Source organism: Paenibacillus nuruki, assembly GCF_001721045.1.
In the GTDB taxonomy this organism is placed as follows: domain Bacteria; phylum Bacillota; class Bacilli; order Paenibacillales; family Paenibacillaceae; genus Saccharibacillus; species Saccharibacillus nuruki.
On record NZ_MDER01000042.1, the window covers coordinates 1 to 49278 of the forward strand.

At 39.7% G+C, this 49278-nt stretch carries 27 protein-coding genes and 1 pseudogene; 16 read left to right on the plus strand and 12 right to left on the minus strand.

Annotated features, from left to right (window positions below):
• A pseudogene (locus PTI45_RS24150) lies at positions 1-629 on the plus strand (hypothetical protein); the annotation flags it as partial.
• Positions 630-735: 106 nt separating this feature from the next.
• On the opposite strand, the gene PTI45_RS12030 reads toward PTI45_RS24150, so the two are convergent.
• The 5 genes from PTI45_RS12030 to PTI45_RS12050 form a co-directional block, all read right to left on the minus strand.
• Positions 736-2553: an ABC transporter ATP-binding protein gene (locus PTI45_RS12030; protein WP_069327834.1), complete on the minus strand. Its 1818-nt coding sequence runs from the start codon at positions 2551-2553 to the stop codon at positions 736-738.
• Positions 2550-4289, minus strand: coding sequence for an ABC transporter ATP-binding protein (locus PTI45_RS12035; protein WP_069327835.1), 1740 nt, complete (start codon positions 4287-4289; stop codon positions 2550-2552). The genes PTI45_RS12030 and PTI45_RS12035 overlap by 4 nt, the downstream gene beginning before the upstream one ends.
• A gap of 69 nt (positions 4290-4358) precedes the next feature.
• Complete coding sequence (locus tag PTI45_RS12040) at positions 4359-5477, minus strand: GNAT family N-acetyltransferase (RefSeq protein WP_069327836.1); 1119 nt, start codon at positions 5475-5477, stop codon at positions 4359-4361.
• A gap of 194 nt (positions 5478-5671) precedes the next feature.
• Positions 5672-7771, minus strand: coding sequence for an assimilatory nitrate reductase catalytic subunit NasC (gene nasC / locus PTI45_RS12045; protein ID WP_083243498.1), 2100 nt, complete (start codon positions 7769-7771; stop codon positions 5672-5674).
• A complete protein-coding gene (locus PTI45_RS12050; protein ID WP_069327838.1) occupies positions 7731-9950 on the minus strand; it encodes an FAD-dependent oxidoreductase in 2220 nt (739 codons plus the stop codon). Before PTI45_RS12050 ends, nasC begins: the two co-directional genes overlap by 41 nt.
• Positions 9951-10387: 437 nt before the next feature.
• Between PTI45_RS12050 and PTI45_RS12055 the strand changes: the two genes are divergently transcribed.
• From PTI45_RS12055 to PTI45_RS12120, 14 genes are all read left to right on the plus strand, one after another.
• Positions 10388-11608: a nitrate/nitrite transporter gene (locus PTI45_RS12055; protein ID WP_069327860.1), complete on the plus strand. Its 1221-nt coding sequence runs from the start codon at positions 10388-10390 to the stop codon at positions 11606-11608.
• A 366-nt stretch (positions 11609-11974) separates the two neighbouring features.
• Positions 11975-13207, plus strand: coding sequence for an aminopeptidase (locus PTI45_RS12060; RefSeq protein WP_069327839.1), 1233 nt, complete (start codon positions 11975-11977; stop codon positions 13205-13207).
• 196 nt (positions 13208-13403) lie between these two features.
• Positions 13404-14486, plus strand: coding sequence for a response regulator (locus PTI45_RS12065; protein ID WP_069327840.1), 1083 nt, complete (start codon positions 13404-13406; stop codon positions 14484-14486).
• Between the two features lie 2 nt (positions 14487-14488).
• A complete protein-coding gene (locus PTI45_RS12070) occupies positions 14489-16357 on the plus strand; it encodes a cache domain-containing sensor histidine kinase (RefSeq protein WP_069327841.1) in 1869 nt (622 codons plus the stop codon).
• Between the two features lie 213 nt (positions 16358-16570).
• Positions 16571-18085 carry an ABC transporter substrate-binding protein gene (locus PTI45_RS12075; RefSeq protein WP_069327842.1) on the plus strand — a complete coding sequence of 505 codons (1515 nt, stop codon included), beginning with the start codon at positions 16571-16573 and terminating at the stop codon, positions 18083-18085.
• Between the two features lie 715 nt (positions 18086-18800).
• A complete protein-coding gene (locus PTI45_RS12080) occupies positions 18801-21101 on the plus strand; it encodes a glycoside hydrolase family 3 N-terminal domain-containing protein (RefSeq protein WP_069327843.1) in 2301 nt (766 codons plus the stop codon).
• 73 nt (positions 21102-21174) lie between these two features.
• Positions 21175-24696, plus strand: a complete 3522-nt coding sequence (locus PTI45_RS12085) for an alpha-mannosidase (protein ID WP_069327844.1) — start codon at positions 21175-21177, stop codon at positions 24694-24696.
• Positions 24690-26021 carry a glycoside hydrolase family 125 protein gene (locus PTI45_RS12090; RefSeq protein WP_069327845.1) on the plus strand — a complete coding sequence of 444 codons (1332 nt, stop codon included), beginning with the start codon at positions 24690-24692 and terminating at the stop codon, positions 26019-26021. Before PTI45_RS12085 ends, PTI45_RS12090 begins: the two co-directional genes overlap by 7 nt.
• 414 nt (positions 26022-26435) lie before the next feature.
• A complete protein-coding gene (locus PTI45_RS12095; RefSeq protein WP_069327846.1) occupies positions 26436-29561 on the plus strand; it encodes a type 1 glutamine amidotransferase family protein in 3126 nt (1041 codons plus the stop codon).
• 162 nt (positions 29562-29723) lie between these two features.
• Positions 29724-30656 (plus strand): alpha/beta hydrolase, encoded by a 933-nt coding sequence (locus PTI45_RS12100; RefSeq protein ID WP_069327847.1) that lies wholly within the window; start codon positions 29724-29726, stop codon positions 30654-30656.
• Positions 30657-30978: 322 nt separating this feature from the next.
• Positions 30979-31887 carry an ABC transporter permease gene (locus PTI45_RS12105; RefSeq protein ID WP_069327848.1) on the plus strand — a complete coding sequence of 303 codons (909 nt, stop codon included), beginning with the start codon at positions 30979-30981 and terminating at the stop codon, positions 31885-31887.
• A 16-nt stretch (positions 31888-31903) separates the two neighbouring features.
• Complete coding sequence (locus tag PTI45_RS12110) at positions 31904-32809, plus strand: carbohydrate ABC transporter permease (protein WP_069327849.1); 906 nt, start codon at positions 31904-31906, stop codon at positions 32807-32809.
• 21 nt (positions 32810-32830) lie between these two features.
• Complete coding sequence (locus PTI45_RS12115; protein WP_069327850.1) at positions 32831-34405, plus strand: ABC transporter substrate-binding protein; 1575 nt, start codon at positions 32831-32833, stop codon at positions 34403-34405.
• Between the two features lie 153 nt (positions 34406-34558).
• Positions 34559-34948 carry a DivIVA domain-containing protein gene (locus tag PTI45_RS12120; RefSeq protein ID WP_069327851.1) on the plus strand — a complete coding sequence of 130 codons (390 nt, stop codon included), beginning with the start codon at positions 34559-34561 and terminating at the stop codon, positions 34946-34948.
• A 112-nt stretch (positions 34949-35060) separates the two neighbouring features.
• On the opposite strand, the gene PTI45_RS12125 is transcribed toward PTI45_RS12120, so the two are convergent.
• The 3 genes from PTI45_RS12125 to PTI45_RS12135 form a co-directional block, all read right to left on the minus strand.
• Positions 35061-35948, minus strand: coding sequence for a TetR/AcrR family transcriptional regulator (locus tag PTI45_RS12125; protein ID WP_069327852.1), 888 nt, complete (start codon positions 35946-35948; stop codon positions 35061-35063).
• A gap of 112 nt (positions 35949-36060) precedes the next feature.
• Positions 36061-39186 (minus strand): efflux RND transporter permease subunit, encoded by a 3126-nt coding sequence (locus PTI45_RS12130; RefSeq protein ID WP_069327853.1) that lies wholly within the window; start codon positions 39184-39186, stop codon positions 36061-36063.
• Entirely contained in the window at positions 39183-40661 is a 1479-nt protein-coding gene (locus tag PTI45_RS12135) for an efflux RND transporter periplasmic adaptor subunit (protein WP_069327854.1), read from the minus strand. The genes PTI45_RS12130 and PTI45_RS12135 overlap by 4 nt, the downstream gene beginning before the upstream one ends.
• Before the next feature lie 732 nt (positions 40662-41393).
• Here PTI45_RS12135 and PTI45_RS12140 point away from each other — a divergent pair.
• Complete coding sequence (locus PTI45_RS12140; protein WP_069327855.1) at positions 41394-42995, plus strand: TolC family protein; 1602 nt, start codon at positions 41394-41396, stop codon at positions 42993-42995.
• Positions 42996-43097: 102 nt separating this feature from the next.
• On the opposite strand, the gene PTI45_RS12145 is transcribed toward PTI45_RS12140, so the two are convergent.
• The 4 genes from PTI45_RS12145 to alsS all read right to left on the minus strand — a co-directional run bounded on the left by PTI45_RS12145 (position 43098) and on the right by alsS (position 48529).
• Complete coding sequence (locus PTI45_RS12145; protein ID WP_069327856.1) at positions 43098-44354, minus strand: MFS transporter; 1257 nt, start codon at positions 44352-44354, stop codon at positions 43098-43100.
• Between the two features lie 356 nt (positions 44355-44710).
• The gene (locus tag PTI45_RS12150) at positions 44711-45673 is read right to left on the minus strand and encodes a S8 family peptidase (protein WP_069327857.1); all 963 of its coding nucleotides are present in this window, start codon (positions 45671-45673) and stop codon (positions 44711-44713) included.
• Positions 45674-46015: 342 nt separating this feature from the next.
• Complete coding sequence (budA, locus tag PTI45_RS12155; RefSeq protein ID WP_069327858.1) at positions 46016-46732, minus strand: acetolactate decarboxylase; 717 nt, start codon at positions 46730-46732, stop codon at positions 46016-46018.
• 78 nt (positions 46733-46810) lie between these two features.
• Complete coding sequence (gene alsS, locus PTI45_RS12160; protein WP_083243501.1) at positions 46811-48529, minus strand: acetolactate synthase AlsS; 1719 nt, start codon at positions 48527-48529, stop codon at positions 46811-46813.
• Between the last annotated feature and the right edge of the window lie 749 nt (positions 48530-49278).

The window sequence follows — 49278 nt, forward strand, 5'->3', positions numbered from 1 at the left end:
CACCAACGCCGGTAGTAACAACACCAACACCAGAGCCAGTAGCAACAACGCCGACACCAGCACCAGTGCAGACGACAACACCGACGCCAGAGCCGGTAGCAACAACGCCGACACCAGCACAGACGACAACACCGACGCCAGAGCCAGTAGCAACAACGCCGACACCAGTACCAGTGCAGACTACACCAACGCCGACGCCGGTAGTAACAACACCGACACCGGAGCCAGTGGCAACAACGCCGACACCAGTACCAGTACAGACTACACCAACGCCGACGCCAGTAGTAACAACACCGACAACGGAGCCAGTACAGACAACTGCACCAACAACCAATACAATCAGTACACCAGTGAGTACAACAACGAATACGACAACCAATAATACAACAACAAGTTCAACATCTGTTAATATTCCAATCACTGTACCTAATGTGATTACAGTCGATACATCTATTCCTTTAGTATCTGCACCGACAACATCAACAACAGCACCGTTGATATCGGTAACCAGTCCATTGTTAACGCCAAAACCATCGACTACTGTTGTCCCGACAACAACATCGACTAGCACAACAACGGCTCCTACAACAAGTACACCTACTAAGAATCTACTTGGACTTTTGAAATAATGGGTAGTCTATGATAGAACAACGTAAAATCCCTTTGGTGCATACGGGATCAGGTCAAGACAGACCTTAATCTTGTAGGAGTATGCAGCAAAGGGATTTATTTGTTTTAAGCTTGAATGACTTGCTGATTCGATTGTCTAGCATGAAGATATAATTTGGCATATGTTCCATGCTGAGCGACTAACTGAGCATGAGTTCCTTGCTCAATAATTTCGCCGTGTTCCATGACCAGAATACGATCGGCATGCATAATCGTAGATAGACGGTGAGCAATTACAATCGTTGTGCGTCCATGAGATACAGTATCTAGCGCTTGTTGAACCAGTTGTTCAGTATGTGAATCTAGATTGGCTGTTGCTTCATCTAGAATCAATACTTTCGGACGGAACACTACGATACGGGCAAATGAAATCAATTGACGCTCACCTGCGGATAATCCACTTCCACGCTCGGATAGACGGGTATCATATTTTAGCGGTAATCGTGTAATCATTTCATGCGCACCTACAAATTTACAAGCTTCAATAACTTGTTCATCACTAATCTGTGGTTGGAACATTCGTACATTATCTATAATCGAACCGGAAAATAAAAACGGTTCTTGTTGAATTAATCCGACTATTCGGTGTAGTGTTTCTTGTGGCATATGTCGTAGATCAATATCATCAATCGTTACAGAGCCTTTATTCACATCGTAGAAACGGTTGAGTAGAGCAATCAATGTACTTTTACCAGCACCTGTTGTCCCAACAACCCCGATCATTTCGCCTGCTTGAATATGCAGATCTAGATGAGGAATCACCGTCTGATCTTGATCATATCCGAATGAAATATGATTGAAATCCACCTTGCCTTTGACTTTGTTTAGATCGACCGTCACTGCTTGTTCAGGTGCAGGATCTTGAATCTGTGGTTGAAGCTTGAGAATGCGCCAGATCCGATCCATTGAGACAGTGGTCGATTGAAATGTATTCCATTGCATCGTAATCTGATTAATCGGTTGAAAAAACTGGCGAATATAACTGATAAAAGCGTATAAAACCCCGACTTCGATCTGCTTATTAAATACAGCCATACCTCCAAGCCAGACCATTAATACGAGTGCAATATTGCCCAAAATATCAAAGGTACGGTTAAAAAATACATTGGATTTTAATTGTTCCACATTAGCTTGCCAGTAATCAGCATTGTATTCATTAAATCGTTTTTTCTGTTCTTTTTCTTGATGGAAAATCTGGATTAAGCCCATGCCCGATAAGTTTTCTGCTGTAAATCCGACTAACTTGGATAAGCGACTACGTGTATATTGATACACCTGTCGTAATTTGCCCCGGAACAAAATCGCTAGTGTGGCAATCACAGGTAACGTAATCATCGAATACCATGCAAGTGTTGTATCCAGACGGAACATAAAGTAAATAATAAACACAAGCATCATACCATCACGAATCAGACTTAATAGTACTTGCGTGAAAAATTGGCTGATCGTCTCAGTATCACTCGATACATTGGTCACCAAGCCACCACTACTAGAGCGATCAAAGAAGCTCATCGGTAATTTGGTAATATGAGCGAATAGATCATTACGAATACTAGCCACAATATGTTGTCCTACATATTGCAACAGATTACTTTGTACATAAGAAAAGATAAAACTAACGACTGCGAGTCCAAGATAAACAGCCGCCATCCCTGTTAAAAAAGGCAAACCATTTTGTCCGGCAGCAATATGATCATCGATCACAATTTTGACCAGATACGGTTGTAACAGATCAGCCGCAATCGCCAGCATCGTGGCAAAGAAGATACCGACAAATGTCCAACGATGTGGACGAGCATACGCTAAAATGGCACGCAGTGCTTCATATCGGATCGGAGCGCTGGTGGATGTACTGGCTTTGGTCGTAGAAGATGTCTGGCTCATGCGCGCAACCCTTCTTCCTGTAATTGATACAAGGATGAATAGATGCCTTGTTGTTGCAACAATTGTTGATGGGTTCCTTGTTGTACAATCGTACCTTCGTCAAGCACGATAATCAGATCAGCATGTTTAACAGCACTGATTCGATGCGAAATAATCAAGTTCGTATATTGATCTCGTTCACGAATTAAGTTGTTCAATATTCCTGTTTCGGTTACAGCATCAACAGCACTCATACTATCATCCAGAATTAGAATCGGCCCTTTTTTGACCAATCCACGAGCAAGACTGGTACGTTGACGTTGCCCACCGGATAAAGTGATACCACGCTCACCTAATTTGGTATCGAACCCTTCTGGAAAATTAGAGATTGGCTCATAGATCATCGCTTGTCGTGCATGATCTTCTACTTTTTCAAGCGGTGTATTCCGATCACTGAACGCAATATTATCTCGAATCGTCGTGCTGAATAAAAATCCATCTTGAGGTACATAAGCGATGCGAGAACGTAGACTTTGCAGTGAAATTTGCCGAATATCAGTGCCACCTAACCAGACCGTATTTTCAGGTGGATCGTAAAGGCGCAATAATAGCTTCACCAGTGTGCTTTTACCAGAACCTGTTTTGCCGACAATGCCTACTGTTTGTCCAGCTTCGATATGCAGGTTAATATCCGATAGGGCATAACGTTCACTGCCCGGATAAGCAAATGATAAATGTTCGATTTTGAGATCAGGGGTAGAAGCGAGCGGTTGCGCATCAGGATGATCTTCGATATCAGGCTTTTCGGCAAGTAAACGATTTACTCGATCCAAAGAAGCGCCTGAACGTTGCATCATATTGATCACGTTACCAATTTGTTGTAAAGGACCTGACATAATGCGTAAATACAAAGTCAAAGCAATAAAGTTACCAATCGTAATCGTACCTTGAATCGTTAGATAACCTCCATATAGTAACGAAATGACTAACGACAATGCACCTAGAAAAGGGACAGCCGCTTGAAATAGAGATGACATTCGTACCAGATGCAACTGATTATCACGAATATGATTGACTGTTGTACCAAATCGCTGACGTGCCGTAGGTTCAATAGCAAAAGTCTTCGTCACTCGAATCCCGCTTAACTGTTCTTCTGCCGATTCTGTCATGACAGCTAACGATTCCTGTACATTTTGCGAGCGTTTGCGAATGCGTGGGCCAAAGTAAATCACTAGAAAAGGAATCCCCACCATCGGAACCACACTCACCAGAATAAGATACAGTGGAATATGACTAAGTAACATCATCACAATACATGATAAAAATAGAAAAATAGCATTGGTGGTCATGGTCACACCATTCGAAATCGATTCACGTACTGAGTTCACATCATTGGTCATCGAGCTTAATAATTTACCTGTACCTTGTTTGGAAAAGTAATATTCACTTAGTGTAGAGAACTTGCTAAAAAGACTTTGACGCATTTCAAATTCGAATTTGCGTCCTAAGCGCATGACTGTGAATTGTCCAGCACCGAAAAAAAGATTATACATAATCCCAATTCCAGCTAATATCAGACTGTATTCAATAATCATTTGATACTGTATTCCACCATTCAGCAGAGCATCTGTAAATTGCCCCAGTACACGGGGAATTGCAGCTTGCCCGATATTAGACAGAATGATCAGACTGACAGCGAGTAGATAATATCGCCAATGCTTTTGGACATAATCAGTTAGAATACTCCGATCTTTCATATTTATATGTTCCTTCTTTCTTAAGCGGTATATCTTTTTACAACCCTTGAACTCTAATTGTTAAACAGTTCAGATAAAATATAATCCATATAGATAAGGTAAAGGGACAGTAGGGAAAGCCACATTCATCTTATGGGTAAGTGTAGCATCAGGATCAAAAAGCAGATCATACCATTCTTGCGCACTATTGAAAGGGTAAGAAGCAGATGGTGTATGTAGTGCATAACCATTGTCTAATTGAACTTTGATATCATGAGCATTCAAAAAGTCGTGCACACCCGTCTGTTCTAAAAGAAGATCATGATCTAATACCAGCAAGGTACCGCCATTTTTCTCAATACTTACAGGAATATTTGCTTTAAGAAATAGATCGATTAATGATTTGTCTTGCCACGGAATACGAACGGTAAGAGAAGAGAGCTGATAATGAGTGATCGCGTCTGCAAATAATGGATAGACCACTTCAGGATCACCACCATATTCAATCACACTACCGATTCGGGATGTTGCAGTATCTTCTTCATGTGGAATAGACAAAATCACAAAACCAGCGACCTGATGATCAGCCGTCTCTGCGACTCGAATATGTTGTTGCTGTTTGTTAATATTAGCCATCGGGTGAGCAGCAATAAACTGCTGTAAATCGCCAAGCCCCCAACGAATATGAGCATATTGTGCTTGAATATGATGAGCAACAGCAAAAATATCCTGTGGTAAAAGATCACGATAACTTAAATGCAAACTAGCATCTGGTAATGTGCTAAAGGAAGCTGTAGATAATTCAAATACACTGATTTGTCCAAAGGGTACGCTTCCTACACGTGTATATAATGAGCGATCTCCTGATATAAATAACACTGAAGCTCCAGCTGAACGTGCATGTTGTCTACACAACTCTAATAGCTGTCCAGCTAATCCTTGCCCGCGATAATCAGGATGAGTGCAGACTGCCCCGATCGAATAGGCGGATACTGTATATGTACCGGATTGAATCTGTACCGGAACCATTCCCATAAAAGAAACCAATACACCTTCCGGTGTAAATGCACCATAAGAGTGACTTATACCTGTCTGAAAAAGAGCAGGGAAAGAGGACTCCATATATCGGTCTCCATCTGCGCAAAATACATCTTCTGCTAACAAAGCGGCTTGCTTCAGTTCATGTGTAAGAACACGTCTAATTTGCATATATTGCCCTCCTCGTGAGAATAATAGAGAAAAAAGTAAGCCGAATAAATGAAAGAATAAGTCGTTTACAGATAGTTCTAGCATACATTAGTTATAGAGCAAATACGATGGTTCACAAGGGGCAATATATTGTAGAAATACAAAAATCTCCAAACCTGAATATATCAGATTTAGAGATCATGATCGTCTGTATATTATAGATAACGTAATGAAGCCGGGCGAATACATACAGCAGATACTTTAAAGCCTGGCATTTTACAATAAGCATCCAGTGTAGGATCAGTAGCTTGATTTACATTTTGGGCACCACCCCAATGCATCGGGACGAATAATGTATCTTCACGAATATGATTTTTGATCCGGCAACGAATAGTAAATGAACCCCGAACCGAAGAGACTTCAACCCAATCGTTATCTTTAATATGATATCGCTTAGCAGTCTGAGAATGAATCTCCATAAAATTCTCTGGTTCGCGCGCTGTTAATGTAGCACTGCGTCGGGTCTGTACCCCTGTTAAATAATGCGCAAGCACACGTCCATTAGTCATCAGCAGAGGATAATCTGAAGAAATCGTATCTTTGGTTGCTACATTAGCAATCGATGTAAATACAGCACGACCATCTGCATGAGCAAACGAATCTGCAAACATCGTAGGTACACCTGAATGATCTAGCGAAGGACAAGGCCAGTATATTCCTTCTTCTCTACGTAGACGATCATAAGTAATACCGTAATAATCAGCAAGACCGCCACGACTGGCTAACCGTAATTCATTAAAGACATCTTCCGCCTGTGCAAAATCAAAACCTGTATGCTGACCAAGTACTCGGGCTAACTCACATAGGATCTGCCAGTCATGTTTACTTTCATATGGAATAGGGCGGGCTGCTTCTCGTAACAGTACCCGACCTTCTAAATTGGTTAATGTACCTGTATTTTCTAAATAGGCAGTAACAGGCAACACGATATCTGCTAATTGCGCAGTCTCTGATAGAAATAAGTCAGCTACAATCAACAAGTCTAACTTTTCTAATCCAGCACGTACCAGTGGAATATTAGGATTAGATACTATAGGATTGGAACCCATTACGAATAAAGTAGTGATCTGTTGTTGATCAATAAGTTCCATCATCTCGTAAGCAGATACTCCTTTATCTGGTAAATCTTCAGGGTCAATATTCCAGACAGAAGAGATATAAGCACGATCTGCTGGATTTTCAATAGAACGATAGCCGGGTAATTGATCTGCTTTCTGTCCGTGTTCTCGTCCACCTTGCCCGTTGCCTTGTCCGGTAACGGCTCCATATCCACAACCAGGTTTACCAATTTTACCTGTTGCTAATACCAGATTTAGAAAATAACGGACAGCTAAATGCCCATCGGTCTGTTGTTCGACGCCACGAGCTGTAAAAATAATACCTGTACTTGCCTGAGCATAGACTTGGGCTGCTTGATAAATCAATGCTACAGGTACATCACAGATGCTAGCTGTCTGTTCTATATCAATACTGCGGACAAGCTCGGCTAACTCCTCGTATCCATTAGTACGCTTTTTAATAAATTCATGATCGATCCAATCTTGTTCTAACATGATTTTGAGCATGGTGTTAGCTAGCAATGCATCTGTACCAGGGCGAATTTGCAAATGAATATCTGCTATTGTAGCCGTTGCAGTCACTCTGGGATCTATAACTATAATCTGTGCTCCATTTTCTTTGGCTTGGTTAAAATAAGGCATTAAGGTAGGCTGACATTCAGCAATATTGGTACCCGCCAGAATAATACATTTAGCTAATGGAATATCGGATAACTGACATGTTAATCCACGATCGATCCCGAATGTTTTACTTCCAGCCGAAGCGGCGGCAGACATACAAAAACGTCCATTATAATCAATATATTTGGTACCTATCGCAACACGGGCGAATTTGCCTAATAGATACGCAGTCTCATTGGTGAGCGAACCTCCACCATAGATACCGATCGAATCTCGTCCAGATTGTTGTATAGACTGTTGTAGACGGTTGGCTATATAATCATTCACTTCTTGCCATGAAGCACGTACAAGCTCTCCTTGACGACGAATAAGTGGATATTTCAATCGTTCACGGTTGAACACATGTTGATGAGCATTCATGCCTTTAATACATAGACGACCTTGTGAAGCCGCATTGGGTGTACCTTCTGCCTGATAAGTCATCAGAGGCAGAGTAGGATGTAATGTTGTAGATTCGGAGGAATGAAGAGTGATTTTACATTGTACGCTGCAAAAAGGACATTGCGTGTGCATCATAAGTTCCGCCTCCTTCACGGTCGTCATTCGAATGAGTAATCGCTTCATTGTAAAATAAAGATAATACCTGTTCTCGCAGTGGAAGTATCCCTGTACGCTCCACCCAATGCCATAACGGTTCGCTGTAATGTGCATCATAACGATACAATTCCAGAGCAATATTCACTACGTACAGTACATCTGAGATATGTTCTACTGTGGTTAATAATGAAGATGCTTGAATAGGATCTGTAGCGCATCCTCCTATACTTATTTCCCAACCTGCTGGTGAATATAATATGCCGATGTCTTGTACTCGTACACTAACAGGGGAATAGATATCAAGGGCTATCGCTATATTGACTGTATGCGGTAGGGGCATCTGTTCTATAGTGGATTGCCATTGTCTGATCTGATGGATCACATCATTAGAATCTGTAACCTGTTGACCAATAGCATCAGAAGAAAGTAAGTTCCGATCTAATAATAGCTGTGCATAAGGTAAGCGATAGGTATCTAGCTGCGCTACAGCATTCGCTGAATACAGATGCTGATAATAATGAATCGTTGTACGGCAAGTGCTACAATCATGATCGTGCAACATGAATGGAGATATCATCTCTGGATTATTGTTCCATATGTTATCTTTGATCTGTTCTTTAAGAGCAGTATGAGTTAACGATGTCGATAAACAGATAGGTACGGTATCAGGATACTCTGGAAGCTCTGTTATTAAAGGAGGATCTATAGCTGTTGTTGGGTCTGTTTGTCCCTGATTACCTGCCAAGCTATAACGCACAAGGGATTCGACGATCGGACGACAACCTCCGCATGAGCCAGATGCTTGGGTATGTTGCTGAACTTCATCTGCTGTCTGTAATCCATGAGTCTGTATCGATTGCAAGATCGTCGCTTTAGTTACTGCATTGCAAGCACAGACTGTAGCGGTATGTTCTAATTTGGCAGTAGCTATATCGGTGGGGCTTTGTGATTGTTGTTCGCTTAATGTAGCCGTAGATTCTAATGGATGAAGATAGGACTCCACAGATGCACCTTGTTTGACCATTTCTAATAATGCAATGCCTTCTGCGGTATCTCCATATAAAATCGCCCCTGTAATTTTGCCTGCAACAGCACTCACTTTTTTGTATGTTTTGCGTACACCATCATATTGCTGAATAACAGGTTCACAATCAGGAGCAGTCGTATCACCGACAGAAAATACAGGTACACCGGATATTTTTAACTGAGAATAAGGGATAGACCCTTGATAACGATAAGGACGTTGCTGACAAATATGCTGGGCAAGCACTTTACCTTGTTCATAGAGTGGAGCGACTAAGCCGTAAGTGATGCCCTGATGTTCTGCACATTCGCCTACAGCATAAATATGTTCAATACTGGTCTGCATATAATCATTGACTACAATGCCACGCTTAACATGTAGCCCTGCATATTCGGCTAAGCGGATATGAGGACGTATACCAACAGCCAGTACAACCAGATCAGCCGCTAACCTATCTCCACTGGCAAAACGTAACCCTTGCGCACGAGTAGTTCCGGTAATTCGAGTCGTATTTTGGTTCAGATGAAATTTCATTCCTTGTTGTTCCAGTTCTTGTTGTAGCAATTGTGCAGAAAGCTGATCCAGTTGTCGATTCATCAAGTATGAAGCATTGTGAATAACATGAGCTTCCATCCCTAAATGAAGCAGACCACGCGCAGCTTCCAGACCGAGTAACCCCCCACCAATTACAGCCGCTTGACGATATTTCTGAGCATAAGTTTTCATTTGTTCGCAATCTTCAACGGTACGGAAAGAAATAACTCCTTTTTTATCAGAACCTTGAATAGGAGGAATAAACGGAATAGAACCTGTAGCAAAAATAAGGGTATCATAAGTCTGTTGTAGACCTGAAGCAGTGGTCAGCGTGCGAGTATCATGATCGACGTGGGTGACTGTTTCGTTAGTATATAAAGTGATCTGTTGTTGTTGATACCATGACCAATCATGCAAAATAATATGTTCAAATGTATGTTCACCCTGTAGTATTTTGGAAAGCAAAATACGATTATAATTGGGATGTTGTTCAGTACCAAAAATCGTAATTTCAAAATCATCAGGGGCTAACTTTAAAATCTCTTCGACACAGCGTACACCTGCCATGCCATTGCCGATAACTACTAATTGTTGTCGCATAACAAGTTCCTCCTTGGTCTCTATTTCAAAGGTGCATCTTTATTTACACAGAAAAAGCCCTTCTCCGTATTCTGGAAAAGGGCATCGTTGCCGTTACATCATCACACTCCATTGTGTGAAATCTTATAGATAAGAGTAATAGATCAATCTTTTAATGTCAATATAATTAACATAAAATAAAAATATTTAGAATTTGAGTTAATTATATTGACATATGAGTCAGTCGTTCATATAATTTGAATCAAATTCACATTTGTGATGACAGCCAATCGCACACTACTCATATTATTTATCTCATGGCACACAATGACGTGTACCATGTAACAACGGCAATGAAGCCGCAACTTGTCCTTTAGCAATATAAGGGCAAATTGCGGCTTTTTTTATGATTACCTATAGAAAAAATAAACACACTGTGGAGAGGATGATACACAATGATGGACAAAAAAAGTTTTTGGCAAAGCGGGCATAAGCCTACATTATTAGGTTCTTTTTTGTACTTTGATATCAGCTTTATGATCTGGGGGATGATTGGGCCGCTTAGTGTAATTATTGCGCTCGATTATCCGATGGATCCTGTACAAAAAGCACAGTTAGTCGCTTTACCGGTTCTAGGTGGTTCGATTTTACGCTTAGTCTTAGGATTCTTGTCTGATTATATTGGTCCCAAATTAACCGCACAGATCGGAATGATCTTAACATTGATTCCACTATTATTAGGCTGGCAATGGGTGCAATCTTTAGAGCAATTGTATGTTGTAGCGATATTGCTAGGGATAGCAGGCGCATCTTTTGCCGCTGCTTTACCACTTGCAGGGCAATGGTATCCTAAAGAACATCAAGGGCTTGCGATGGGGATAGCCGGGGCAGGGAATAGCGGAACCGTTATTGCTACTTTATTTGCTAATCGACTGGCTCAACATTTTGGAAGCTGGGAAATTGTATTTGGAATTGCCATGATTCCGATTATACTTGTTTTTATTTTCTTTACGATTTTTGCTAAAAACAGTCCTAACCGTCCTGAACCTAAAAAGCTATCTCAATATGCTACTGTACTTAAACAACGAGATGCATGGGTATTCTGTGCATTCTACTGTGTGACCTTTGGTGGGTTTGTAGGGCTTGCCAATTACTTAACGATTTTCTTTAATACTCAATATGGATTAACAGCCGTACAAGCGGCAGATATTGCTACTATTTGTGTGATAGCAGGAAGCTTTTTCCGTCCGGTAGGTGGATTTCTGGCAGATCGTATCGGTGGAACCAAGATGTTGATGTATCTATATTCAGGTGCAGGCATCATGTTAGCATGTGTTTCGTTTTTACCACCACTTCCGGTAGTTGTCAGCTTACTCTTTGTCGGTATGATGTGTCTAGGGGCAGGGAATGGATCTGTGTTCCAATTAGTGCCTCAACGATTTGGAAATGAGATTGGTCTAATGACAGGGATTGTAGGTGCGGCAGGTGGATTAGGCGGATACGCATTACCTCTTATTTTGGGCAATCTATACAAAGCGACAGGCTCCTATACATTAGGATTTATTATGCTCAGTATTATTGTGTTATGTTGCTTTAGCTTGCTAGTGATTATGCAGATCAAATGGCGGACAAGCTGGTTAGACCATAACGTTACCAAAACAGCACGTCAGGTAAGCTAATCCTTATCACATCAGTACTTTTGAGCAGAGATTGATACTATTCATCATGCTAAATATGCACTGATAATGTTAAATATGCTATGAAAAAAGCGCAATCTTATGACTCTATTGCAGAGGATAAGATTGTGCTTTTTGTGTATAGGATTATAGGTAGGTGGCTCCTCTTCATTCAGATAAGATAGATAATCCAAAGATCAATTGGTTTAAAATAGTGTGGTTTGAGATGATAAAGAGTATAATAGATAGCATTGATTCAAGATGAAAAGAATATACTTGCTAAGTAGTTAAGTTATAAATCATCTATAATTGATTCTTGCATTACTTGTTCGTAACGTGATTACAAAAGATCATAAAGGGGCGAAGAAAATGAGTGAATTCAAATTAATGTTAGAAAAATATGCAGAACTTGTTGTTAAAGTCGGCGTGAATATTCAGCCAGGACAAGTACTGATCGTACAAGCGCCTTTAGAAACAGTTGACTTAACTCGTCTGATTGTTGGCAAAGCGTATGAAGCAGGGGCGAAGTATGTACAGGTCGATTGGGATGACGAACAGATTACTCGTATTCGTTATGAAAAAGCAACAGACGAGTCATTTGGCTATTATCCACAATGGCATGCTGATATGTTGGAGAAATTCGCTGAAGAAGGCGGAGCGATTTTACATATTAAAGTGCCAGATCCTGAATTGTTCAAAGGAATTGATTCATGGAAAGTATCTACAGCTGTTAAAGCAGCAGCGATCGCTCGTGAAAATTATCAGGGATATACACGGAATAGCCGAATTAGCTGGTCATTGATCAAAGCCCCTACACAAGCTTGGGCGAATAAAGTATTTGCAGATTTGCCAGAAGAAGAACGTGTATCTGCGATGTGGGAAGCAGTATTCCAGATGAATCGTGTCGGTTCAGATAATCCGGTCGCCGCTTGGAGAGATCATATTGATCATTTGAAAAAAAGTCAGGATATTCTCAATGCTAAACGCTATAAAAGCTTACATTACCGTGCACCAGGCACCGATCTACACGTTGTCTTGCCAGAAGGTCATCTATGGCGTGGTGGCGGTGGCGAAAATGAAAAAGGCGTTTACTTTGTTGCCAATATGCCTACAGAAGAAGTGTACAGTATGCCTCACCGTACAGGCGTAAATGGAACAGTGAGAAGCACATTACCACTTAACTTGAACGGTCGTCTGGTTGAAGGAATCGAGCTTACGTTTAAAGACGGCAAAGTGATTGATTATCAAGCGACATCAGGACGTGAACATTTAACTTCTCTTTTGGAAACAGATGAAGGTGCTTCTTATCTAGGAGAAATTGCGTTGGTTCCTTACGATTCACCCATTTCACATTTAAAACGAGTCTTTTATAATACCGGTATTGATGAAAATGCTTCTTGTCACTTTGCGCTAGGTAGTGCGTACCCGACCAATATTGAAGGGGGTACACAAATGACGAAAGAGGAATTACAAAGCAAAGGTGCAAATGTAAGCTTAACTCACGTAGACTTTATGGTAGGATCAGATCAACTGGATATTGACGGAGAATTAGCAGATGGAACGATCGAACCTGTATTTCGTCAAGGAAATTGGGCTTTCTAAGCCCTTTTTCTTTATCTTTTTTTAATATACAGATTTTTGATAGCGTTATCATTTTGAAAAAACGAAAAATTTAGTTCGAAAACAAGTGAAATTAGATGTAAGAAGACTTGTCATGAACTAAAGAATAACGGTAAGATAAGCGTAATTAATCGATCACGACACAATTTCACAATTTTCGACAGAAGGTGGCTGGGTGATGAAAGTATTACTTGTTGATGATGATGTCATAGTATCCCGCGGACTTCGTAATATTATTCCATGGCAAGAATTAGGAGCAGAAGTGATCGGAGAAGCTCGTAATGGCAAAGATGCTTTAGAAATTGCTTTGCGTCTGCATCCTGATCTGATTATTACCGATATCAAAATGCCTATTATGGATGGTCTGGAATTATGTTGTCGTATTCGTGAATTAATGACGGATACAGCAATCGTGTTACTCAGTGCTCATGAAGAATTTGATTATGCTCGTCAGGCGATGCAATACGGAGTAGATACGTATATCGTCAAGCCTATGGGACGCAAAGAAATCAGCCAATTAACCACTTATATTCAAGAAGTCTCCCGTCGCAAAAACGAAAAGCTACATCATTATTCTTCCCTTTTTAATCGTCAATTGGAACTGAACTGTTATGAAGCACTCAAAACAAGTAATCTGCTTTTTTTCAAAGAACTATTTGAACATGAATTAGCGTTATCCACAGCCAGTCATAATGAGATCAAAGAATTATGTATGCGTCTACTCAATATTTTATTTGATTTTTATCAAGGGGTAGGCGGAGATCGAGCGTCTACGTTATTACAATCCAAATCTGCACGTTTTGATGATCTCTATAATCTCAAAACCCGTCATGAAGCGATATCATTTACGTATGATCTGTTCCGTCAGGTCAATGAACTAGCCACCGAGAAGAAGGAAGATCGTCAGCATTCATTAGTGCAATATGTGAAGCAGTATGTACATGACAATATCTACAATGTAAATCTATCACTTGCTGATATTGCTTATCATATGGAGCGTTCACCTGCGTATCTCAGTGCAGTATTTAGTCAAAATACCGGTGTGAAATTAAATGTATATATTACGCAGAAACGCATCGATCAAGCCAGACAGTTGTTACTTGACCCGTCTTTGCCGATCTATAGTATTTCAGAAAAATTGGGTTTTCAAGATCCTCACTATTTTGCCCGTGTATTCAAAAAAGTAGAAAGTATTACACCTTCAGAATATCGAAATCTATATCTGAACCATAGTGTACGTGCTGATGCTGAGGTGAAATAATCGTGTTCAAAAATAAGTCGATGTCTTTTATCCCCAAAGCGAGCATTAAAATCAAAATTGCAGTTTTATTTATCGTGCTGATTACTTTATCTGCACTGTTGTCTAATGGAATACTGTACTTTGTATTTATGAACATTATGCGAGAACAACTGCTGGAAGATCAGCAGAATATTATGCTTCAAAGTCGCAGTAATGTGCAAAATGTAGAGAATAGCATCGATCAGGCGACATACTACTTTTCAACAGACAAAACGATAGCTGATATTCTTAACAAAGCGACATTTGATGATATCGAAAGTTATCGGGATCTTAATACAATCAATCAGCAATTTATCAAGTATCTGGATGTGCCGTTGAGTAATGTGGTCAGTACGTATTCAGCTACTTTTTTCGTCAAAAATACATTTCCTGTTGCCGCAGAATTACCTACGATTCAGTTAGAGCAGTTAAGTAAGTTACCCGGTGGAACAGGCTCTAATCGCTTTTTCAATTCAGATGAAGCGGAAAATGAAGAGTGGTTTAAGCGTACTGTTGAATTAAGTGGTACATTAAATATCTTTTATGCAAATGACGATCGTGACCGTGTTTATTTTGCCAAGCAAGTACGTAATCCCTTAATTCTCAATACCACTAATGAAATGGGTGTTATTGTGATTGCGATTGATACGTCTGAATTTGGTAAGCAGATTGAAGCGTCACGGTTGACACAGGGAACACAATTATTATTAGCAGATCAGAATAATCAAGTCTTATATAGCAATAATCCTACTTTAAAAGGAATGGATATTAGCCGTACACCTGACTTAGCACCTGTGTTGCAGTATACGGATATCGGCGGAACCAGTGATCTTAAGTACAACCAGACACGCTATATTGCAGATACGTATCCGCTTAAATGGGGCTGGAATCTAATCGCCTTAATTCCTTATAGTGATATTACAGATCGACTGTCGATTATTTTCGATATTATCGTGGGAATTACAGTAGCTGTTATTGTAGCAGGAATAAGCTTTACTCTACTCTTGTCCAACAGTATTGCACGTCCGGTGATCAAATTAGCCAATGTAATGAGAAATATCAAAGATGGCTCGACAATGGATGTATTTATTGAGCCACCAGAGCAAGATGAAGTGGGTGTGTTATATCGTCAGTTCAATAATCTTATGAAACGGATCAATGGATTAGTAGACGATGTAATCGAAAGCGGCGAACGAGAACGACAAGCCGAAATGAAAGCTTTGCAAGCTCAGATCAATCCTCATTTTATATACAATACACTTGATTCGATTAATTGGATGGCGCTTAGTAAAAATGAAGATGATATTGTCACCATGGTATCTTCACTGGCTCATATTTTGAGATACAGTATTAAGCAACCCAATGAACAAGTTCCATTACGACAAGAGATCGAGCATGTGCAGAATTACGTCAATATTCAATCTCTTCGTTACGGTGATAATTTTCAAGTGAGTTATGATATAGAACCTGAACTATACGATTATCTATTGCCCAAATTTATTATTCAGCCCTTAATCGAAAATGCGATCCTACATGGCACAGAGCAAATTACAGATCAAGGCAAGATTGTATTACGCGCTTATACAGACGGTATCGTGGTACGAATTATTGTAGAAGATAATGGCCCAGGAACCGATACAGCATTGTTAAATGATTATTTGGATCGAGAGCAAGAAGTATTGCATAGTTCAGATGGAATCGGAATTAGTAATATTCATCAGCGAATTAAGTTGCATTATGAAGATAATATGTTCGGTTTACGCTTTTATTATACAGATAATGTAATGAAATCTGTCATCACTGTTCCGTATAAAGTAAGTAAGAAAACGCTTACCGAAAAAATATCCACCTAATCTAAAGAAAATACGGTACACCTTTCTGACAGCCTGAAGGATAATAAAGATACAAAGTTTGAGCCATTCCAGAAGAAGAATTCTAAAGGAGTGGCTAAAGAATAATCCCTGTACGTTACGATTATAAAAAAGTACATATTATTCTTTAAACAACGGTTTAATAACATTATTTTGCAGTGAAGATGGATAAAGAACGAAAAAGGGGATGGGTCTATGTTACGCAAATCAAAAGCATGGTCTTTAAGTCTAGTCGTGATTATGATGTTATCTATTGTCTTGTCTGCCTGTGGCGGTTCCAAAGAAAGTAACGGAACAACAGCAGATGGTAAGCTCGCTCCTGTCGAATTGATCTTTTATAATTATGCAACGCCGATGAAAGGTCAAGATCGAGTGATGGAGAAAGTGAATGAATATCTGAAGCAGAAGATTAACGCTACGATCAAAGTAGTAACGATGGAAGGCAGTGACTTTGAAACCAAAGTACCTGTGATGTTGGCATCGGGTCAACCTATGGATATCGTATTTACAAGTTCATGGACCAATAACTATTTGTCCAACGTCTCCAAGCAAGCTTTCACACCCTTAACTCCACTACTGGATCAGTACGGACAAGATTTGAAAAAAACAATTCCTGATACCCTGTGGAAAGGGATGACAGTGAACAAAGAATTATATGCTGTACCGATCTACAAAGAAATCGGTCACCAAGTAGGCGTCTTATTCCGTAAAGACCTGGTCGATAAATATAAATTAAATGTAGCAGGTATTCAATCCTGGAAAGACATGGAGCCGATCTTACAGACTTTACATGAAAAAGATCCAAGTATTCTTGCTTTAGATGGTACAGAAGGAATGTATCGCTCTTTCCCTGTCCAACATATGTCTGGTGACTGGAACTTACCGGGTATCATCAATGTAGGCGACAAACCATATTATGCCCGTTCCGACGATAAAATTTTCAATCAATATGATACACCTGAATTTAAAGAGTTCGTGGAAACAGCTTACAAATGGAATCAAGCAGGCTATACACCTAAAGATGTCGATTACCAGAGCGAAAACGATTGGAAAGCAGGCAAAGTGTTTGCCGGTTCTCTACTATATGCTCCCAACTATGTCTACAAACGCAGTGCTCAATTAGGATATGAATTGGATTATCAAAATCTAGGTAAAGGCGTTGTGGAAACCAGTGATGTTCAAGGCGGCGCCTATGCGATCCCTCGTTCATCGAAAAATCCAGAACGTGCCATGATGTTCCTTAACTTGCTATACACTGATCCAACATTAGCGAACTTATTTGTACACGGTATTGAAGGACAAGATTATACTAAAGTCGATGATCAATTTATCAAGCCTGCAAAAGGTGTAGATGCCGCTAATCCAGATTATGACTACGGTTATGGTTGGATGTGGGGAAATGTGAATATGTTCTACTATGATCAATCGTATCCTAAAGATACGTTAGAACAATTCAAAAAGTTCGAAGACAATAACACCCCTGCACCAGCATTAGGATTTAACTTTGATACCACACCGGTACAGACCGAGATTGCTGCGATTAATAATGTGATCAGTGAATATTACAAACCACTAGTCACCGGAACCGTTAATCCAGATGAATATCTTCCTAAATTTATCCAGAAGTTAAAAGATGCTGGTGTAGATAATATGCTTGCTGAAATGCAAACTCAATACGACAGATGGAAATCCCAACAAACCGGTTCCTAATTTCCAAAAGCACCACCAGCAATTCCATACCACACCAAAGGACGGAACCCCCATTCCGTCCTTTTCTTTTTAAACAAATCAAATAATAAATAAAATTTACAGGTATCCCACTTCAAGAACAGAAGTAGTTAATATAGCCAATTTTTTTAAAAGAAACCAAAGATCACGAAATCTCTATATTTTTTAACTAAGATGCTATTCATAATCCTAAACAATCTATCTCAAACTCATGACCTCAAACCATATGCAAATAAATAAAAAGGAACTAAAGCAAAATAACTAAAGTAAAAAATACCAGACTATCACTTATTAATACACTAACAGCCAAAAAGTAATAACTTCTCACCCAAACCAAACCTAAAAAACCTAAATTTAAATCCAAGTTTAAATCAAATCACCATACTAAAAGCAAAACTAAATATTTCTATCTTACATCACTATCATCTTTACCATGTCCTACACTACCCACCCAAGTTGCTAGAAATAAAGGTGAGAAATTCGCACCTAGCACAGAGCGGAGGGGGAGGAGAGGCTATGAAAGAGCGAAGCGCTCGCCTTTGTAAAGAAATCCCGACCGCTAAGCGGTTCATTCGGGGATTTCTTTACACCAGCGACGACAATAGCCACTCTTCCCCCGCAGCGGTGTACACCTAGATGTGCAGAAACTTTCCACTTTATTCCTACCCTGCAACTCCAATTGAAAGGATGATCACACATGACCAACTATAAAAATCCAGCACTTTCAATCGAAGAACGCGTACAAGACTTGCTTGTTCAAATGACATTAGACGAAAAAGTAGGGCAACTGATCCAATTGTTTGGCTGGCGTACTTTTAGCAAAAATGAAGATGGAACCGTTACCCTTACTGAAGAATTCAAAGAAGATATCCGCCAGGGTAAAATTGGTTCATTATATGCGACATTACGTGCCGATCCGTGGACAGAAGTGACACTGGAAACAGGGCTTTCTCCAGCAGAAGGAGCCGCCGCACTCAATGATATCCAGCGCTTTGTGATCGAACATTCCCGATTAGGGATTCCACTGATGTTTGGCGAAGAATGTTCACACGGACATATGGCAATCGGGGCTACGGTATATCCAGTTCCACTGCTTGCCGCAAGTACATGGAACCCTGCCTTGTATCAACAAATGTGTGAAGCGGTAGCGATAGAGACACGTAGTCAGGGCGGAGTAGCGACCTATTCCCCTGTACTCGATATTGTGCGTGATCCACGCTGGGGCAGAACCGAGGAGACATATGGCGAAGATCCTTATCTCGCAGGAGAACTTGCCGCCGCCGCTGTGATTGGTCTACAAGGAAAAGGCTTGGATTCACCAGATACCGTAATCGCCACGTTAAAACATTTTGTCGGTTATGGCGCTTCAGAAGGTGGACGTAACGCCGCACCTGTACATATGGGAATGAAAGAATTGCATGAGATCGATCTGGTTCCTTTCCGCAAAGCGATTGAAGCTGGAGCGATATCGGTCATGACCGCATATAACGAAATTGATGGGGTACCTTGTACATCCAGTGAGTACTTATTAGATGAAGTACTGCGCAAGCAGTGGGGATTTGATGGATTTATTATTACAGATGCAAGCGCTATGAATATGCTAGTGCACGGCTATAATGTCGCGGAGACAGGAGAAAAAGCGACTGCTTTATCGCTACAAGCAGGAATTGATCTGGAAATGTCAGGTTATATGTTTGGCAAATATCTCAAATCCGCATTAGAGCAAGGCATTGCGCAAGAAGCCCATTTGGATCAGGCGGTTAGCCGTCTACTCAAAGTGAAGTTTCAGTTGGGTCTATTTGATCAACCTTATGTTGATCCCGAACGTGCTGCCTGGGTGATCCACAGTCCAGAACATATTGAACTGGCTCGTGAAGTGGCGAGACAAGGGATTATTTTGCTCAAAAATAAAAATGAAGCGTTACCTTTACAACCAACATCTACTGGAAAAATTGCAGTGATTGGACCCAATGCCAATAAACCATATAACCAATTAGGTGATTACACTTCACCTCAACCCGCAGGCAAAGTGATTACGGTGTTAGAAGGGATTCGCCAGAAGCTCGGTGTAGACAGCGATCAACTGCTATATGCTCCAGGGTGTCGGATCAAAGACGAGTCACAGGAAGGATTCGAGCTTGCGTTAGAGACTGCCAAGCAAGCAGAGACCGTAATTCTGGTATTAGGTGGATCAAGTGCACGCGATTTTGGCGAAGGAACGATAGATTTACGAACAGGGCAATCACTAGTTCATGATTCGGAAGAAAGCGATATGGAATGTGGAGAAGGTATCGACCGCTCTAATCTGAATTTGACAGGAGTACAGCTTGAATTATGTCAGCAGATCTATGCCCTTGGCAAAAAGTTAATTGTAATTTATATCAATGGACGACCTGTAGCGGAACCGTGGATTGATGAACATGTAGATGCGATTATCGAAGCATGGTATCCAGGGCAAGAAGGCGGTCATGCTTTAGCAGAGATTTTGTATGGCGAAGTGAATCCTTCCGGTCGGCTGACTATATCTGTTCCTAGACATGTTGGACAGTTGCCTGTTTATTACAACAGTAAGCGGACACGTGGGAAACGTTATTTGGAAATGGATTTGCAACCAGCTTATGCTTTTGGACATGGACTCAGCTATACCACTTTTGCATACAGTTTACCTGTAGTAAGTCCTGCTGAGATTGCGCGTGATGAACATACTCAAGTGAGTGTAGAGATCACCAATACAGGGCAAGTCGCAGGTTGGGAAGTGGCTCAATTGTATTTGACGGATCTATTCGCTTCTGTCACTCGTCCAGAAAAAGAACTGAAAGGATTCCAAAAAGTCTTTTTACAACCTGGCGAGACACAGACTGTGACGTTCACACTCACACCAGAACATTTGGAATTAGTCACTGCTCAATTGGATCGTATTGTCGAACCCGGCGAGTTCCATTTACAAATTGGTAGCAATTCGGTTGAAGGTCAGGTCGTGACGTTGACGGTTCGGTAATCTCTAAGGGATATGAAATGAATATAGATATAAGATGATACCTTAAATCAATGACTATTCGAGGAGGCAGTATATGTACCGGATCGAACGATTTATCAAACATTTATCTACCAAGCAATGGTTAGAGACCAAAGAACTGAATCAATGGACTGTAGAAGAAGCACGTTATGTGACACCTGATCATTATGAGATCACAGTTCCGCGCCAGAACAGTGATATGAGCTTACGATCCACCTATGGCATCACTTACTTTTTACACACGCAAGAGCAGATTCCAGCTTCATGGTCAGCACATCCTGTCGGCTTAGTATTCAGTGCAGGCGGTGGAGAAGGATTACTTAAAATCAATTGCGAGTTCTATCATGGGCTGGATAAAAATCATACGTTTGTTCCTTTAAGAGAATCTTATACTGGTACAGATATTCAGCTAGATATTGAATTATACGATCCTATTCCTGAACCGCACGATCCACTTAATGGGCAACCTGAATATGTAGCTCCATTAAGCCGGTACAATGCCAGTCTAGTAAGCATCAATGGTGGATTGCGTAGTCTAATGTACAGTGTACGTGTATTGCTACATAGTATGCGCCGTTTACCTGAAAATGAATTACGCCGAATCGCTATTCAGAAAGCGTTAGAACAAGTGATGAATACTGCTTATGATCTTCCAAAAGAATCATGGCAACTGGAAGAACCGTGGCAACAACTGGAACAGTTATTACGAGAACAAGTACAAGCTTTTGCTCCAACAGCAGCAGACAATGGCTATATGTATATGATCGGACAATCACATATTGATATCGCATGGTTATGGCCTGTACGTGAAACGGTACGTAAATCCAGTCGTACATTTTCAACGATGTGTACATTAATGGAGCAGTATCCTGAGTTTATCTACTCTCAGAGTCAGCCACAACTGTTTGCTTATGTGAAAGATCATTATCCAGAGCTATACACCAAAGTCAAAGAACGGATCGCAGAAGGTCGCTGGGAATTGGTAGGCGGAATGTGGGTAGAACCTGATCTGAATATTCCTAGTGGAGAGTCGTTAGCACGTCAGTTATTGTATGGACAACACTTTTACCGTGATGAGTTCGGGATCACTTCAACGATTGAATGGTTACCAGATACGTTCGGATATTGCGCATCTTTACCGCAATTGTTGCGTCAAGCGGGAATCGATTATTTTATGACCACCAAGCTCAATTGGAATGATACCAATATTTTCCCGTATGATCTATTTCACTGGGTAGGCATTGATGGAACGCCAATATTGTCTTATCTCAATCATGGTGTGAATGAGTCGACAACTCCCAAAGATATTGGAGAGCACTGGGAATATTTCCGTCAAAAAGATGTCCATCCTCAGCAAATGTTATTGTACGGGCATGGCGATGGTGGCGGCGGAGTCACTCATGAAATGATCGAATATGTAGAACATGCAGACTTGATGGTAGGATTACCGCAAGCTGAATTTGGAACAGCTAAAGACTTTTTTGCACAGACGTTAGAGTCAGCCGATGACTTGCCGGTATGGCGTGGCGATCTGTATCTAGAGTTGCACCGGGGAACGTATACAACACAAGCATGGAATAAACGCCACAATCGCAAAGCAGAACTCCTTTATCGTGAAGCTGAGATTTGGGAACGGTTAACAGCTATTTATTTTAATCAACATAGTCTAACAGAGACATCGGTAGTCGAATCATCCATAGAAGAGGCTTCATTTCAAAAGTCGCAACTGTTGTCTAAGCAACATGCAGATGATGGATTGTCAGTACATGCAAGTCTGTTTGAGCAATCAGAAGATGGCATGATTACCAAGCAACAATTTAAAAATGGATGGCTCGGTATTATGCTCAATCAGTTTCATGATATTGTGCCGGGTTCAGCGATTCCTGAAGTGTATGATACTTCGGAAGTGGAATATGCTCAGATTTTACGTATTGGAGAAAGTGCTCTGAATCAAGCCCTAGCTCCGTGGACAACCATGATCGCAGAACAGCTTGCATATTCTAATCAATATCAAGGAACAGCCTATGCCGTATTTAACAGTCTAAGTTGGGAACGTGGAGAATGGATACAGATCGAAGGTGGCGAAGAGTTAGCAGATGTGCAAGTCTATGATCAAGCTGGGCAATTACTACGCAGTGATCTAGTGACACCAAGCACTCTTGAACCATCAAGTATACCTTCTACACCATCAACTCATGCGGATGTTCCGAAGCTTCTATTTACAGCAGCTCAGCCTATTTTACCCGGACATACCACCAATACAGATTCAGCTGCAACTCAAGAAACAACAAAGTTATCCACAGAAAATGATAACCAATTGGAAAATAAATACATTCTACGTATCTATGTACCATCAATTCCAGCATTCGATTATCAAGTGATCTGGTTACGTGCAGAGGATGAAATGAATACAGTATCAGCATATGCAGATATTCATTCGACGGTAGAAGTAGAAGATAGAATAGGAAAATCTGTTCCAGCAGTATGGGAAACTCCTTTTTATCGTATCCAGTTTAGTGAACAAGGTGAGATATCGTCTTTGTATGATAAAGAGTATGAACGTGAAGTGTTGAAAGAACATCAATATGGCAATGTGTTCGGCTTTTATCATGATCGCCCGTTGCTGTGGGATGCGTGGGATATTGATCCGCATTTTGCAGAACAGATTGCAGATACAGCTCAATTGATCTCTTCACAAGTCATTATGCATGGACAGACAGGCGATATTTTACACTTCCGCTGGCAGATTGGGCAGTCGATTATTTCGCAAAAAGTGTTCTTGTATACCGATCATCGCCGAATCGATTTCAAAACAGAGGTAGAGTGGAATGAAAGTCACAAATTACTAAAAGTATCGTTCCCTGTAGATCTCGTTGCAGAGCAAGCCACCTATGAGATTCCTTTTGGTGCTCTAGAACGTACGATGAATAGGAATACCAGTTGGGATCAAGCACAGTATGAAGTCTGTGGACATCGCTGGGCAGATATTTCAGAAGGTAATTATGGGGTTAGTCTGCTTAATGATTGTAAATATGGCTACGATATTAAAGACTGCAATATGCGTTTGTCTTTACTACGAGCACCGAAATGGCCAGATCAAGGTGCAGATCTAGGTCATCATGAGTTTACGTATTCGCTATTACCACATGGTGACAATTGGCGTGAAGCTCATATTGTGCGTGCCGCCGCAGAACTTAATCAACCAGCATCATATCGAATCATTGAATTCCAGACTACAGCTGAACAGGTACAACAACCAAGTCAGTTGCAGGATAATTTATCCTATTCTATTTTCTCGTATGATAGTGAGCATGTTATTTTAGATACGATGAAGCCAGCAGAAGATGGTCAAGGAACGATTATCCGTCTCTATGAATCTTCAGGCAGTCGAGGTAAAGCGCATATTCAATTACCTGCACAAGCAGAAGATACCACCGAGCATGTAATGACATTGGTCAATATATTGGAAGATCATCTAGACACGTTAACTATCACCGATCATCTTGTAGAGCTACATTTCAAACCTTATGAGATCAAAACATTGAAATGGAATAAGGGGGATCTATCATCATGCTAGAAAAATTAGAACATGTTCAAATGTCCACATTCGAACTGCCACAGGCCGTTCAGGATGTGCTAGCAGAAGCAGAGCAAGCGTTAGTAGATCGTCCAAAGTTAGCTGAACTCTTTCGTAATTGTTTTCCAAATACATTAGAAACTACAACCAAATTAATGGACGATGGTTCCACATTCGTAATCACAGGCGATATTCCGGCAATGTGGTTACGTGATTCGGTCGAACAGTTAATGCACTATGTGCCATTGTGTAAAGAAGATAAACAGCTACAACGAATAATCAGTGGATTGATTAGACGACATATGTTTTATCTAGAGATAGATCCATATGCCAATTCATTTAATGAAACTGCGAATGATTGGCATTGGGACCCGGCAGATGAGACAGAGATGAGCCCGTGGGTCTGGGAACGCAAGTTTGAACTGGATTCGCTTTGTTTTACAATTCGCTTGGCATATCACTATTGGAAAACAAGTGGCAATACCGATATTTTCGACGCAGGTTTTAAGCAAGGGTTGCGTACTATTTTCCAATTATGGAGAACAGAACAACGTCATATGGAAGAATCACCGTATCGTTTTACCAGACGCAATTGTCCGGCAATTGATACGATCCGTAATAAGGGACTCGGGATGCCTGTTAACTACACAGGAATGATCTGGTCAGCTTTCCGTCCTAGCGATGATGCTTGCGAATTTCATTACAGTATTCCTTCCAATATGTTCGCTGTCGTTTCTCTGCGTCAAATGCAAGAAATGGTACGAGCTGTCTATCGTGATGAAGCGTTCTGCGCCGAATTGGCTGAAATGGAAGAAGAAATTCAGCATGGTATCGAGCTATATGGTATTTATCGTCATCCTGTACATGGCAATATTTATGCTTATGAGACCGATGGTTTTGGCAATTATTGTCTGGTAGATGATGCAGGAACACCAAGTTTGTTATCAATGCCTTATCTTGGTTATTGTGATGTGAACAATCCGATGTATCTTAATACACGGAAGTTTATTTTAAGTACCGAAAATCCATACTATTTCGAAGGAAAAGCTGCCAAAGGCATGGGCAGCCCTCACACACCAGCAGGTTATATCTGGCATATGGGATTATCCATGCAAGGATTAACAGCCAATAATGATGCTGAAATAGTAGACATGATCCATTTATTAGAAACTACTGATGCAGATACAGGTTATATGCACGAAGGATTTCATTCAGATGATCCGACAATCTTTACCCGCCCATGGTTTGCATGGTCCAACAGCTTATTTTCACAGTTAATCTATAAAGCGATACAAAAAGGTTTACTTACCAAGCCATCATCATAAAACACATCAAAATGTTGAATAAAGTTGAAATTCATTATTTCAAAAATTACTTAATGCGTAACTTAATAAAATCAGTTATAGTAAAAGAGTACAAAATAACAAAGTACAACATCATCACCAGAAAACAAAACGATAACTAACCAATCTTGATCAAGCATTATTATTCAACTAAAGTTATTTCTAAATTTGTTAACCTTTACCCACCCTCATTACGAAAAAAACGATTTAGAAATGAGGATGTAAGAGCAGAGAGCGAAGGGAATATGATTGTTCTGAAAGAGTTACAAGCTTTCGTAAGAAAGATACTTCAGCGACAATAAGAACAATCATATTCCCATAGCGGTCTATCTCACTATCCGAAACTTTCAAATCCAGTTTTATCCTAATCCAATATAAATGATGAAGGAGATTATTATGACATTAATTTCTAAGCTCCATACGGTAATTTTTTATGATCCTGCATTCCCTTTTGATGGACAACGACCGAATGAACAACAGCTAACCGAACTGCACAAGCAAGGCACAGTGGTTACAGCTAGCGAACTTTCTAAAGCGCTTACGCAAGCAGATTTGTTTATTCATCTGCACGGCAGTTACTTTCCCAAACAAGCATGGACAGCGATCCATAATCATTTGAATAATAGCAAAGGATTTGTACATATGGGCGGTATTCCTTTCCGTAAGCCTGTCAATGAAACGTTAGATGGCTGGAAAGTAGAAAATGAACAAACCGCTTATCATCAAATTTTGAATATTAACGAAGTATTACCGGTAGAAGTAACACCGATTGATCATTATGAAGCAAGCAAAGATTTTCCGTTATTTGCAGGACAAGAATCATTATTTGAGCGTCAAAGCACATGGGGATTTGCGCTTCATGTGACCAAAGCCAATGACCATCCTGCACAAGGGGGTTCCAGTGGACCGATGGATGCACATATTTATCCTCTGCTCAAAGGAATCTCCAAAGACGGACGTGAAGTAGCCGCTCCTGCTATTTTGCTTGAAAATACAAAAGGAGCTTATGCTGGTGGACGATGGATATTTGTTAACCAATTAGCAGGTGAAGCCTTCTGGGAAAAAGGAATCGAAGCTATTTCCAAATGGGGCGAATTTGCTGCCAAAGGGGTTACTGAAATCTGGGTGAAGCCCAACTATGCAAGTTATGAACCGGGTGAGCGTCCAACGTTAACGATTCAATTACAATCGCTACAACGTCATTCCACCAGTGCAGATATCAGCGGAGAGTGGATATTCAATCTACAAGTAGCCAAAGAAGATCAGGATTTATCCGGTCAATTTACAGACGTGTGGACCCAAAAATTAACGATTGCTGCTTCTCGTGAACTGGATATTGTACGCTTACCTGTTGAGATTACGATCGAAGCTGGATATTATCGCTTGGAAGGAACGATCACTTCACCATCTGGAGAAGTACGTAGCATTCATCAAGGATTCTGGGGATTTGATGCAGACTTTTTGGCACAAGGTGAAATGTTAACAGCTGATCGTGATTATTTCCGCAAAGAAGGTCGTCCATTACCGATTGTGGGTATGACGTATATGACTTCAGATGTAGCACGCAAATTCTTATTTTTACCGAATACAGCGGTGTGGGATAAAGATATGGCACAGATGAAACATGCAGGGATTAACTATCTACGTACAGGTGTATGGAGTGCTTGGCGACATGTGATGTTTGTCGATGGTCATCCCTATGAAGAAGTAATGCGTGCAATTGATGCGTTTATTTTGACAAGTAAAAAGCACGGGCATGAACTGACATTTAACTTTTTTGCATTTACACCGGAAGCTTGGGAAGGGGTTAACCCGTATCTTGATCCACGTAGTGTAGAAGCGCAAAAGCGTTTTATCTCAGCGATTGTAACCCGTCATCGTCATACATCCAATATTCATTGGGATCTGATCAATGAACCGTCTATGTTCAATCCAGACCGTCCATTTTCAGGTCCGCAACCAGTGTACGATGAATTTGAGATTGCGGCTTACAAAGAATGGGTAGAAAAGCGTTACGATAGCGATATTACCCGAGTACAAGAACGCTGGAATATGACACCTGAAGAGTTGCCCAATTTTGATGCGGTATATCCAGTGCATGTCGATGATATCAGTTATAATCCAACCTCGATTCATCCGAAAAAAGGAACTCGTTGGCTCGACTATAATCTGTTTACGATGGATATGCACAATCGCTGGGCGACAGACCTCACTCGTATGATCCAAAGTATTCAACCGAAGCAGTTAGTGACGGTTGGACAAGATGAAGGATTAGCAGGGCAACGTCCATCTCCATTGTTGTATGCAGAGACTGTCGATTATACGACAGTACACTCTTGGTGGGAAATGGATGATCTCGTGTGGGATGGTATTTTCACCAAAACACCACAGAAGCCGAATCTCATCCAAGAAACAGGGATTATGTATATTGAGACACCAGAAGGCAAAGCCAAGCGTACAGAAAATGAATTGAAGTATATTTTAGAACGCAAATATGCGTATGCTTTCTCAACAGGTGGAGCAGGGGCAGTGCAGTGGATCTGGAATATCAATTTCTATATGCACAATGTCAATGAATCTCATATCGGTGCTGTACGAGCAGATGGAACAGAAAAGCCAGAAGCAGACGTATCTTATGACTTTGGACGCTTTATGAATGCAACTCGTGATTTATTTGAAAATCGTCAATTGGAAGAAGTAGCTGTTGTTTTCCCATATTCCAATGATTTGTCGAATCGCAAACTAGCACATGATGCAACAACCAAATTAATTCGTACCTTATCCTATGAACTGAATGTACATGCACGTGCTTTTGGGGAATATCATTTACATGAATTAACGACAGGCGATGCGCCGAAATTAATCATTGTATCAAGTCCTCATAATTTCCAGACAGCAGCGCTCAAGCAACTGGTCGATTATGTAGAAGAGCATGGCAGTACTTTATTATTTACAGGGCCGTTATCATTAGATGAATACTGGCAGCCTACAGATCGTCTAAGCGAAGTGACAGAGAGTGCTCCATTATCAAATGTCCGCCGTGAAGAAGCATTACAGTTAGGCGAAGAAGTGTTACCGGTATCATTTAGTGGCAAACGTATTGCTGAACTGGTCAAACAAGCTCCACTGACCGGTGTTGCTCAGGTGAAAAATGTAGCGATAGGTAAAGGTAAAATCATCTGGAGCCCATTGCCTGTAGAATTAAGCGATCGTACCGAAACTCAAATTGCACTGTATGAATATGCGCTAGCAGAAGCAGAAGTGTCTTCTGAACTGGAATGGTTGCAAGGCGATGAATTATCCGGTGTCTATGGACGTAAATTGTCTTTCGATCAAGGTAATCTGTATATCTTTGTATCCGAGTATGGAGCGAATGCTCAAATTCAAGTACAAGACCCGATCAGTCACAAAATGTACAGTTTCCAATTGGATGCTGAACGTACAGTGATGTTCGCTACCGATACAGAAGGTGCAATTAGCACCGTCTATCGTCCAGAAGAAGTAAGTATTGATGTGAAATAGCAACAACGACTATAGCAAGAATCAAAGGGGTTACCTACACAGGTAATCCCTTTTTTGAATAGGAATGGATTCATATAACACGAAGTTAGCTTATATAAATAAAATACTTTATAATTGAAAGAAGTTACTTATTCATCAAGTCAATATTAAAGGAATGAATTTATGAAAAGATTACTCAAGTTTATGCTCAAAGCTATTGCAGTTGTTGTTGTATTAATCGTTATTTTTTTAGGAACGGTGTATACCGTTAATGTCTTCGCCAGTAAGTCTGAACAAAGCAAAATACAACCATACGGACAATCGGTTGCTGTAGATGGTAAAAACATGAATGTAATGATTCAAGGAGAAGGTAAAGAAACGATTGTATTGATTCCCGGTTTTGGTACAGCATCGCCAGCTCTAGATTTCAAACCATTGATTGATCAACTATCGTCGCATTACAAAGTCGTTGTTGTTGAACCATTTGGTTATGGATTAAGTGATGTCACCGATAAACCTCGTACAGTCGACAATATTACGAATGAGATTCATGAAGCTTTGCAACAATTGAAGATCAATAAATACATTCTGATGGGTCACTCGATCTCAGGTATTTATGGATTAGATTATGTGAATAAATATCCTAATGAAGTGACTGCTTTTGCAGGTATAGATACAAGCTTCCCTACACAGCCGACAGAAGTGATGGATACCGAATCGATAAGCATCCTGAAAAAATCAGGCTTTTACCGCTTGCTAGTCAAGCTTAATCCGAGTCAGATTATGACACCTGATGTAGATGAGGCAACCAAAGAACAGATCAAAATGATTACACTCAAAAATATGATGAACCCAGATATTGTGAGTGAAGCACAGTTATTGCCGACGAATTTCAAAGCTGTACAAGGCTTACAATTCCCTAAAAATCTACCTGTGATTTTCTTTCTAGTCAAAGATGATCCTGATATTAAAAACTGGACAACTCAACATGAAGAACAAATCAAAAATTCACTACATGGCAAAATCATTCTATTAGAGGGCACTCATTATCTACATTACACTCAGTCCAAAGTCATGGCAGATGATTTGAAAAGCTTTATCGATAGCACAAAATAATCAAAAAAGTCGAACGATATACACGAAGGTGTAGCGTTCGACTTTTTTTTGATTATAGGTATAGGCTAAACTACTCTGATATCCAATTATTATCAAATATCGACAGAGTAATCCTTTATCGAAGCGGTCTGCCTCTACTAAATATGTAATTAAAACTAACATAATGAAGTCGCCTTCAATCCCATAACTCTATTTTGAGAACGCTTACCTAAAAAAAGTACACATAACCTAAAGAACTTAGCGTAGTTTCCTTTCCTTCTCTTGCCCATAATTAAAGAATAAGCACACAAGAGAGATACCGGAGAGAAAGGGGACTTCAATCATGACCTTTTTGTACGAATTACGTAAAAATAAAGTTCTTTTTTTGATGGCGTTACCTGCACTAATCTTACTGGTCTTGTTCAACTACTTGCCGATGTTCGGAGTCATCCTTGCTTTCAAAAATTATAATTTCTACGATGGTATTCTAGGCAGTCCCTGGATCGGGTTCAAAAACTTTGAGTATTTATTCAAAGGTGATGCATGGCTGATTACACGTAACACATTATTATACAACTTCGTGTTTATTATTTTCGGACTGATTCTCGCAGTTGCCCTTGCTATTGTGCTTGATGAGATTCGTAACCGATTTCTATCCAAAACCTATCAGACCATATTGATTATGCCTTACTTTTTATCATGGACGATTGTTGCTTTGATTTTTTATGCTTTCCTTAGTGCAGACAAAGGGATTATCAATCAAGCACTAACGTTTATGGGAATGCATCCGATTAATTTCTATTCTGAAACGACCTATTGGCCATACATTTTGATCTTTGTCTTTTTCTGGAAAAGTGTAGGGTATAGCAGTATTATCTACCTCGCTTCGATTACAGGTATTTCACCAGAGTATTATGAAGCCGCTACGATTGATGGTGCTAGTAAATGGCAACAAATTCGCTTTATCACGATTCCTTGTCTCAAGCCAATCATTATTATTATGACTATTCTCAGTATCGGCAAAATCTTTTACGCTGACTTTGGATTGTTCTATCAAGTGACCTACAACTCAGGCGCTCTGTACCCTGTTACACAGGTTATTGATACGTATGTCTACAACGGCCTAACTTCGATGGGGAACTACGGTATGACCGCAGCAGCAGGCTTATATCAGTCTTTTGTCGGGTTCGTGCTTGTCATCATTACCAACTGGATTGTGAAAAAAATGGACAAAGACAGCGCGCTGTTCTAGAAAAGGGGGAATTTCGATGGAGCAAACATCTAGTAAATTCAATCAGCTTCCAAAAAGTTGGAATCTTGTATTTAACCTGATTTTGATTGTACTGTGTGTGGTCTGTATTATTCCAATTATTCTGGTTTATGCGATCTCATTTACCAGTGAAGCGAGCTTGTCTGCTAAAGGCTATCAGTTTTTACCTTCAGAATGGAGCTTGGATGCATATCGTTATGTGTTCCGTAATGGAGATCAGATTCTGCAATCGGCTTATGTGACGATTGGCGTTACAGCGATAGGAACGTTATTTAGCCTACTGGTGACTGCGTTATTCTCGTATGTATTGTCGAGACGTGATTTTCGTTATCGTAATGTGATGGCATTTTTCTTATTTTTCACGATGTTATTTAACGGTGGATTGGTGCCTTCTTATATTGTAAATACGAATGTTCTTCATTTAGCAGACTCATTCTGGATTTTGATTTTACCGTATTCACTGAGTGCTTTTAATGTTATTATTTTGAGAACGTTTATGCAGCAATCTATTGAAACAGCGATTCTAGAAGCCGCACGGATTGATGGAGCAGGAGAATGGTATATCTTTGCTCGTATTGTGATTCCGTTGTCCAAGCCAGGACTCGCTACTGTTGGATTATTTACACTGGTTACCTATTGGAACGATTGGTTCCTTGGACAGTTGTATATTACCAATCCCAAATTAGTCAGTCTACAATATATGTTAATGAAATTGCAGTCTAATATCGACTTTGTAACCAGTAATGCGACTTCAGCGACTAACAATATGTTAATGGCGCAGATTCCAGCCGAAGGCGCACGTATGGCCATCTTAGTCATCGTATTGACACCGATTCTTTGCGCATATCCATTTTTCCAAAAGTATTTTGTAAAAGGATTAACAATTGGTGGTATCAAAGGTTAACACAAGGTAAGGAGGAATAGGATGAACCATTCCAGATACAGGTATCACCGAATGCTTTTACTTCTGGTGGTATCTGTATTGTTGTGTATTGGGGCAGGTTGTCGGCAACAAGATCAGAAAGATGTGACCTTATATTCAGCCACTTCACAATCTTCACAGACAGGGCAAGAGACGACGCAAAGTAATCTTCCACCTGCGGAATTGGTATTTTACAATTATGCGAATCCTATGCCAGATCAAGATAAAGTCATGGACGAAGTCAATAAATACCTTAAGCGCAAAATCAATGCAAATATTCGTATTATCACACTGAATCCAACCGAATTTGAAGCGAAAATACCAGCGATTCTAGCCTCTGGTCAACCAGCAGATCTAGTATTTACTAGCTCATGGACCAATAATTATTTAGCCAATGTGTCTAGAGGAGCCTTTTTACCATTAGATCATTTGCTAAAGCAGTATGGAGTGGGGATGCAGAAGTCGATTCCAGCTATTTTGTGGAAAGGCATGCTTGTGGATAATCAGACCTACGCTGTACCGCTTAACAAAGAAATTGGACATCAATACGGTGTGCTAATGCGTAAAGACATTGTAGATAAATATCATCTCAAGATAGATCGTATTCAGACATGGGAAGATTTAGAACCCCTTTTACAGATTGTGCATCAGCATGAACCTCAACTAAGACCACTGGATACACCGGAAATGTTATATCGGTCGATTCCAATGAATCATATTGCAGGTGATTGGTATTTGCCAGGTGCGATCAATATCGGAGAATCGCCTGCGTTTAAGCGTGATGATCATCAAGTGTTCAATCAATATGCCACACCTGAATTTAAGCATTTTGTAGAGACGATGTATCGCTGGAATCAAGCAGGATATTTGCCTAAAGACCCGATGTATGAAGCCGAAGGAGATTGGAAAACAGGTAAGATATTTGCAGGAGCACTATCGTATGCACCTAATTATGTGTATGAGCGCAGCAGTCAACTGGGATACGATCTGGATTATGTTAATATCGGGCAGGGGGTTATTGAGACAGGCGATGTGCAAAGTGGAGCTTTTGCAATTCCTCGTTCTTCCAAGCAACCTGAACGTGCGATGATGTTTTTAGAATTGTTATATACCGATCCTTATCTGGCTAATCTGCTCAAGCATGGAATCGAAGGGGTTCATTATATCAAAGTAGATGATAAACATATCGAACCTGCACCGGGTATGGATCCGCTGAATCCAAAGTATGATTATGGATATGGCTGGATGTGGGGAAATATCTTTATCTCGTATTTTGATAAATCGTACCCTCAAGATACGTATGAGCAGTATGAAGCATTTAACAGCGGTAATATTCCAGCGCCAGCATTGGGCTTCAATATGAATATTGCCCCAGTATCTACAGAGGTAGCTGCTATCAATAATGTATTGGCAGAATACTATCGTCCACTGATTAATGGTACGGTTGATCCAGAGAAAGTATTGCCTGTTTTTTTGCAAAAATTACAGATCGCTGGAGTAGAAACGTTGATTGCTGAAGAGCAAAAGCAATTGAATCTGTGGAAAGCCGCCCAATCTTCAGCTTCTTCTATTCAATGATCGAGCGACTTTCTTTCTACTCATTCGGACAAACAAGCATACCTAAGCGAAATATCTTTGAACAGATTGTTTTCCCCTATGCTGTGTTTATGGTACATTTATAAAAAAGAACTGTATGTGAGTATAAGTTCTTACGGGAATAGGGGGATCATCATGGCTGTAGATGAGAATTATCAGCGTAAGTTAGAAGACCAAAAACGTTTATTTAAGCAGTTGGGGATTAAGTTCGATGCCCTTACCATTCATGAAAAAGATTTTGGGACCAAAATGCGAGGCTACTCTCAAGAAGAAGTCGATTTTTTTCTAGATGATGTTATTTTAGATTATGAGCGTTTTTACAAAGTCATTACAGACTTGCTTGATAAATATAATGAACTTCAACGTCGCCAGACGTATGAAAGTGAGCGCGCTTCTGCACGGATGAAAGAAGTCGAGGATTCGGTAGATCGCAGTATTGTAACAGATGCGATTGGAACACTAGAACGTACAATTGATCAACTTAAAGTTCGCTTACGTGATAGCGACAATAAAAAAATGATCTAATCTTAAAGTGATATGGATACATTAATCCATATAGAGATATATTTGAAATGAGCAATAAAAAAAGCTGCTTCCTGTGATCATAACAGAAAGCAGTTTTTTGGTATCAATAGGATTAGATATCCAGCACTGATTGTAACAGATGACATTTTTCAACCAGAGTGGGTTCTTGAGATAGAAAAGAAAACATCGCTTTAAGCATCCCTTTACGTTTTACATCGCTCAATATTTCTTGTTCTAACTCTTGCAGAACCTGACGATACTCTTCTTTTTGCTCATCAGAGACTTGGAGGTGATGCAGTAATCGCTTGAGATCTAGCAAAGCATCATGAATCATAATCCCTTTGAAAATAGGGCTATCTTTGATATGTTCAGGATCTACTTTGAGCTGTTTCCAATCCCAGATCGGTACATAGTTGTATTCCATCATACCCTTAATCCATAAATCGACGGTGTTAGCCAGTAGAGCAGCAAATTCTTCATCTGTTGTATTCGGCTTGAGTCCCATCATAGGCAGAATCAGGTATTGCATCATCATGCCTCTAATCATAAAGATCACATCATAAGCAAAAGGCTCTACTTGCTCACCATAAATATCCACCAGACAATCGGTAGTCCATTTGCTTAATTTGTATTCTACGATAAGAAACGCTTCGATTAACTTCTCGCTGTGAAATAGACTTTTATCATGCATCGAAATCATCATCGAATGGAATTTGGTATCCAAAGAGTTCTGTAAGTAAATGCGCACAAATTCAGCTATTTTTTGTTCAGGTGGTAAATGAGTATCGGAATACATTTTGCAGATGGCATCATCGATTTTGTGTCCATGCATTACAACAGTAGCGACAAGAACATCTTCTTTACTTTGAAAAAATTTGTAAAAAGAAGCTTTCGCTATTCCGCTTTCTTTAGCAATCTCATCTACAGAAGTAGAAGTATATCCTTTTTCGGAAAAAAGTTGAAGTGCTACTTCAATAATTTCATGTTCTTTGTTTTTCAAGTGCACGTCTCCTTTACCGCTATATCATCACGTCATTATAAAATAAGAACAGGCTCTTTGAAAAGAAGCCTGTTCTTATTCAGTACAGATTCATGTATCTAGAATAATAAAATTACATTTTTTTGCTTAAATTCAGTTTTTCACGACGTTGTTGTTTGCGTTCTTCTTTACGAGCTGCTTTTTTTAATTTGCGTCTAGCTACAACCATATATAAAGAAGGAACTACAAACAGTGTCAAAATTGTCGAGAAGACCAGACCGAAAATAATCGTAACTCCCAGTGGTCGGAATAGTAATTCACCGACAGTAGCGATAGGAATCATACCGACAATCGCTGTTAAAGATGTTAAAAGAATCGGGCGGAAACGAGCAGATGCAGCAGATATAATAGCATCGGTCAGCTCCATACCTTCATGCCTTGCATCTTCTATAAACTCGATCAATACGATACCATTCCGTACAACAATTCCGGCAAGAGCAATAATCCCCATGACTGACATAAATCCAATCGGCGTACGAGTGATAAATAATCCTAATATACCGCCCGCGGCTGCTAGATATACAGTTGTCATAATAATCATTGGAATTGAAAGCGAATAGAACTGAATCATAATTAAGATAATGATCAGGAAGATAACGACTACAAACAATTGACCTAAATCAGTAAAGGTATCTGTTTGACTGGACGTTGCTCCACCGACATCCCATGTGTATCCTTCAGGGAAATTAATTTGTTGTATTTTAGGTTCTAATTCCTGCATAACTTCTGTAGCTGTACGTCCATTTGCATCTGCCTCAATCGTATTCACTCGTGTTAAGTTGTAACGATCGATTTGTTGAATCGCAAATGATGGTTTCATTTCAACCACTTGTGATAATGGAATCTGAGTTCCAGCAGAGTTGGTAATACTGACTTGTTGGAATAGTGCTGTTGGACTAGCGTTGGTAGAATCTTTCATATAAAGCTTGATATCGATTAGATCTTCACCGTTATCAAAGTCACCTACACTAATACCGCTACCCATCATCAAAAGCGTACGTGTTAAGTTTTCATAACTCACTTTGTATTGATCCATAGCTTGTTTGTTTACGACAAAGTTCAAAGCATAATTTTCTACACCAATACTATCAGTGATACCGTATGTTCCTGGTGTATCAGCAATCGCAAGTTTCACTTTATCGGTTAGGCTACGAATTTCTTCCAGATCATCACCTAGAATACGGATCGATACTGCTTTACCTACAGAGACACCCAAATCTGTAGCTTTTACAGAGATACTGATACCTGGATAATCTTTTTTAAGTTGATCAGACCACTGTTCTGACGCTGTAGCTACATCGAGCTTATGTTCTTCACCGGTGACTAGAATCTGTCCAGTTGTGACACCACCGCCACCTAGACTAAGGTTGGTAAACAACTGAGGTGCACCGCCGCCAGAAGCATAAGCTATATTTTCAACACCTGGCTGTTTTTTGACCCATTTAGCAACACCTTTTACGACTTCATCTGTTTTCTGTAAAGAAGTACCTGTAGGCAACGATACATTGATCGTTAACTGAGGATCAGATGAACTTGGGAATAGCTCGACAGGTGTAAAAGCAGCTAACCCGTAAGCAAGTGTACTCACAATAAGCCCTGTTAAAGCCACAATTAATGGACGTTTTAGCACTTTAGGCATTAATTTTTTAGCATAGCCATTAGTTAACGATTGGATTTGTTTACCTAATAGTCCAGCAGGTTTTTCTGTGCCATGTGTTTTACCTTGTTCATTACGACGCTCTTCATACCATTCACGGAAAATAGGAATGATCGTTAATGCCATAATCATCGAAGCTAACATACATAACGAGATAATGGTTGGAATCGGACGAATAAATGATCCCATATCGCCTTCAAGTAGCATCAATGGAGCAAAAGCTGCAATCGTTGCTAATGTAGCTGTAACGATAGAGATGGATACTTCTTTGGTACCATTGACTGCTGCATCTGTCGGATTTTCTTTGAGTACGGTTAATCGCCGTTCAATATTATCATTAACAACAACCGCATCATCGACCAGAATCCCCAGTACAATAATAAGTCCTACAATCGTGATCTGATTCAGTGATATTCCAAGTGTAGGCAGAAGGATAAGACCTAGTGCAATCGAGACTGGAATAGCCAAAGCTACAAAAGAAGCGGTTAACCAGTTCAATCCCAACATACAAATGATAATAACAGCCAAAATAGCAATTAACATTTCACGAATCAAATCATTAAAGATACGATCTACTTCTGTTTTTTGAGCAAACAAGGAAGTAAGTTTGATATTAGCAGGCAATGTTTTTTCAAGTGAAGTCATTTTTTCTGCTACACGCTCATGCATGGTAGGTACATCAGAACCTGTTTCACTACTAATATCAAGCGAAATGGCAGGTACACCGTTGTAATATCCTAAGTATGTTTCTTTATCGGTAATCAATTGTACATTTGCGATGTCTTTAACATAGACAGGAACACCGGCTTCGGTTTGAAAAACAACAATGTTTTTGAGGGAATCTACATTATGAGATTCGTCTACAGTTAATTGATAAGTACGGGATTCGTATGCAATATCACCTGTAGGTACACGGTTATTTTCAGACTGGATCGCTTGCATAACCGATTCCCACGAAATGTTATACTGTTTTAACTTCGCCATATCTGCATCAACTCGTACTTGTTGATCGGGAATACCTTTGATCGCTACATCGGTGATACCCGGTACAGAACGAAGTTGGTCACGCCATGTGTTCATAAGATCACTTAAAGCATAAATGTCTTCTTTTGTTTTGCCATACAAAGCAAAAGATTGCACAAAGGTTTGTGTTAAGTTGTCATTGACAATAGGCGTGTTTGCATCAGCAGGAAGTTCACCTTCAGCATCCTGTACTTTACGACGCAATTCACTCCATGTATCTTTTGCATCTGCCGCTGGTAATGCTTGAATAATAATGCTGGATACACCATTACTTGAAGTAGAAGAAATGGTATCGAGATTAGTAACTTCTTTAATTTTTTGTTCTAATACTTTGGTAACCGTCTGCTCCATTAATTCTGGAGTTGCACCCGGATAAGTCGTCGTTACTGTTGCTGTTTTGATAACGATATCGGGCATTAATTGTTTAGGCAACTGCAATGCACTTACGATACCAAACAGAATAAGCATGATAAAGAAGACAAGCGTAATTTTACGCTTTTTGACGATATATTTGATCATTTAGCGGTCGCCTCACTTACTGTAAGGGCATCTCCATTAAATAAACGGTCCGCTCCTTGAGTCACCACCTGATCGCCTACTTTTAAGCCTTTAGTAATCTGATAACGATTATCGTATAGATTACCAATTTCAATAGGGGTTTGAACGGCTTTACCATTTACATTTTTAAATACATAAGGTTCAGATCCTGTACTAACGACTGCCTCTACAGGAATTGCGATTCCTTTTAATGAAGCGGCTTGACGTGAAGCTTTGACAACCTGACCTGGTTTCCAATCGAGTTTAGGGTTATCAATGGTAACTTCTGCATTAATAGAACCTGTATTTTCATTGGTTGCAGGATATAGCTTCGTTACTCTACCTGTACGCGTCTCATCATAAAGGTTCAAGCTAACTTGTTGTCCAACTTTCCACTTACTGATTTCACTATCTGCGATAGGAAGCAACACTTTAAGTTTGTTAATCTCACCTAGAGTAAACATAGCTGTTCCAGCAGTAACCGTTTGTCCGTTAGAAATCGTTTTTTCTAAAACGACACCAGATACTGGAGCGGCAAGTCCTACTCTTGATAAGTTCAATTGAGCGGTTTCTTTAGCGATAACAGCTTGCTCATAACTAGCTTGAGCTTGACTGATACCGGCATTGGCTTGTTCGATACCCGCATTGGCTTGTTCAATACCTGAATTGGCTTGTTCTACACTAGCTACAGCACTTTGACGACCTACTTCTGCTTCTTTTACTGTAGAAGCCGCTGCTGCACGATCAGAAGCACTTGCTCCTTCTAATAGAAGAGAAAGTTGTTCTTTCGCATCGTTAAGACTGTCTTGTGCAGTTGCAAGAGTCGTTTGCGCTTGCTCATTTTCTTGCTGAGTTAATAGACCATTTTGAAATAATGTTTTGGCACGATCTGCTGCTGTTTTGGCTTGGTTATAAGCCGTTTGTGCTTTGTTTACAGCATTTTGCGATTGTGCTCTTTCTTGTGTACGTGCTCCAGCAGCTACGCCTTGTTCACGTACTTTAGCACTTTGAATCTGTGCATCAGCGGATGCGATACCTGCTTGAGCAGCTTGTTTGGCGGCTTGCGCATTACTGAGGGAAGCTTGCGCGCTGGTAAGAGAAGCTTGTGCATTGCTGAGGGAAGCTTGGGCTGCAGCAACACTTTGGTTCGCATTGTCGAGGTCAAGTTGTAAATCTGCGCTATCTAATTGGGCTAAACTTTTCCCTTTTGTAACCTGATCTCCAATATCGGCATTCACTGAAGTGACTGTTCCACCGATTTTAAAAGAAACAGGGGTCTCATCATATGCTTGTAGTGTGCCTGATAAGTCATAGACCGCATCTAATGTTACTTCTTTGACGGCTGTGACTTCGACGCTACTACTTGCCGGCTCCACTGCAGCTTTCTCTGTCGAACATGCTGTCAAACTAACAGCTAACAGAATCGCTGTAAAGGCCGTTGGCCAGCTTTTTTTCATAGTTACAGTATCCTCCTCTGAACTCACCAGTTTAATTTATACTCTATAGTTCATGGCTGAATTATAGATTGTTTATACGATGCTTGTCAATTGTATCAAACTAAATTTGAAGAGACCTCAACCTCTGGATGTAGATTTGAAATGGATAAATTAAATCGGAGAGTGGATGCTTATTTTAATTGGAATCATATTGTGAATATTGTGTGACGGATGGTAAGATTGTAGTATCATAAGATATACAATATATGGAAGAGTAGGTGAGACACTGTGAAAACGACAGATCCTTACGATCCAGATCAGAGGAAGAATAATAGACCTAATCACAAACTTCATTATATAGATACGAAGCCTGCAATGATGAAGGAAAAAATACATCTTTCTATTGCTGCGTTTATTTTAGTAGGTGTAGTGGTCATATTGTTAGAGTGGACTTAGCCAAGCAGGCTATTATTTAATAATTTTATTTCAAAATAATGTTTAAACAAGGATTACGTATATGTCATTTAAGGTATATAATATAGAAGTAGGGTATTGGAACATTTATATAAGTAAGAAAGTGATTTTTTTCAACAGAACTTATTTATAATTATAAATGATTTATTGAATTGTAGTTGATTTATTTTGTTAGTAATGCTAAATTAATTTTATTAGCTATACTAAATGTTTTTGGCAGAGGCATTCATTTGAGATTGGAATTATGGTTTTGAATATATGAAAAGAGGTAATTTGGATATGAAAAAAGGAATCGTCGGCGCTTCTCTTCTGGCTATGGTGCTTGTTGCATCACAACCATTAACAATGGCGCACGCTGCAGATGCAATCCCAACTCCAGTAGTGACAGACACAACAGCAACACCAGCATCACAATTAACGATCTCTGGAGCAGGCGAATTGAAAAAGCTTGATACTTTGGATCTAAATACAGTTATTAATTTAGCATTAAATGATTCATACAATCTAGCACTTCTTCAATTAAAATATAAAGTGTTGGATCAACAAAATGCGAGCCTAGGTGTGAACCTTGTTGATTTGAACAACAGTTTTAATATTCAAGCAGGTAACGGGTCTCCTGTATTGCATGTTCCATCTGATAATAACAGTGGTACAGATTCAGGTGTAAATGGTGACGATCCACAAAGTGGTTCTGTTACTACGGCAAGTCCTGCATTAAAAGCAGCGAACACCGTTAGTGCTCAAACAGATGAACCTACTCCAGCACCAACAACTGACAACAGCGGATCTGGATCTGCTGGTGCAGCTGCAACTGATCCTGCTGATCCCGCAGATCCTGGAACACCGGCTCCTGAACCATCCAAACCGGATCCAAGTGATGCTTATGAGCAACAATTGAAAGAACTTCAAAATGCTGTAGGTAAAATTTCGGATGGACTAAACAAAAGTGCAGCAGCTCAAAACACACAACTTGAAACTTCTCGTAAAACATTAGAGAAAAATATCAATAGCTTGGATACTCAAAAAGAAAATACTGAACTTCAAATTAATGAAGCTAGAGAAGGCATCAAACTTGGAATGACAGGTCAATATGTACAGTTATTGGCAAGTCAAAAACAAGTCCAATTGTCTAAAGATTATATCGATGTATTGACTCGTGATGTACAACGTGCTCAGACATTACAATCTCTAGGATCAGGTACACAAGAAGATATCGATAAAGCTAATCGTGCTTTGTTAGCTGAAAAAGATAACTTAACGAATCTTGAAGATGCATACCAAAAAGCGTTAATCACTATTTCTTTCGATCTAGGTATTGAATATAATCCAAATATTCAATTAACAGATATCGATGTAACTGTAGAACCAGTTGCTAAGAAAAATGTAGATGCGATCCTATCTTCTTCATACCAAGTACAGACGCTTGCTAATGGCATCGTTCAAGCTCAATGGGAAGAAGATAATCAAGATAAAAATGCAGCTAATAGCTTTGACGAGCAAGCAACCAAAGCAAATACTGAAATTGCTAGACAACAATTATCTCAAGGCAAAATAGATTTGGCTAAATCTATCGAATCCAGTTACACAGATGCAGATACAGCATACAAAAGTGTTGTAACAGCACAACGTACAGTAAGTGATGTAACATTGGATAATACCAATATGCAGATTCGTTACAATGCTGGTGTCGTAACAAAATACGATTTTGATAAATTCCAATATCAAGTGCATGTCGATCAAGTGAAACAAGACTTGGCTAAATTGCAATTCTATGTACAACAAGCTAAAGTACAAGCAATGGAAAATGGATATATCGCAGCTTCTTCTAGTTCTGCCGCTGCTGGTGCTTCCGGTGGCTCATCTGCTGCTAGTGCAGGCTAAATCAGTATTGTTTTCAAATAAAAGCCTATCCTTTTAGTACAGGATAGGCTTTTTCTTTTTTGCTTATTCAATTGAAATAAATCCTATACATATGATAGAGTACTAAGCTTCCGAAGCGCCTTCTGTCCATTCGCTTAATTTGCGATCAGAGGGAAGTAAGAATGTAATGACTCCAAGTAGTGGTAAAAAGCTGCATAACTGCATAACATGTGATATACCAATTTTATCAATCCAGTTACCCACAATCAATGCACCAAGTCCGCCTAATCCAAAAGCAAGCCCTGTAATTAATCCAGATACAGTACCGATTTTGCCTGGAATCAACATTTGAGCATAGACGACAGTAACTGAAAAGCTAGAAATAAGAACAAAACCGATCACAGCTAGCAATACACCGCTCCAAAATAAATTAGCATAAGGTAGGATTAAAGCTAAAGGAGCGGAACCTGCCATGGATACAAAAATTAAATTTCGTTTACCAAAGCGATCAGCTAGTGTTCCACCAAAAAAAGTGCCTAAAGCTCCAGCTGCTAAAAAAAGAAAAATATAAATCTGCGCATCGCCTACACTCAGTCCAAAACCTTCAATCAGATTAAAGCTGTAATAACTCGCAATTGACGATGAATACCACGAACGTACAAATACAAGTGAAATCAAAATAATCATCGCAAAAGCTATTCGATTTTTCAGTTCAGGACGTATTTTTCCAACGTTACGATGTTTTTTAGCAAAGCTTTCACTACGAATCGTGCGTCCATACCAGCGTGCAATAAAGATTTGCACAATAATACCTGCGGCTGCGACTCCTGTAAATCCGATAGCACCAAATTGACCATAAGGCACAAAGATCAAAGAAGTCAGCAGTGGAGCCAGTGATTGTCCTGCATTTCCACCGACTTGGAAAATAGATTGTGCTAATCCTCTTCGATTGCCTGCTGCCATGTGAGAAACTTTAGAACCTTCAGGGTGAAAAGTAGCCGAACCCAAGCCAACAAACACGACTGCTAATAAAACAGCAGAATAAGAACTTGCATAAGCAAGTAATAGCATTCCTGTAAACGTAAATCCCATTCCGATCGGTAACAATGCAGGCGTAGGGCGCTTATCTGAAAAGAGTCCTACAACAGGTTGCATAATCGAAGCGGTGAAGTTAATTGCAAAAGCGATCCAACCAATTTGCGTATAGCTGAGACTCATTGTTTCTTTCAAAATAGGAAAAATGGCTGGAATGACTGACTGCATCGAATCATTAAATAGATGAACAAGGGAGATCGCAAGTAAAACCCCGAATATGGTCTGATTCGCTGTAGAACCGGGAGAAGCATTGTTTATCTTTTTGGTGAGTGATGGCAACGACATGTTCGTAATACTCCTTTTTTCAGTATGATATACACGTTGTAACGCAAAAAAACCTTCTAGTTCATCACTAAAAAGGTACTGAGTCCAAAAAAGAATCACACGGCGATCATCTTTTCTGTCTCGGTCCCAAACAGGATCAGAGCAGAAAATAAGGTAAAGTCAGCTTGAATGGAAAATACATATGTATTGTATAGCTATTTGTAAAGCTAAAAGTACCATTCGGATCTACCGATATCGTCTTTTTATCAGTATATCAGAAATGACATACAGGTTCATTCTAGAAATAAAATAAAATAAAACGTATCTACATCTACAAGAAAGTAGACATAGATACGTAGAATATAGATCTGATGCATTTAAATATTGAGCAATCTAGCTATTGTTTGCGGTTTGAACAGTTTGGCAAGTTCTTCTTGAGCTGTTAGATAGACCATACCATTTCCTTCTAGACGAGGAGAATCACCGAGAGGAATCGTACGTTTGATCAATTGCGCATAAAGCTCAGGTTCTGTTAACTCTCGCTCAAAGCTTTGATTTGCGATGACTTTGATCAATGCCATCGCACCGGAGACATGTGGAGTAGCCATAGACGTTCCGCTAAGTGTGGCATATTTGCCATCCAAATAAGTAGATAATATATTTTCACCAGGGGCAACCAAATCTACTTCATTGTTAGAATTAGAAAATTCAGAAGACTGGCGGTTGAGGTTAATGGCGCCTACACTAATGACTTCATTGTAGTAACCCGGATATCCGTATTCATCTGTATTTGAATCGTTATCACCTTCATTACCGGCAGCACAGATGACTAGAATATTGTTATTCACTGCTTTTTGAATCGCTTCATGTAATTCAGGCACATCCTTAGGGCCACCAAGCGACATCGAAATAATATCTACTTTTTGCTCAATAGCATATAGGATTCCATTGATAATCCAGTCGATTTGCCCGGAGCCGTCTTTATTTAACACTTTTCCAATCAGTAAATTTACTTCTGGAGCTACACCGACAACACCTGTATTATTTTGAATGGCTGCAATTGTGCCCGCTACATGAGTACCATGACCATTATAATCTTCATAGATATCAGGGTGACTCTGATCATCATCTGTAAAGTTACGCCCGTTGCGAATCCGTCCTTGCAGATCAGGATGATGAGTATCACAGCCTGTATCGAGGATAGCGATAGTGACACCTGCACCTTTGGTGATATCCCAGACCTTAGGTGCTTGAATCATTTCTACACCAGTAGGTGTTTCGGTGACCTGTTCTGCATGAGCAATCACTTCATAAGGAATAATACGCATTTTACGTTCCATGTTTTGCCCTCCTTCAAATCATATCGGATCAGATCAACAACAATAAAGCTTGAAAGCTTACTTGCATGAACGAACGATAAAGTAGGACGGAAGCATAAATCAAAAGGATATATTCGAATATAGATACAGTGTAACAACAATACATCATCCAACACAGTTGCTATAGCCTTAGAAATACCATTTCTTTTATCAATAAATATACAAAAATTGTTAAAAAATGACGAATAAACATACAAAAAAAGAGCCTACCTATTCTTATTAAAAAGAAAGGTAGGCTTAGTATAGGGAGGGTATAACAGGTATTTCCTAAAAATATCATCAAACACTAAAAAGTGTGTTGATTTAATAAGCACCTTCAGCAGTCATAATATCGCGTTCCAAGTTCGGAGCTTCTAGATTAGCTTTTAAATAATCTTGATCATGTGGAAGAGCTAATTGAAAATCTTCACTGCTACATACTGAAATCGTGCAATGATCCACGATAAAGTCTAATACGTGACCACCACCATTACGTTCATCATTGATAAAGTGTAAGTGATATCCAGCCACACCAATACCTTGAGCAAATGCTGGTGTCCAGAAACCTGCAATCACTCCGCCTGTATTTGGAAAATGGAAAGAAGGCTGTGACTTGGTCACTTCGATAAATGGTTTGTACGGTTTTTCTTGATGGGGAACGGTTCGTGTATTGACTTCACGGAACTGCCCATCAATACGAATCGCATGAAAAATATTAGGACTCGCTAATAGATCATCTAATACTTTTTCCAATTGTTGACGGTTTAACGTACGGTTAATCTGGAAAGTCTGTTCTTCTTCAAAAAAAGTAACGGTAGAGAACGGTGTACTTTCTTCCATACTGACTTGCTTGGCACTACCATCTGGATAAAGATGATAAAATTTACCGTCAAAAGCGATCATTTCACCATCCAGTTGATGAAAAGTACCGATCCCAAAATCACCGTGTTTTTTGAGTTCACCAAAAGTGACTGAACCATCATACATACCACTGAGTAAAGCAATCATAGTTGAAGCTTGATAAATCACGTGATTTCCCATTTCGGTCTAGCTCCTTTTTTGAATAAAATCCAATCGATCTATTGTTCTAAATAAAAGATGTTTATCTCATAAGTCTAATTAGTTGATCGCATCAGGTAATAATTTCTCGCCTAATTTGATATTGTCTTGATAATCGATCGGTACATCAACTACAACAGGTCCTTGATGTGCCATCGCTTGGCGAAGTACACGTTCTAATTCTTCTGGATGATTAACTCGTAGCCCTAGAGCACCGAAGCTTTCAGCATATTTTACAATATCGACTTTACCGAAATCGACTCCGGAAGTACGACCGTATTTCATGACTTGTTGAAAAGCAACCATATCGTAAGCTCCATCACGCCATACAATATGCACCAATGGAGTATTCAAACGGACAGCTGTTTCTAGTTCCATCGAAGAAAATAAGAATCCACCATCACCCGAAATCGAAATCACTTTCTCATTCGGACGAACCAATGAAGCACCAATCGCCCACGGCAGTGCCACGCCTAACGTCTGCATACCGTTACTGAACAATAGGCGACGAGGTTCGTAAGAACGGAAGTAACGTGCCATCCAAATGTAATGGGAGCCAACGTCGCAAGCTACAGTCACTTCGTCGCCGATCATCCCACGTAATGTTTTCATAAATTCTATCGGATGAACGAGATCAGGATGAGAAGAGTGGAATCCTTGACCATCTTGTTCTAATTTGTGATGTAAGCGTGCAAGCACGTCAAGAGACTCGGCAGGAAGTCGCAACCCCTCCAAGTGTGTAGCTAAAGCTTGTATATTCAATGCAATATTACCGATCAATTCGCTTTGTGGTTGATAATAATGATCAATATCGGCTTTGCGATTATCTAGGTGGAACACTAATCGTTGACCTTCTTGATTCCATAAATGAGGATCATATTCGATTGGATCATAGCCGACGGTAAGCACCAGATCAGATTGCTTGAGTAGTAGATCGCCCGGCTGATTACAGAACAATCCTACTCGGCCTAAAAAGTGTTTTTCCAGATCACGCGAAATCGCGCCTGCCGCTTGGAACGTTTCTACTACAGGAATATCGGTATCACGAATCAAATCACGAATCGCTTGCGTCACTTCAGGGCTACTTGCTTTCATCCCTAGTAAAATAACGGGTAATTTTGCTTCACGAATCGCTGAAGCTACTTCATCAATCAGATGAGTCGGTGCTGTACCCAATTGAGGAGTATGCATCGTATGGAAATTGAATTTTTTGGCTTCACTCACCAATACATCCATCGGTAGACTAACAAAAGCCGCGCCCGGTTGAGAAACAGAAGCTTCACGGAAAGCATTCGTGATCGCTTCACCTACATTGTTAGGATGTTCGACTTCTACACTGTATTTGGTTATCGGTTCGAATAAGCCAGCATTATCCATCGATTGGTGAGTACGTTTGAGGCGATCTGTTCTGGAGACTGCACCTGCAAGAGCAACTACGGGATCACTTTCGGCATTTGCTGTCGCAAGCCCTGTGACTAGATTAGATGCGCCTGGACCTGAAGTCACTAGACATACACCAGGTTTCCCTGTTAAACGACCAATAGCGGCTGCCATAAAAGCAGCATTTTGTTCATGACGACATACGATTAATTCAGGACCTCGATCTTGTAGAACATCAAAAACGGCATCAATTTTGGCTCCTGGAATCCCAAATATATATTTAACCCCTTGAGCGATAAGGCTATCGACAACTACATCAGCACCTGTGGTTACCTTTGTTTTCGCTACGTCGGTTGGATTCGTTGTTTTAAGTTTGGTTTCTGTACTCAATCTGTCCATCTCCTTTTCTGTGTATGAAAATAATCATTTTCTTTTCTGTACTTTCTTGTAAGTATGGAAAAGAGTACATAATCTATTCTATTCCCAAATAAAGTAAAATCAACTGTTAAAATTTTAAGTATTTATATGGAAGCGATACCAGTAATTAATCTATGAACGATTTGAAAATCACAGAATATAATTATAACGAAATTTAAAATAACGCTTTCGTATCAATGTTTTGAAATAAGGAAAATGTATAAATACCAGATTGTTGATATAAAATTAAATGGAAATTAATGATTGAATAAGAAGTGAATAATTTCCAGATTAGAAATGCGGAGAAGATCATATGTAGGTCTATGACTGTAAGGATAGGGGTTCATTTGTAATTATAAGAATGATTTTTATATTAAAATTTTTGTATATGAAGAGGTAGCGGTAAAGGTATAAAACCAGATTGTTCATCTAGTTATTCCGACTAGATAGATGGGCTTTTATATGATTATGGAAGTAAGGCAGAGGATTAAAAGAGTAAAATTTAAAAATAATTTGGATTGAAAATATTTTTAGTATATTTTGTGAACATACAAAAAAGCTTCATCTCATTCACCAAGATGTGAACTAAAATAAAGCTTTTGGTGTACTAAATATTGAATATTATTTTGAAATAGTTAAGTAGTAAGATAGATATTTATTTCAAATCTATCGTTATTATTCTGGGTTATAATCTGCATCTTTTTCATTAGAGCGATAATGATATGAATTAT

Excerpts from the sequence above, each read along its gene's own strand:
- nasC (WP_083243498.1), bottom strand. The coding sequence starts at position 7,771 with ATGATGCACACGCAATGTCCTTTTTGCAGCGTACAATGTAAAATCACT.
- PTI45_RS12100 (WP_069327847.1), top strand. The coding sequence starts at position 29,724 with ATGAAAAGATTACTCAAGTTTATGCTCAAAGCTATTGCAGTTGTTGTT.
- PTI45_RS12035 (WP_069327835.1), bottom strand. The coding sequence starts at position 4,289 with ATGAAAGATCGGAGTATTCTAACTGATTATGTCCAAAAGCATTGGCGA.
- PTI45_RS12090 (WP_069327845.1), top strand. The coding sequence starts at position 24,690 with ATGCTAGAAAAATTAGAACATGTTCAAATGTCCACATTCGAACTGCCA.
- PTI45_RS12065 (WP_069327840.1), top strand. The coding sequence starts at position 13,404 with ATGAAAGTATTACTTGTTGATGATGATGTCATAGTATCCCGCGGACTT.
- PTI45_RS12075 (WP_069327842.1), top strand. The coding sequence starts at position 16,571 with ATGTTACGCAAATCAAAAGCATGGTCTTTAAGTCTAGTCGTGATTATG.
- PTI45_RS12130 (WP_069327853.1), bottom strand. The coding sequence starts at position 39,186 with ATGATCAAATATATCGTCAAAAAGCGTAAAATTACGCTTGTCTTCTTT.
- budA (WP_069327858.1), bottom strand. The coding sequence starts at position 46,732 with ATGGGAAATCACGTGATTTATCAAGCTTCAACTATGATTGCTTTACTC.
- PTI45_RS12095 (WP_069327846.1), top strand. The coding sequence starts at position 26,436 with ATGACATTAATTTCTAAGCTCCATACGGTAATTTTTTATGATCCTGCA.
- alsS (WP_083243501.1), bottom strand. The coding sequence starts at position 48,529 with ATGGACAGATTGAGTACAGAAACCAAACTTAAAACAACGAATCCAACC.
- PTI45_RS12140 (WP_069327855.1), top strand. The coding sequence starts at position 41,394 with ATGAAAAAAGGAATCGTCGGCGCTTCTCTTCTGGCTATGGTGCTTGTT.
- PTI45_RS12060 (WP_069327839.1), top strand. The coding sequence starts at position 11,975 with ATGAGTGAATTCAAATTAATGTTAGAAAAATATGCAGAACTTGTTGTT.
- PTI45_RS12030 (WP_069327834.1), bottom strand. The coding sequence starts at position 2,553 with ATGAGCCAGACATCTTCTACGACCAAAGCCAGTACATCCACCAGCGCT.
- PTI45_RS12135 (WP_069327854.1), bottom strand. The coding sequence starts at position 40,661 with ATGAAAAAAAGCTGGCCAACGGCCTTTACAGCGATTCTGTTAGCTGTT.
- PTI45_RS12040 (WP_069327836.1), bottom strand. The coding sequence starts at position 5,477 with ATGCAAATTAGACGTGTTCTTACACATGAACTGAAGCAAGCCGCTTTG.
- PTI45_RS12120 (WP_069327851.1), top strand. The coding sequence starts at position 34,559 with ATGGCTGTAGATGAGAATTATCAGCGTAAGTTAGAAGACCAAAAACGT.
- PTI45_RS12110 (WP_069327849.1), top strand. The coding sequence starts at position 31,904 with ATGGAGCAAACATCTAGTAAATTCAATCAGCTTCCAAAAAGTTGGAAT.
- PTI45_RS12080 (WP_069327843.1), top strand. The coding sequence starts at position 18,801 with ATGACCAACTATAAAAATCCAGCACTTTCAATCGAAGAACGCGTACAA.
- PTI45_RS12050 (WP_069327838.1), bottom strand. The coding sequence starts at position 9,950 with ATGCGACAACAATTAGTAGTTATCGGCAATGGCATGGCAGGTGTACGC.
- PTI45_RS12105 (WP_069327848.1), top strand. The coding sequence starts at position 30,979 with ATGACCTTTTTGTACGAATTACGTAAAAATAAAGTTCTTTTTTTGATG.
- PTI45_RS12150 (WP_069327857.1), bottom strand. The coding sequence starts at position 45,673 with ATGGAACGTAAAATGCGTATTATTCCTTATGAAGTGATTGCTCATGCA.
- PTI45_RS12145 (WP_069327856.1), bottom strand. The coding sequence starts at position 44,354 with ATGTCGTTGCCATCACTCACCAAAAAGATAAACAATGCTTCTCCCGGT.
- PTI45_RS12115 (WP_069327850.1), top strand. The coding sequence starts at position 32,831 with ATGAACCATTCCAGATACAGGTATCACCGAATGCTTTTACTTCTGGTG.
- PTI45_RS12055 (WP_069327860.1), top strand. The coding sequence starts at position 10,388 with ATGGACAAAAAAAGTTTTTGGCAAAGCGGGCATAAGCCTACATTATTA.
- PTI45_RS12085 (WP_069327844.1), top strand. The coding sequence starts at position 21,175 with ATGTACCGGATCGAACGATTTATCAAACATTTATCTACCAAGCAATGG.